The 54,360-nt window shown below is 60.4% G+C and carries 61 protein-coding genes (1 of these 61 cut by a window edge); 51 read left to right on the plus strand and 10 right to left on the minus strand.

From position 1 onward, the window contains the following. Positions 1 to 66: 66 nt before the first annotated feature. The 31 genes from AC4CWH_RS05155 to AC4CWH_RS05305 all read left to right on the plus strand — a co-directional run bounded on the left by AC4CWH_RS05155 (position 67) and on the right by AC4CWH_RS05305 (position 23,755). A complete protein-coding gene (locus tag AC4CWH_RS05155; protein WP_491320675.1) occupies positions 67 to 726 on the plus strand; it encodes a hypothetical protein in 660 nt (219 codons plus the stop codon). 1 nt (position 727) lies between these two features. Next, positions 728 to 2,701, plus strand: coding sequence for a phage terminase large subunit family protein (locus tag AC4CWH_RS05160; protein WP_491320676.1), 1,974 nt, complete (start codon positions 728 to 730; stop codon positions 2,699 to 2,701). A gap of 83 nt (positions 2,702 to 2,784) precedes the next feature. Further along, entirely contained in the window at positions 2,785 to 4,332 is a 1,548-nt protein-coding gene (locus tag AC4CWH_RS05165) for a phage portal protein (RefSeq protein ID WP_491320677.1), read from the plus strand. A 2-nt stretch (positions 4,333 to 4,334) separates the two neighbouring features. Further along, entirely contained in the window at positions 4,335 to 4,604 is a 270-nt protein-coding gene (locus tag AC4CWH_RS05170; protein WP_491320678.1) for a hypothetical protein, read from the plus strand. A gap of 11 nt (positions 4,605 to 4,615) precedes the next feature. Beyond that, positions 4,616 to 5,536, plus strand: a complete 921-nt coding sequence (locus tag AC4CWH_RS05175; RefSeq protein ID WP_491320679.1) for a S49 family peptidase — start codon at positions 4,616 to 4,618, stop codon at positions 5,534 to 5,536. A gap of 3 nt (positions 5,537 to 5,539) precedes the next feature. Next, entirely contained in the window at positions 5,540 to 6,115 is a 576-nt protein-coding gene (locus AC4CWH_RS05180; RefSeq protein WP_491320680.1) for a hypothetical protein, read from the plus strand. Between the two features lie 29 nt (positions 6,116 to 6,144). Continuing rightward, positions 6,145 to 6,855 carry a head decoration protein gene (locus tag AC4CWH_RS05185; RefSeq protein ID WP_491320681.1) on the plus strand — a complete coding sequence of 237 codons (711 nt, stop codon included), beginning with the start codon at positions 6,145 to 6,147 and terminating at the stop codon, positions 6,853 to 6,855. Positions 6,856 to 6,902: 47 nt separating this feature from the next. Then, a complete protein-coding gene (locus AC4CWH_RS05190; RefSeq protein WP_491320682.1) occupies positions 6,903 to 7,955 on the plus strand; it encodes a major capsid protein in 1,053 nt (350 codons plus the stop codon). A gap of 74 nt (positions 7,956 to 8,029) precedes the next feature. Next, positions 8,030 to 8,431, plus strand: coding sequence for a hypothetical protein (locus AC4CWH_RS05195; RefSeq protein WP_491320683.1), 402 nt, complete (start codon positions 8,030 to 8,032; stop codon positions 8,429 to 8,431). After that, positions 8,418 to 9,131, plus strand: coding sequence for a hypothetical protein (locus AC4CWH_RS05200; RefSeq protein WP_491320684.1), 714 nt, complete (start codon positions 8,418 to 8,420; stop codon positions 9,129 to 9,131). Before AC4CWH_RS05195 ends, AC4CWH_RS05200 begins: the two co-directional genes overlap by 14 nt. Before the next feature lie 15 nt (positions 9,132 to 9,146). Next, positions 9,147 to 9,347, plus strand: a complete 201-nt coding sequence (locus AC4CWH_RS05205; protein ID WP_491320685.1) for a hypothetical protein — start codon at positions 9,147 to 9,149, stop codon at positions 9,345 to 9,347. After that, positions 9,337 to 10,815 carry a phage tail sheath subtilisin-like domain-containing protein gene (locus AC4CWH_RS05210; protein WP_491320686.1) on the plus strand — a complete coding sequence of 493 codons (1,479 nt, stop codon included), beginning with the start codon at positions 9,337 to 9,339 and terminating at the stop codon, positions 10,813 to 10,815. The genes AC4CWH_RS05205 and AC4CWH_RS05210 overlap by 11 nt, the downstream gene beginning before the upstream one ends. 58 nt (positions 10,816 to 10,873) lie before the next feature. Then, positions 10,874 to 11,239 (plus strand): phage tail tube protein, encoded by a 366-nt coding sequence (locus AC4CWH_RS05215; RefSeq protein WP_491320687.1) that lies wholly within the window; start codon positions 10,874 to 10,876, stop codon positions 11,237 to 11,239. Further along, the gene (locus tag AC4CWH_RS05220; RefSeq protein ID WP_491320688.1) at positions 11,239 to 11,544 is read left to right on the plus strand and encodes a hypothetical protein; all 306 of its coding nucleotides are present in this window, start codon (positions 11,239 to 11,241) and stop codon (positions 11,542 to 11,544) included. The genes AC4CWH_RS05215 and AC4CWH_RS05220 overlap by 1 nt, the downstream gene beginning before the upstream one ends. Positions 11,545 to 11,656: 112 nt before the next feature. Beyond that, positions 11,657 to 13,558: a phage tail tape measure protein gene (locus AC4CWH_RS05225; protein WP_491320689.1), complete on the plus strand. Its 1,902-nt coding sequence runs from the start codon at positions 11,657 to 11,659 to the stop codon at positions 13,556 to 13,558. Beyond that, the gene (locus tag AC4CWH_RS05230; protein ID WP_491320690.1) at positions 13,558 to 14,019 is read left to right on the plus strand and encodes a DNA circularization N-terminal domain-containing protein; all 462 of its coding nucleotides are present in this window, start codon (positions 13,558 to 13,560) and stop codon (positions 14,017 to 14,019) included. Before AC4CWH_RS05225 ends, AC4CWH_RS05230 begins: the two co-directional genes overlap by 1 nt. Further along, entirely contained in the window at positions 14,019 to 14,645 is a 627-nt protein-coding gene (locus tag AC4CWH_RS05235) for a hypothetical protein (protein WP_491320691.1), read from the plus strand. The genes AC4CWH_RS05230 and AC4CWH_RS05235 overlap by 1 nt, the downstream gene beginning before the upstream one ends. Further along, the gene (locus tag AC4CWH_RS05240) at positions 14,645 to 15,685 is read left to right on the plus strand and encodes a phage baseplate assembly protein (RefSeq protein ID WP_491320692.1); all 1,041 of its coding nucleotides are present in this window, start codon (positions 14,645 to 14,647) and stop codon (positions 15,683 to 15,685) included. Before AC4CWH_RS05235 ends, AC4CWH_RS05240 begins: the two co-directional genes overlap by 1 nt. Continuing rightward, positions 15,682 to 16,167 (plus strand): phage baseplate assembly protein domain-containing protein, encoded by a 486-nt coding sequence (locus tag AC4CWH_RS05245; protein ID WP_491320693.1) that lies wholly within the window; start codon positions 15,682 to 15,684, stop codon positions 16,165 to 16,167. Before AC4CWH_RS05240 ends, AC4CWH_RS05245 begins: the two co-directional genes overlap by 4 nt. Positions 16,168 to 16,177: 10 nt before the next feature. Further along, on the plus strand, positions 16,178 to 16,714 hold the full coding sequence (locus tag AC4CWH_RS05250) for a phage GP46 family protein (protein WP_491320694.1): 537 nt from the start codon (positions 16,178 to 16,180) through the stop codon (positions 16,712 to 16,714). Then, the gene (locus AC4CWH_RS05255; protein WP_491320695.1) at positions 16,686 to 17,771 is read left to right on the plus strand and encodes a baseplate J/gp47 family protein; all 1,086 of its coding nucleotides are present in this window, start codon (positions 16,686 to 16,688) and stop codon (positions 17,769 to 17,771) included. Before AC4CWH_RS05250 ends, AC4CWH_RS05255 begins: the two co-directional genes overlap by 29 nt. Then, on the plus strand, positions 17,746 to 18,531 hold the full coding sequence (locus AC4CWH_RS05260) for a putative phage tail protein (RefSeq protein WP_491320696.1): 786 nt from the start codon (positions 17,746 to 17,748) through the stop codon (positions 18,529 to 18,531). Before AC4CWH_RS05255 ends, AC4CWH_RS05260 begins: the two co-directional genes overlap by 26 nt. Before the next feature lie 40 nt (positions 18,532 to 18,571). Beyond that, positions 18,572 to 19,645: a hypothetical protein gene (locus AC4CWH_RS05265; protein ID WP_491320697.1), complete on the plus strand. Its 1,074-nt coding sequence runs from the start codon at positions 18,572 to 18,574 to the stop codon at positions 19,643 to 19,645. 7 nt (positions 19,646 to 19,652) lie between these two features. Continuing rightward, positions 19,653 to 20,219: a DUF4376 domain-containing protein gene (locus AC4CWH_RS05270; protein ID WP_491320698.1), complete on the plus strand. Its 567-nt coding sequence runs from the start codon at positions 19,653 to 19,655 to the stop codon at positions 20,217 to 20,219. Between the two features lie 35 nt (positions 20,220 to 20,254). Beyond that, complete coding sequence (locus AC4CWH_RS05275; RefSeq protein ID WP_491320699.1) at positions 20,255 to 20,893, plus strand: hypothetical protein; 639 nt, start codon at positions 20,255 to 20,257, stop codon at positions 20,891 to 20,893. 2 nt (positions 20,894 to 20,895) lie between these two features. Next, on the plus strand, positions 20,896 to 21,135 hold the full coding sequence (locus AC4CWH_RS05280) for a hypothetical protein (protein ID WP_491320700.1): 240 nt from the start codon (positions 20,896 to 20,898) through the stop codon (positions 21,133 to 21,135). Next, complete coding sequence (locus tag AC4CWH_RS05285; RefSeq protein WP_491320701.1) at positions 21,132 to 21,563, plus strand: hypothetical protein; 432 nt, start codon at positions 21,132 to 21,134, stop codon at positions 21,561 to 21,563. Before AC4CWH_RS05280 ends, AC4CWH_RS05285 begins: the two co-directional genes overlap by 4 nt. Further along, positions 21,539 to 21,844 carry a hypothetical protein gene (locus AC4CWH_RS05290; protein WP_491320702.1) on the plus strand — a complete coding sequence of 102 codons (306 nt, stop codon included), beginning with the start codon at positions 21,539 to 21,541 and terminating at the stop codon, positions 21,842 to 21,844. Before AC4CWH_RS05285 ends, AC4CWH_RS05290 begins: the two co-directional genes overlap by 25 nt. Positions 21,845 to 21,884: 40 nt before the next feature. After that, the gene (locus AC4CWH_RS05295) at positions 21,885 to 22,139 is read left to right on the plus strand and encodes a hypothetical protein (protein ID WP_491320703.1); all 255 of its coding nucleotides are present in this window, start codon (positions 21,885 to 21,887) and stop codon (positions 22,137 to 22,139) included. 2 nt (positions 22,140 to 22,141) lie between these two features. Next, the gene (locus AC4CWH_RS05300) at positions 22,142 to 22,303 is read left to right on the plus strand and encodes a hypothetical protein (RefSeq protein ID WP_491320704.1); all 162 of its coding nucleotides are present in this window, start codon (positions 22,142 to 22,144) and stop codon (positions 22,301 to 22,303) included. Further along, positions 22,304 to 23,755, plus strand: coding sequence for a hypothetical protein (locus AC4CWH_RS05305; RefSeq protein ID WP_491320705.1), 1,452 nt, complete (start codon positions 22,304 to 22,306; stop codon positions 23,753 to 23,755). 193 nt (positions 23,756 to 23,948) lie between these two features. Here the strand turns inward: AC4CWH_RS05305 and AC4CWH_RS05310 are convergent, their stop codons facing one another. Both AC4CWH_RS05310 and AC4CWH_RS05315 read right to left on the minus strand, forming a co-directional pair. Beyond that, positions 23,949 to 24,512: a hypothetical protein gene (locus AC4CWH_RS05310; protein WP_491320706.1), complete on the minus strand. Its 564-nt coding sequence runs from the start codon at positions 24,510 to 24,512 to the stop codon at positions 23,949 to 23,951. Further along, entirely contained in the window at positions 24,512 to 24,907 is a 396-nt protein-coding gene (locus AC4CWH_RS05315; protein WP_491320707.1) for a hypothetical protein, read from the minus strand. The genes AC4CWH_RS05310 and AC4CWH_RS05315 overlap by 1 nt, the downstream gene beginning before the upstream one ends. Before the next feature lie 415 nt (positions 24,908 to 25,322). Between AC4CWH_RS05315 and AC4CWH_RS05320 the strand changes: the two genes are divergently transcribed. Beyond that, the gene (locus AC4CWH_RS05320) at positions 25,323 to 25,787 is read left to right on the plus strand and encodes a hypothetical protein (protein ID WP_491320708.1); all 465 of its coding nucleotides are present in this window, start codon (positions 25,323 to 25,325) and stop codon (positions 25,785 to 25,787) included. Positions 25,788 to 25,790: 3 nt separating this feature from the next. Here AC4CWH_RS05320 and AC4CWH_RS05325 read toward each other — a convergent pair whose 3' ends face one another. Further along, entirely contained in the window at positions 25,791 to 26,051 is a 261-nt protein-coding gene (locus tag AC4CWH_RS05325; RefSeq protein ID WP_491320709.1) for a hypothetical protein, read from the minus strand. A 335-nt stretch (positions 26,052 to 26,386) separates the two neighbouring features. Here AC4CWH_RS05325 and AC4CWH_RS05330 point away from each other — a divergent pair, with 335 nt between their 5' ends. From AC4CWH_RS05330 to AC4CWH_RS05345, 4 genes are all read left to right on the plus strand, one after another. After that, on the plus strand, positions 26,387 to 26,923 hold the full coding sequence (locus tag AC4CWH_RS05330) for a dihydrofolate reductase (protein ID WP_491320710.1): 537 nt from the start codon (positions 26,387 to 26,389) through the stop codon (positions 26,921 to 26,923). 146 nt (positions 26,924 to 27,069) lie between these two features. Then, positions 27,070 to 28,188, plus strand: a complete 1,119-nt coding sequence (gene hflK / locus AC4CWH_RS05335; RefSeq protein WP_491320711.1) for an FtsH protease activity modulator HflK — start codon at positions 27,070 to 27,072, stop codon at positions 28,186 to 28,188. After that, positions 28,185 to 29,162, plus strand: coding sequence for a protease modulator HflC (gene hflC, locus AC4CWH_RS05340; protein WP_491284604.1), 978 nt, complete (start codon positions 28,185 to 28,187; stop codon positions 29,160 to 29,162). The genes hflK and hflC overlap by 4 nt, the downstream gene beginning before the upstream one ends. Before the next feature lie 245 nt (positions 29,163 to 29,407). Further along, positions 29,408 to 30,895 (plus strand): DegQ family serine endoprotease, encoded by a 1,488-nt coding sequence (locus AC4CWH_RS05345; RefSeq protein ID WP_491321358.1) that lies wholly within the window; start codon positions 29,408 to 29,410, stop codon positions 30,893 to 30,895. Positions 30,896 to 30,925: 30 nt separating this feature from the next. On the opposite strand, the gene AC4CWH_RS05350 is transcribed toward AC4CWH_RS05345, so the two are convergent. Beyond that, the gene (locus AC4CWH_RS05350) at positions 30,926 to 31,480 is read right to left on the minus strand and encodes a GNAT family N-acetyltransferase (RefSeq protein WP_491321359.1); all 555 of its coding nucleotides are present in this window, start codon (positions 31,478 to 31,480) and stop codon (positions 30,926 to 30,928) included. 17 nt (positions 31,481 to 31,497) lie between these two features. Beyond that, the gene (gene serB, locus AC4CWH_RS05355) at positions 31,498 to 32,388 is read right to left on the minus strand and encodes a phosphoserine phosphatase SerB (RefSeq protein WP_491320712.1); all 891 of its coding nucleotides are present in this window, start codon (positions 32,386 to 32,388) and stop codon (positions 31,498 to 31,500) included. On the opposite strand from serB, the gene miaA reads away from it, so the two are divergent. After that, a complete protein-coding gene (gene miaA / locus AC4CWH_RS05360) occupies positions 32,387 to 33,289 on the plus strand; it encodes a tRNA (adenosine(37)-N6)-dimethylallyltransferase MiaA (protein WP_491320713.1) in 903 nt (300 codons plus the stop codon). The two genes, serB and miaA, sit on opposite strands and share 2 nt — an antisense overlap. 51 nt (positions 33,290 to 33,340) lie before the next feature. Here miaA and AC4CWH_RS05365 read toward each other — a convergent pair whose 3' ends face one another. Further along, on the minus strand, positions 33,341 to 35,278 hold the full coding sequence (locus AC4CWH_RS05365; RefSeq protein ID WP_491320714.1) for an ATP-binding protein: 1,938 nt from the start codon (positions 35,276 to 35,278) through the stop codon (positions 33,341 to 33,343). A gap of 394 nt (positions 35,279 to 35,672) precedes the next feature. Here AC4CWH_RS05365 and AC4CWH_RS05370 point away from each other — a divergent pair, with 394 nt between their 5' ends. Together AC4CWH_RS05370 and ilvN are read left to right on the plus strand one after the other, a co-directional pair. Further along, positions 35,673 to 37,454, plus strand: coding sequence for an acetolactate synthase 3 large subunit (locus AC4CWH_RS05370; RefSeq protein WP_491320715.1), 1,782 nt, complete (start codon positions 35,673 to 35,675; stop codon positions 37,452 to 37,454). Between the two features lie 36 nt (positions 37,455 to 37,490). Beyond that, entirely contained in the window at positions 37,491 to 38,063 is a 573-nt protein-coding gene (gene ilvN / locus AC4CWH_RS05375; RefSeq protein WP_491320716.1) for an acetolactate synthase small subunit, read from the plus strand. 113 nt (positions 38,064 to 38,176) lie between these two features. On the opposite strand, the gene AC4CWH_RS05380 is transcribed toward ilvN, so the two are convergent. Further along, entirely contained in the window at positions 38,177 to 39,022 is an 846-nt protein-coding gene (locus AC4CWH_RS05380) for an aldo/keto reductase (RefSeq protein WP_491320717.1), read from the minus strand. Between the two features lie 189 nt (positions 39,023 to 39,211). Between AC4CWH_RS05380 and AC4CWH_RS05385 the strand changes: the two genes are divergently transcribed. The 5 genes from AC4CWH_RS05385 (at position 39,212) to AC4CWH_RS05405 (ending at position 42,787) form a co-directional block, all read left to right on the plus strand. Continuing rightward, on the plus strand, positions 39,212 to 39,805 hold the full coding sequence (locus AC4CWH_RS05385; RefSeq protein ID WP_491320718.1) for a LysE family translocator: 594 nt from the start codon (positions 39,212 to 39,214) through the stop codon (positions 39,803 to 39,805). 107 nt (positions 39,806 to 39,912) lie between these two features. Continuing rightward, positions 39,913 to 40,557: a nitrile hydratase subunit alpha gene (nthA, locus tag AC4CWH_RS05390; protein WP_491320719.1), complete on the plus strand. Its 645-nt coding sequence runs from the start codon at positions 39,913 to 39,915 to the stop codon at positions 40,555 to 40,557. Next, positions 40,554 to 41,213 (plus strand): nitrile hydratase subunit beta, encoded by a 660-nt coding sequence (gene nthB, locus AC4CWH_RS05395; protein WP_491320720.1) that lies wholly within the window; start codon positions 40,554 to 40,556, stop codon positions 41,211 to 41,213. The genes nthA and nthB overlap by 4 nt, the downstream gene beginning before the upstream one ends. Next, positions 41,200 to 41,571: a nitrile hydratase accessory protein gene (locus tag AC4CWH_RS05400; RefSeq protein ID WP_491320721.1), complete on the plus strand. Its 372-nt coding sequence runs from the start codon at positions 41,200 to 41,202 to the stop codon at positions 41,569 to 41,571. Before nthB ends, AC4CWH_RS05400 begins: the two co-directional genes overlap by 14 nt. A 91-nt stretch (positions 41,572 to 41,662) precedes the next feature. Continuing rightward, positions 41,663 to 42,787, plus strand: a complete 1,125-nt coding sequence (locus AC4CWH_RS05405; RefSeq protein ID WP_491320722.1) for an ATP-dependent DNA helicase — start codon at positions 41,663 to 41,665, stop codon at positions 42,785 to 42,787. Between the two features lie 6 nt (positions 42,788 to 42,793). On the opposite strand, the gene AC4CWH_RS05410 is transcribed toward AC4CWH_RS05405, so the two are convergent. After that, the gene (locus AC4CWH_RS05410; protein WP_491284626.1) at positions 42,794 to 43,465 is read right to left on the minus strand and encodes a MerR family transcriptional regulator; all 672 of its coding nucleotides are present in this window, start codon (positions 43,463 to 43,465) and stop codon (positions 42,794 to 42,796) included. Between the two features lie 278 nt (positions 43,466 to 43,743). Here AC4CWH_RS05410 and AC4CWH_RS05415 point away from each other — a divergent pair, with 278 nt between their 5' ends. Beyond that, entirely contained in the window at positions 43,744 to 44,496 is a 753-nt protein-coding gene (locus AC4CWH_RS05415; protein ID WP_491284628.1) for a pyridoxine 5'-phosphate synthase, read from the plus strand. A gap of 8 nt (positions 44,497 to 44,504) precedes the next feature. Here the strand turns inward: AC4CWH_RS05415 and AC4CWH_RS05420 are convergent, their stop codons facing one another. Beyond that, positions 44,505 to 45,416: a bifunctional helix-turn-helix transcriptional regulator/GNAT family N-acetyltransferase gene (locus AC4CWH_RS05420; RefSeq protein WP_491320723.1), complete on the minus strand. Its 912-nt coding sequence runs from the start codon at positions 45,414 to 45,416 to the stop codon at positions 44,505 to 44,507. A 131-nt stretch (positions 45,417 to 45,547) separates the two neighbouring features. After that, on the minus strand, positions 45,548 to 46,429 hold the full coding sequence (locus AC4CWH_RS05425; RefSeq protein WP_491284632.1) for an SDR family oxidoreductase: 882 nt from the start codon (positions 46,427 to 46,429) through the stop codon (positions 45,548 to 45,550). A gap of 143 nt (positions 46,430 to 46,572) precedes the next feature. On the opposite strand from AC4CWH_RS05425, the gene AC4CWH_RS05430 reads away from it, so the two are divergent. From AC4CWH_RS05430 to AC4CWH_RS05455, 6 genes are all read left to right on the plus strand, one after another. Beyond that, positions 46,573 to 46,986 carry a winged helix-turn-helix transcriptional regulator gene (locus tag AC4CWH_RS05430; protein WP_491284633.1) on the plus strand — a complete coding sequence of 138 codons (414 nt, stop codon included), beginning with the start codon at positions 46,573 to 46,575 and terminating at the stop codon, positions 46,984 to 46,986. Between the two features lie 164 nt (positions 46,987 to 47,150). Beyond that, positions 47,151 to 47,789 (plus strand): TetR/AcrR family transcriptional regulator C-terminal domain-containing protein, encoded by a 639-nt coding sequence (locus tag AC4CWH_RS05435; RefSeq protein WP_491284635.1) that lies wholly within the window; start codon positions 47,151 to 47,153, stop codon positions 47,787 to 47,789. A gap of 60 nt (positions 47,790 to 47,849) precedes the next feature. After that, positions 47,850 to 48,869 carry a ketol-acid reductoisomerase gene (gene ilvC / locus AC4CWH_RS05440; RefSeq protein ID WP_491284636.1) on the plus strand — a complete coding sequence of 340 codons (1,020 nt, stop codon included), beginning with the start codon at positions 47,850 to 47,852 and terminating at the stop codon, positions 48,867 to 48,869. Positions 48,870 to 49,450: 581 nt separating this feature from the next. Then, a complete protein-coding gene (locus AC4CWH_RS05445; protein WP_491320724.1) occupies positions 49,451 to 52,345 on the plus strand; it encodes an autotransporter outer membrane beta-barrel domain-containing protein in 2,895 nt (964 codons plus the stop codon). Positions 52,346 to 52,582: 237 nt separating this feature from the next. Next, complete coding sequence (locus tag AC4CWH_RS05450; RefSeq protein WP_491320725.1) at positions 52,583 to 53,809, plus strand: aminotransferase-like domain-containing protein; 1,227 nt, start codon at positions 52,583 to 52,585, stop codon at positions 53,807 to 53,809. Between the two features lie 252 nt (positions 53,810 to 54,061). Continuing rightward, positions 54,062 to 54,360 carry the 5' portion of an SHOCT domain-containing protein gene (locus AC4CWH_RS05455; protein ID WP_491320726.1) on the plus strand. The gene runs 535 nt beyond the window's last position, so 299 of the gene's 834 nt are visible here — the first part of the coding sequence; it begins with the start codon at positions 54,062 to 54,064; the stop codon falls past the right edge of the window.

Here is a 54,360-nt window from a genome sequence, read left to right on the forward strand (position 1 = left end):
GGCTAAAAAAGAAGCCTAAACTTCTAAAGAGTGGCTAAAGAGCTAAAGAAGGTCGGTAAAGTCGCGATGGAAGGCGCTGTAAGCAAAGGAGAATTCGCCGCGATCATTGGTGTCTCTCCCGGCCGCGTCAGCCAGTATCTGACTGAGGGCAAGATATCCTCTGCTGCGTTGCACGGGTCAGGTCGAAACGCCAAGATCATTGTCGAGCAGGCGAAGGCGGATCTTCGACTGACGCTCGACGTTGCGCAGCGCCTTGGCAACGGGATTGAGACAAGGCTGGACCCCGATGCATCGGATGCTGGTTCGCCTGCGGTCGGCTATGGTGGTGGCCGAGCAGCCGCAGGCATCAAGGACCCGTCCCAGATTTCGGGCATCGACCACGAAATCAAGCAGCAGAAGCTGGAGCAACTGCGGCGCGCCAACCGCAATGCAGCGCTTGCGGATGCGCAGGCCAGCGGGTCACTGATCGAAACGGATACTTCGAGGGCCGGCATGTTGCGCGTTGCCTCCGGCATGCTGCTGGTGTTCGAAGGTGGACTGACGGACCTTGCGTCTGCGATCGCGGCCGAGTTCAAACTCCCGCAGCGCGACGTGCTGCACCTGATGCGACGTGAATTCCGCAAGGTGCGCGAGAATGCCGCCAAGCAGGTGAGGGCCGAGGCTATCGAACTGCCGGAAACGGTCGAGACTTCGATCGAGGCGGAAGAGATCGAGACGATCAACTGACATGACATCGATGATCGTCAACACTGCCAACGCCGAGCGCCTGGCGTGTGATGTGCTGGCCGAGATCCTGACGCCACCGCCGGAAGTCGATTATCTGGCATGGGCGGAAAAGAACATCCGGTTCTCGGAACGCGAAAGCCAGTTCCCCGGGCCTTACAACAGGGACGGGTTCCCGTATTTCGATGAGATCCTGCGGGCGCTATCGCCTGTAGATCCTTGCCGCACCGTCACCATCATGAAATCTGCCCAGCTGGGCGGAACGGTGCTGGCCAATATCTTCACGCTTGGTTCCATGGATATGGACCCGAGCGACGTTCTCTACGTCCATCCGACAGAGAACAACGCTGCACGCTGGAGCAAGATGAAACTTGCGCCGATGCTGCGCAACACCAGTGCCCTTGCCCGCCTGTTCCCGATGAAAAACCGGGATGGGCTCGACAGCCTGCTCTACAAGGAGCGCGTCGACGGTCGCGGGGCGATCCAGATCTCGGGCGCCAATTCTGCGGCGTCCCTGTCGCAGGTATCCATGCGCCGGCAGGTGCAGGACGACTTATCGAAGTGGGAGAACAATTCCGGCGGTGACCCGGAAACGCAGGCGGACAGTCGATCACGCGCCTACGAGTTCGCGAAGATCCTCAAGATCTCGACGCCGCTCGTCATGCCGGGTTGCCGCATCACCAAGAACTTCGAGGAAGGCAGCCAGGAGCATTTTTATGTTCCCTGCCCGCATTGCGATCACTACCAGACGCTCGAATGGGAAAATCTTCTTGCCAACCTCGATGAGGCAAAGCCGGAAGACGCTCATTTCACTTGCGTCGAATGTGGTTGCACGATCGAGGAACATCACCGTTCCCGCATCGTTCGCCGCGGAGAGTGGCGGGCGAACAACCCAAAGGCAAAGCGCCATCACAGATCATTCTATTTGTGGTCTGTGGTGTCTGCCCTGCAGAGTTGGGAGCGGATTGCGCGAGAATGGCTGGGTGCGCGTGGCGACCCCGCTTCCGAGCAGACATTCCTCAACGACACCGTTGGGCGGGCCTATGTCGCCGCCGGCGAGGCTCCTCCTTGGGAGACGCTGAGAGACAGGGCTGCAAATTCTGATTATTCGCGTGGCCGCATTCCGTTGGGCGGGCTTGTTCTCACCATCGGCATCGACTGTCAGGGTGATCGTGTCGAGTGGCAAACAGTGGCCTGGGGGCGTGATTTTCGCCGCTTCGTCATCGATTACGGTGTGATCCCCGGGCACATCTCGGACAAGGTCTGCCAGGACCGATTAGATGCTCTGACGAAACAATCATGGGTCAACAGCGTTGGCCGGCGCATGACCCCCGATAGAATCGGGATCGACGGGAACGCCTATACTGAAGAGGTTTGGCAGTGGGCCAAGCGTCACCCGTCGAGCCTGGTCGTGATGGTTCGCGGCGACAATAGTGACACGGCGCCTTTGACGCGGCTTGTCAAGAAAGAACGCAACCACAAGACCGGGAAATTTATCCGGTATTCGCGGCGGTTCTATAACTTCAACGGCTCCATCCTGAAGATGGCGCTCTATCGAAACGTTGCCAAGGAAGACCCGCTCGAGCGCGGGTTCGTCGGTTTCCCGAAAGGGATGGAAGACGAATATTTCCGCCAGTTGACCGCCGAACGTCGCGTTCCGAAGAAACGCAAGGACGGTTTCACGGAATACAAATGGCACAAGGACGATGCGCAGGCCAACGAAGGTCTGGACACCATGAACCAGGCAGAGGTTGCGGCCATCCTCTATGGCATTCGTGGCATGCCTGATGCGATCTGGGACAGGCTTGAACGCGAGCGCGAAACGCCGGTGGCAGACGCGCAACTGGACTTCGAAGATAGCCTTTTTGCTTATGCAAGCCAGCAGCCTGCAGCAAATCAGGACGCGCCCCCGCTGGTGGCGACCCCGAAGCAACCTGCGGCAAAGCCCGCGGAAAACAGGTGGATGAAGCGGAAATGAATGAGAAGGTTAGGGTGAGGGTGAAGGCCGGGAGTTCGGCCGCGCCAGCAGTCCGTCCTTCGGGGGAAACGTCGGGGCCGCGCATGCGGTCTGCCTATATGCGCGATACGCAATCAGGCGTGATTGCAAAGCGCCCGACATCACTGCGCGAGCATCGTGACGAGATCCGCCGCGTCTGGACGCGGGCGGCAGGCCTTGCGATGGATATGCTGGCCAACAGTGGCAAGCTGCGCGGTGCGGCAGACCAGATCATTGCCGATACCGTTGGCATTGAGCTGCAGTTAAACCCGCGCCCTGACCTGACGCGGTTTGGCTATAGCCGGCAAGAGGCTATCGCATGGGTGCGGGAGTTGAAATCTGAGTGGAAAATATGGGCCTGGAACCCATTGGAATGCGATTTCCGCGCCAAATGGACCATCCCTCAGATGACCGATATTGGCGTACGTAACTGGCTGGCCTATGGAGAAAGCATTGGACTTTGCCAATATCTGCCGGCTTCGGAACGCCTGCCCGGCACAAAGACCGGGACAAAGTTTTTACTGCTTTCGCCGCAACAGCTGGTGCAGGACACAAACGACGTTGAGCGAATGTTTCAGGGTGTCATTCACGATGTCATTGGCCGGCCGGTAGCCTATCGTTTTGAAGCAAAGCGCAATGGCTTTAAGAAGAAATTAGATTATCCGGCAAGAGATGCAGACGGACGGCAAATCGTAATGCATGCCTTTGATCCATTTCAGGATGACGACGTGCGGGGCATCTCACCGCTGGTGACGACGTTTCGCAAGTATTTGATGGGAGAGAATGCAGACGATGCGACGGCGCAGCTTATGTGGCTGCAACAAATCCACAGCCTAGTTCTGAAAAGCGATAAGCCAAGCGCCGACGCTTTTGAGGCTTTGGAAGTGATGCAGGATCAGGCTGGGCAAGCCGGCACGGCCATTGCCACGGATCTCGTCAATTATTTCAAGGCGCAACTGACCAAAGCCTCCGAAAACGATATTCGCGTCGGTGCGGATGTCGGGGTGTCTCATCTGGCACCTGGGGAGGATCTGGAATTCAAGAACTTGACGACCCCGGGACCGAACCACAAGGAATTCATCGGCACGATCAACCGGGAAACGGCCCGCGCGCTTGGCATCACCTATGGCGGTTATACGCTGGATTTCACCGATGCGACCTATTCATCGACGCAGATGGAAACCGCAGCGCTGTGGCCCATCGCGCGACGCCGCACGGATCGTATCGCCGCGCCGCATGTGCTTGTGCCCTATGCAAGCTGGGTGGATGAGCGGATCGAGACGGGCGCTACACAGTTCAAGGGGGGCGTCGAAGCCTACCGCGCCAACCGTGAGGCTGTCCTCTGGGCGCTCTGCACCGGGCCGAGCAAGCCGACCGCCGATGATGTGAAAAAGGCCAAGGGTGCCAGCGAACGCATCGTCAACGGAACCGGCACGCTGGAGCAGGAAATCAGCGAGGATGGCGGCGATCCGGAGGAAGTCTTCGAAAGCCGCGTCTACTGGCACAACCGTTACATCGCCGCCGGCATGAAATCGCCGTTCGAACGTGGGCTTCCAAGCGACGCCGCGTCGTCGGATGAGCCGAAACCCAAGACCGCAAAGCAGGGCGCCTGATCATGGCCAATACCGTCAAGATCGCCGGCATCACCGTCGATATCGAAGATCCGTGCGCGCTTTATGCCGCCCTTTCGGCGGCAAAGGAGAAGCGGCTGGCGGGTGAGCAGATCGAGGAAAGCGAAATCCGCTCGCCGGTCATGCAGCAGCGGGTGAAGGTAGCGAGTTCCACCATCGGCGATATTGAGAAGGAACTGGTACGGCTGCAGGCGGCCTGCCAGGCGAAAACCACCGGCTTCCGGCCGTCGCGTCGTCGGCGCATGACCTATTGAGGATCTGATCGATGAGCTTTCGTTATGCCCATATCGCGCAGCGTGTGTTCAACACGCCGCTGCTTTACGACGCCCGCAAGGCGGAGGCATTTCTTGAAGGGCTCGGCGGGCGGATCGCCGGGGACACGATCGTCATCACCAATGCCGAAGGCGCCGTGGATCATGTCGCCGGGGCCAATGGCCGGCCGCTTGCCGGTAAACTCGGCGGGCGGATCGAGCGGGCCTATAGCCGCGCCAACCTGCTGCCTTTCGACATGGTCGACAATGTCGCCATCATCCCTGTCGAGGGATCGCTCGTTCACAAGGGCGGGTGGCTTGGTTCGGCTTCGGGCGAAACCTCCTATCAGGGCCTGCAGGCGCAGATTGCCATGGCGGAACGCTCCGCTGCGGTGCGCGGTGTAGCCTTCGAAGTAGACAGCTACGGAGGCGAAGTGAACGGCGGGTTTGAAACGGCCTCTTCCATCGCCCGCCTTTCGAAGTTGAAGCCGACCGTCTCGATCCTGACGGATTTTGCCTATTCTGCCGGTTACATGCAGGCCAGCCAGGCGCGCAGCGTCATCATGCCGAAATATGGCGGCGCGGGCTCCATCGGCGTCATCATGATCCATGCGGATTATTCGAAGAAGCTGGAGAAGGACGGCATATCGCTGACCATCATCCGCGCCGGCAAAATGAAGGCGAGCGGCAGCCCCTATGAGGCGTTGAGCGGTGACCTGGCCGAACGCTGGTCGGCACAGGCCGAGGCCATCCGCGGCGATTTTGCCGAACTGGTGGCGCGGGGCCGGCGTGGCCGCATCACGAAGGCCAAGGCTCTGGCCACTGAGGCCGATGTTTACGAGGCGAGCGATGCGCTTGCCATGGGGCTTGTCGATGCCATCGGCGACCCCGTGGAGGCGTTTGACGCCTTCGTCAAGGAAGTCAACCGGAGTTAACCCATGTCCAACCTGCTGACTGCCATCCGGGACGCGGTGCGCCCCGGCCAGCAACCGCATGCCCTCGAAGAGATCGAGGGAGAAACGGGCGCAACCGCGTCCATCCCCGCAGCGCCTCTTGTCGAGGCCAACTCCTCAGGAGGAACCATGTCTGCAAACCAGACACTGGCCGGCGCGGCGCAGGCCGCAAACTCGGTCATTACCACCGCAGCTGCCACCGGCGAAAAGGACGGCTTCAAGACCGCCATGGATCGCGTCAACGGCATTCTCTCGGCCGATGGCATCAAGGGCGATGCCAAGCGCATGACCGCTGCCATGGACCTTGCCAATGCCTCGCCGGACATGTCCGCTGAAGGTGTTGTTGGTTTTGTGACGGCCAACGTACCGGCCACCACGGCATCTGCCCCCACGCCGCCCGCCGCGCCCGCTCCCGCCGCGCAGGCCTCGGCCTACGAACAGCAACGGCTTGCCGCGGCAAGCCTTGCCATGCCGGGCGCGTCTTCGGCCATGCAGGAGAAGCCGAGCGGCCTTTCCGCGGCTGTTTCCTCCCGCATTGCGGCGCTCAAGCCCGCCAACTGATCGAAACCTGACCCACAAGGAGTTTTCCGATGTCTCTCGGAGTTTTTAAGGCAGTGCGTGCGGCGCAGGTTTCGGACCTGGTCAAGCGCGAACTGGACATGGAATTGTGCCGCGCCCGTTTCACCCTGCTGGCGGGTTCTGGATCGGCCCGCAGTGTCGATCTGGGAACCCCCATCGGCAAGATTACCGGAAGCGGTACGGTCTCTGCGTCATCGGCCGCTGTGGCCGGCGGGACCGGCAATGGCACGCTCACGCTTGCCAACCCTGCGTTTGCGGCCGATGCCATCACCGGCGTCTACACCGTGACCTGCACCACCGGCGGCGCTGACGGCACGTCGAAGTTCCGTGTGGAAGATCCGCTCGGCGTTGTTGTCGGAACGGCGACGGGCGGTGCAGCTTTCAACAAGGCGATCAAGTTCACCATCGCCGGCGGCGGAACTGCGTTCGTCGCGGGCGACGGCTTCACCGTAACGCTGACGCGCGCCGCTGGTGCGAATGACGGCAAGCATGTCGCCTGGAGCCCGACAGCGACGGACGGAAGCCAGGTCATCTGGGGTTTTTCCCTGCGGCCTGTCACCGCGGCTGATGGTGTCGACAACGATACGGATGGCCTTGCGACCCGCCGTCTTTCGATCCTTCGCCTCGGTGCCATCAAATGGCCCAACGGCATCACGGACGCCCAGAAGGCTGCCGCCATCGCCGACATCAACGAACGCCTCACGCTCATCGTGACGGCCTGACCCCATCATTGGTGCGGTCACCGCACACACGCGAAAGGTTTTTTAAAATGCCGGAAATTCTCCTTCCCTACACGGATGTGGAACTGACCCAGGAGGTCAACCGCATCCCCAACACCTTCGGCCTCCTCAACGCGCTAAACATTGCGCCTTCTGAGACCAAGGCATCGAAATACGTGCGGATCGAGTACCGCGATGGCCAGATCTACGTGCTCGCCGCCGAGCCGCGCGGCGCGCCCGGCGACGTTGGCCCGAACGATACCGAAAATCTGATCATTCTCGAAATTCCGCACTTTCCGCACATCGATTTCATCGCGCCCGATGATATCGATGGCGTGCTGGAAGTCATCAACGGGCAGGTCACGCCGGCGTCTCTTGACCGCGAGGTTGCGCGCAAGCTGGAAAACATCCGCCGCAAACACTCGATCACCCGCGAATATGTCCGTCTTGGCATGCTGAAGGGCCTGATCAAGGACGGCAAGGGCCGCACGCTCTACAATCTCTACGATGTCTTCGGCATCACCAAGAAGACTGTCGATTTTGCCCTTGGCACCGCCGCCACGAACCTGATGGACAAGTGCGAGGAGGTTCTGGATCATATCCAGACATACCTGCTCGGCGAAACCAGCAATGGCGCCGAATGCATCGTCAGCCCGGGCTTTTTCAGTCGCTTTGTTTCCCATCCGAATGCTGAAAAGTTATGGATCCAAGCGCAGAACTCTGCCCTGCATACCACCATTTCGCGTTCGATGCTCGGCGGCAACTGGGGGCGCGTCTTCGATTTCGGCGGTATCATGTGGCGCGAATACAAGGGCAGCCTGCCGGTGAAGAATTCGGCCGGCGTCATCAGCCAGGAGCCCAATGTCGAGGCCGGCAAGGGCTATGTCTATCCGACCGGCACGCAGAGCATGATGCGCACCTACGATGGCCCGATCTTCCACATCAACCGCGTCAATCAGGCGATCGATGGCAGTGCTGAACCGATCTTCATCACCACGGAAGAACTGAAGCACGGCGCGGGCTACGAGATGAAATCGCAGTCGAACATGCTTGCCGTCAACAAGCAGCCGGAATGCCAGGTGGAAGTGTTTTCGTCCAACTGATGTCAGCGCTCGACTGATCTTGATGTATCGCGGAGCCGGGTTCCCCGGCTCCGTCTCAATCCTTGGGGAATACGATGGTTGACTGGGCAGCGGCGCGGGCTTTTACGGAAGAGTCCTGCGCGACGATCTTCGATGTGACGGCCTGCCGGGCCGTTGCCATGAAGGATGGCCTTTCAGGCAACCACCCGCGGCAGGCGGATCCGAGCCGGCCGGCATTTGGTTTTCTCGGCACGATCGATCTGCAGCCGCCGTCCGATATCCTGCGGCGGCATGAACCGTCAGACCCCGCGTCGCCGGGGAAGGCCGTTTCTTATGATGCAGTACTTTCAGCGCGCGTCACCGACTGGCCATGGCGTTTGCAGCGTCTGGATATCGTGGAAGTGGGGGCCGACCGCTGGCGCGTCGAGGCCTCCGAAAAGGACGGGTCAGACCGTCCGGCCTATTACCTGACGAGAGCGCGCAATGTTGTCAGCTGAAGCGGTTCGGCTTCTGGCCATCGAGGCCCTGTTGCCAACGGCATCCCTGCCGGATGGACCGTTCCCGACGCTTGCCGGGGCGCGCGTTTTCGACAGCCGCGCCGCGGCGATCACCGATATCGATGCGGGCGCTCCCTATACCGTGGCCATCAGCCTCTACACGCCGGAAAGCGGATCGAAAACCCGCGCGCCCGGTGCTGCCATGGATGACCGGATTTCCGATTGCGTTCTCGACGTGGTGGCCGAGCTGGTGACTGCTGTCCTGGGCGAGAATGGCGAAACCTATGTGGAGCCTTTGGTAGATGGCGATGCGACGGCCCGCCTGGTGCTGGCCGCCCTTGTTTCGCAGATCAACCACCGGCTGATGCTGGCTGCCGAGGGTCTGGCATGGCGCAGCCTTGTGCGCGACGTGCTGGAAATCGAGCAGAAGACGGTTTCCGTGCCTGAATTCGGGCTTCGCCTGCAGCGTGTCGTCACACGATTGCATCTGTCGATTGCCGAGGATGATTTTGACCTGGTGGCGGGGGGCCTGCCGCAGCCGATGCGCGGTGTCTGGCAATCCCTGCCTGAAGGTTCCTATGCCAAGGACAAGCTGGGCGAACTGGATGCCGTGCTTTCGGGCGCAGCACTTACACCACTCACCACCATTCATGGGCTCACCGTGCCGGAAGGTGCGGGCTTCGGGCCTGATTTCACCTGATACCCGGAGACAGACATGGACAAGATTTACGTGGGCCGTGCCGGCCTCACGATCCCCGGCGGCTGGCCGCAGGATGGGCGGCGGATCAATCCGCTTTCGCAGCTGGAGCGCAATTTCGTGCGCGACGGCGACCTTGTCGAAAAGGTCGAGGCTGAAAAAGCTACTGAGACGACAATTGCAAAAGTGACCGCAAAGGACGCGACCGATGGCAACTAATATTCCGAGCGACATCGTCGCGCCGCTGCTGGCCTTCGATATCGAAAGCGCCGGGCAGTTTTCTTCCGAAACAAAGATGATCCTCCTCGGCCACGGCCTTGCCGCCGGCGCGCTGGCGGAAAGCGGCATTGCGCTTTGCTCGACCGTGGACCAGGCGCGTTATTATGCCGGTCGCGGATCGATGCTGGAAGCCATGGTGATCCGCGTGCTGCAGAACGCGCCTTCGCAGGAGCTTTATATCGGTCGCGTGGCCGATAGCGGCACGGCCGAGATCCGCACCATCACGGTGGGCACCGTGCCGGCCGCCGGCGGGCAGGGCACGATCCAGATCGCCGGCGAAACCGTTTCGATCGAGATTGCCGCCGGCGCCAGCGCTGCCGCCGTGGCCGCCTCGCTTTCGGCCGCCATCAACGCCTATTTCAATGCGCTTTCGAAAAAGAGCCTGCCGTTCACGGCAACCGTGTCCACCAATGTGGTGACCATCACGGCGCGGCTCAAAGGCGCCTATGCCACGAAGCTGGATATTTTCGTGCCGACCACGGAAAGCGTCAACGCCTTTACCGGCCTTTTCACCTTCGCCACCACGACCGCCGGCGCCGGCACGCCGGATCTTGCCGGTATTCTCGCGGCCATGGGCGACGATCCGTTCGAGATCGTCATCTCTGCCTTCGGCGACGATGCCAACCGCACGCTGCTCGATGCGTTCCATAACAATGTGTCCGGCCGCTGGAGCTACGCAAAACAGCTTTACGGCCACGCTTTCTACCCGAAGACGGGCACGGTTTCGGAACTGACGACCTCTGCGCTGGCGAAGGACAGCTGGCACGTCTCGATGGTTCCGCAGTTTTCCAGCGCCGGAAACGGCACGCCGGATTATGAATTCGTGGCAGCACTTGTGGCGCGCATCGCGTCATTTCTCGGCGGTGGTTCTTCCGGTCTCGTTTCTGCCAACCAGACCGGCCTTGCGGTGCAGGGTGTTCTTGCGCCGCGTGACCGCAGCTACTGGCCCGATTTTGCCACACGCGATGCACTGCTGAAGAACGGCGTCTCCGCCTGGAAGGTGGACAGTTCCGGCAATGTGCTGATCGACAAGATCATCACGCAGCAGCAGACGACCAATGGTGTGCCGGATACGGCGCTGCGGGATATTCAGGCGCCCTACCAGCTGACCTATGCGCTGAAGAAATTCCGCGCCGATCTGGCTTTCGAGCATTCGAACAAGGCGATTGCCAACGACAACCCGACGAACCTGCCGTCGATTTCGACGGTAAAGGATATCAAGGCAACGCTGGTGCATTCCTACAAGTCCATGCCGGGCGTGCTGGAGTTCTCGGCCGCGATTGCCGATGCGATCACCGTGACGCGCGACACCGACAACCCGTCCCGCGTCAACATCGGCCTGCCGCTCGACCGGGTGAACCCGCTCGATATCTTTGCCGGTCTTGCCCGCGTCTACGCGCAGTTCTGATTTTTCGGCCGGGTTGCCGGCGCAGCTTTCACACGACCTTTGACAGGAGTTTAATCCCATGGCGAAACTTGGCGGGCGCATCAGCATGCGCCTTTCCACCGGGTTGCTGATTTCGATGCGCGGCGGCATGACCATCATGCCGTCCGGCCAGTCCAACGAAATCATCACAAATCAGGACAGCACAATCTCGGTGGTTGCCACGCCGATGGCGCGGCGTTTCGAAATGACCTTCGAGGACAGCGGCGCAGACTACGATGCGCTGATGAAGGCTGACGCCTTCAATGTGACGTTCGTTGAAGAGTTCACCGGCGTCACGCACTATTTCACCGACGCTTATATGGTTGGGGACCCGTCCATCAACCGGGGAACCGGCGAGGTTAGCGGTTTGAGTGGCGCGGCTCAGGCCTATTCGAGGACGGGCTGATGGCCAAGGTTCCACTTTCGCGCAGCTATTCCCTTCCGGATGGTGGTTCGTTTGACGCAGTGGATCTGCGCGAGCCGACCTATGCGGATCGCCATATGTCCGGCCTCGGGGCGCCGTTCGACTGGCAGCCGAACGGCAAGGGCGGCCAGCTGCTCATTGTTTATCCCAGCGTGGTGGACGCATATCTGCAGCGGATTGTCGTTGCTCCGGGTTATGAGCATCTTGGCGCGATTTCCGCCGTTGATGCAGGGAGACTTGAGGCAGCGCTCATCGATTTTTTTCGCGATGCCCCGACAGCGACCTGATCGCTGACGCCCTGGTGTTCCGCCTCGGGTGGCGGGCCGCCGATGTGCAGGCCATGACAATTTCAGAAATTGCGCATTGGGCACGGCGCCTGATGGCGTTCAAGGGCAAGACATGAACCGGGAAATCGAAGCGCGCCTGAAGATCTCGGCTGTCGACAAAACCGGCCGCGTTCTGAAAAACGTTGCCGACAAGATGGGGGAGGTCAACAGGCGCGCTTCCGCTTTCAACCGTCAGCAAGGATTGATCGCAGCTGGTGCCAGAGAAGCGTTTGGTGTGGTGGCGCGATACGCGGCTCCTGCGGCGCTGGCCTATGCGGCAAAAAGCGCTGTCACCGATTTTGCAGGTCTTGAGCGCCAGATGACGCGCATCGGCATTACGGCCGGTGCAAGTGCGGAGCAGACGAAAAAGGCCTTTGAGGTTGCGCAGCAGGCGGCCAAGGATCTGAAATACGACAGCGTGCAGCCCGCGATTGAGGCGCTCGATACTCTGGTGGCGAGTGGCCAGACATTGGAAGAGGCCATGGCCTTCCTGCCATCCGTCTTGTCCACGGCGCAGGCATCCGGTGCGGCCACGAACGATATTGCCAATACGGGTTTGAAGGCTGCATCCGCTTTGAAGCTGGAAGCCGGGGAACTGCAGAACGCTTTCGACATCATGGTGGCGGGCGGCAAGGCTGGTCAGTTCGAGTTGAAGGACATGGCGCAGTATATCCCGGGCCTTGCGAATTCATTTGCATCGCTTGGATATGAGGGCGAGGACGGCTTGAAGCGCCTCGTCTCGTTGTTGCAGACCTTGCGTGAAGATACAGGCGATGCCTCATCCGCCGCCACGCAGGCGCAGAATATTTTTGGCAAGATCTATTCGGAGGAAACCGGAAACAAGTTTGCCAAGTTCGGCATCAACCTGCGTAAAGAACTGGAAGCTTCCAGAAAGGCTGGCGAGGACACCCTGACCGCGTTTACCCGGATCACGGAAAAGGCCTTGAACGGCGACATGTCCAAGCTTTCGCTTCTCTTTTCCGATCAGGAATTCCGGCTCGGCATGCAGTCCCTGTTGACCAGTCAGGAGAGCTTTTCCAAGTTCATGGACACGGTCAATTCGGCTGAAGTGAAGGGGTCCGTTTTCCGCGATCTTTCGCGCGTCACAGCCGACACGCAATCCAGCATTGACGGTCTTTCCAACAGCTGGGGCCGGCTGATGACGTCGATAGGCGAAGGTATTGCGGTCAATGGCGGCAAGGATCTCATCGACGGTGTTTCCGGATCGATCGATTACGCCACGGCTGTCAATCGTGGCCTTGAGGCGAACGGCACGCATGGGTTTCTTGCCCGAACCGGATTTGGCCTCACCAGCAATCAGCTGGAAAAGGACCGGATGGCAATTGCCGGCGGTTACAAAGATCCGGCATTCCTCGCCGACTATAACCAGCGGCTTTATGAAGCCGGGTCCGTGAAAGCCTCGACCGGGCGGCAGGGACAGCGTGTTGTTGTGCCGGAGTTTCCAGGCAGCGGCAGTGGAGCGATCCCGGTTCCGGGTTCCCGGCCGAGCATCGACCAGCGGTTTCCGCCGATGGCCGGCGGCGTTTCCGGCGTGCCACGCGATCTTGTTGTAGGGGATGCGCCGCCCGTTGCGTCTATGGGGCAGCCATCGTCCGTGCCGTCTGCAGTTTCGGATTTCTTCCGGGTGCCAAGCGCTGCGGAATTCAAGGACGCGCTGAAGATCGATGCGACCGGCCTTTCCGAAGGGGGAGACCAGGCGGGGCAGAAGGTGGCGGAAGGCGGGCGCGAAGCTGGAAAGCAGATTGAGGAAAGTGCCGCATTTTTGCGGGTCGCCGGTTACGATGTCAGCACGGCAATTGCTGCTGCTGCGGAAAAGCTGGCCGGTGTCGCCAGGGGCATGAACAGCCTGCCATCGGGCGGCGGTATCGGCGGTGGCGGAGCTTCCCGACCCGTGAACGCTGATACCGGCCGCAGCATGCCGCCTTCGACTTTTGGACCGGCAGGAGGCAATTGATGGCAATCGACTGGAAAAACCGTCTTCGCCGCGCTTCTTATCGGGGCGTCAGCTTCTGGGTAGAAAGCGAAACGAATGATGGTGGCAAGCGGCTTGGCCTGCATGAATATGCGGGCGGCCAGTCCACCATTGTCGAGGAAATGGGCGCGGCGACGGAAACCTTTTCCGTCACCGCCTATTTTGCCAGCGATGTGGCAGACATCGAGGCGCGGGCGCTGAAAGCGGCCTGCATGGCGCCGGGGGCCGGCCTGTTGCGGCTTCCGATGGATGCCGGGCGGCTGGCGCATGTGCAGGATTTTTCGCGGATGCGGGAGCGCGACCGCATGGGCTTTGTCGCTTTCGGTTTTACCGCCGTTCCTGTGGGCGTTGATGTTCTCGGCGCCATCGGTGTGGCGGATGTTTCGATTTCGTTCAATGCGGGCTTTGTCTCGGCCTCGCTGTCTCTTTCGGTGGTATTCTGATGGCAGCCGACCGCGCAGTGATCCTCTCCTGGCTGTCGGATCTTTCGGCTTCGATCATCACGGATGCCGTTGACCGTGCCGATTTTGCCAACCGTGTGGCAGCGGCGCGCAGCCTGACGGCAGAAGCGTTTTCTAGTGAGGCGCTGCAGCTGACGCGGATTGCGGCGGAAAGCGTGACGGGGACTGAAGATTTCGGGCGGTTCGTTGCGCCGTCTGATTTGAACGATGCCTCGACCATTGCCGCGTTTACGGTGCTTGTCAGCGTCGGCCTTGCCATATCGGGCCCGCGCATAGCCTGGCCGTCCCGGCCGCGTGCAAGGGCCGCGCGTGATACGATGGTGGCGGCTGGAGAAGCCGCACTTGCTGTTGCGGCGGGCTTCGGGGCGAATGGATCGGATCTTTATGGCTGGCTTGCCGGCCTGAATGCCATGGCGGTTCGCGTCGTTTCCAATATCGCGGCGGATGCCGTGCCGCTGGTGCGGGTGGAAACCGGCGTTTCGCTTCCGTCTTCGGTTCTGGCCTACAAGCTTTATGGCGATGCAACGCGGGCCGAAGGGCTGGTGGATATCGCCCGATCGATGACGCCGATGCTGATGCCGTCCGTGTTCGAGGCGCTGGAAAGCTGATGCCGTTTGAAACCATTACCTGCGATGGCATGCCGCCGATCATTTCGTGCAGCATTGCCATGTCGGCTGAAGAGGCTGTGCGCACGGCCACGCTCGATCTGGTGATTACCGGTGATGGCATTCCTGTCGCCACGGGGCACGCGGTGACGCTGAAAGCCTCTGGCGAGGTGATGCTGACGGGCTATGTGCGCGATGTGAACCCGAGCCATGACGCGACAACGCGGACCCTGTCTGTCAGCCTTGTTTCGCGATCGGTGGATTATGTGGAATGTTCGGCGGATCATCCAACGGGCGAATTTTTAAAGCAGGATCTGGCCTCGATTGCCAAGGCGCTGGATGGGCAGGGTATTGGCATCGAGGTTGACGGGGAATTGCCCGAAGAACCGCGCCACAAGGTGATGCCGGGCGAAAGCGCCTTTGCCTCCATCGAGAGACGGGCACGCGGGCGCGGCATCCTGATCCATGACACGCCGAAGGGCCGCATCAAGCTGGCAACAAAGCCAGAGGGCACGCATTCGGGCGGGCTGATTTTCGGGCAGAACATACTCTCCGGTTCGGCAACCTTTACGGAACAGGGCCGATATTCCGCCATCAAGGTGCGCGGGCAGGCCAGCGAAGGCACTGACAAACAGCAGCTGCGGCCGGAAACGACCGCGCGCGACAGCGGCGTCACGCGCAAGCGGGTGTTGATCGTCAACCACGAAGGCGAAACCACGCTTGACCGGATGAAAAAGCGTGCGACCTGGCAGGCCAACCGCGCGGCCGGCAATGGTGCCACGGCATCCATAACGGTGACCGGCTGGCGCGATGCGGGCGGTGAGACGTGGAAGCGAAACTGGCTTGTGCCGGTGGAAGATCCATGGCTTGGCCTTTCGGGCATGATGCTCATCAAAAGCGTCAAGTTCGATCAGCAGGACCGCACGACCGCGACACTGGAACTGGCGGATCCGCGCGCGCTGGGCGGCGAAAACCCGCGTGGCAAGACGGCGGCAGGCTTTGCCGCACCAGGCGCCATCACCGCCGATTACGAGGACGAATGATGGATCTCCGGCGGTTTGATTTCGACGGCACGATTGAGGAAAGCGGCGGTCAGCAATTCGTCTCCGGGCGCGCAATGAAGGGTGACGGGTTCACACGCATTCACCGCGTCGAACCGCATGGCTTCATGTCCAACCCGCCTGCCGGGTCCAAGGGCGTGGTTCTTTCGCCGCATCCGGATCAATCCTATGTGCTGGGGCTGGAGCATCCCTCGCACCGGCCGAAAGACCTGCCGGGTGGGGCAGTGGCGCTTTACGATGCCAGCGGCAATATCATCAAGATGGTGATGGGCGATGGTGTCCGGGTTTCGCTGACGGGCGGGACATTCGAGGTTTCGCGCGGCGGCTGCCTCATGAAGGTTTCTTCTGACGGCGTTGATATTACCGGCGGGTATCTGAAGGTGAACGGCGTGCGGGTGGACGAAACCCATATTCACACCGGCGTTGTTCCGGGCGGCGGCAATACCGGCGTTCCGGCAGGCTGACAGGACAGACATGCTGAAAATCACACCTATCGACGTGGCGGCGGAAGAATACCGCGCGCCCGATCTCGGCTGGGATGGCGTGATCGGGGATCTGATCCTCAACCCGCTGTCTCACCCATCGGCACCCGGCGATTTCCGGGCGGGGCAGGGGCTCGCTACGCAGGTGCTGATCTGCCTTATGACGGATGCACGGGTTGAGGATAGCGAGCTTGCGGATGGTGCGGAAAATCGCGGCTGGTTTGGCGACAGCTTTGATCGTGACGAGGGCGAAACGCCGATCGGCTCCAAGCTCTGGCTGTTGCGCCGGCGGGCGATCACCGATGGCATCGAGACGGAGGTGGAGGATTTTGTGCGCGCGGCGCTGCAGCCTCTGCTCGACCAGGGTGCTGCCGCCGGCCTCGATGTCAGCGTGACGGTGGACCGGCCGGGGCGGCGGATCGATTATCTCGTGTCGCTCTACGGCCGGCGCGGCGAAACCGTGTTCAATCAGAAATTCCAGCTTTTGTGGGACCAGATCAATGGCGTGGCAAATCCGATCGCTGTCTGAGATTTCCGCCCGCATTCGCGGCGCTTTCCGACAGTATATTCCGGGCACGGATACGAGCCTGAAAAACAACTTCATCACCGTTGTCGTCAAGGTTCTGGCGGGCGTCGTGGAGGAGCTTGAACTGCGCATGGCGCGGCTGGCCAAGCAGATGTTCCTCTCGACCGCCGACGATATCCGCTGGGTGAAACTGCATTGCGGTGATGTGGGGGTTTACCAGAAGCCGGCCTCGGCAGCCTCTGGCCTTGTGTCCGGAACCGGGGCGGCGCTTACCACCTATCCGGCGGGCATCCGGTTCACATCGGGCTCGATGACCTATACATCCACGGCGCCTGCCACATCAGAAGCCGATGGCGCGATCACCGTTTCCATTGCCTGCGATATCAACGGCGCGGCCGGCAACCGGGATGCGGAAGGGCTACTGACGCTGGCGGACCCTTTGCTCTATCCGACGCTGCTTTCCGAATGGGAAGTGGGGGCGGGAGGGCTTGGTGGTGGGGCCGATATCGAAAGCCTTGAAAGCCTGCGGGCGCGCGGCCTTGCCCGCAAGCGCAACCCGCCGGGCGGTGGCACGCTGACGGATTATGAGCGAATTGCGACGGATGTTCCCGGCGTCATCAAAGCCTGGGCTTTCCGGGTGCCGGATGCGCCCGGTGCGGTGCGGGTGTTTTTCCTGTTCGAAGGGCGCGATGATGGGATTCCGGAGCCGTCCGATGTGGCTGTCGTGCAGGCGGCGGTTGATGCCAGGCGACTTATCCGCGTCGATGACAGTGTGGCGGTGGCGCCTGTTGCGCTGCCCGTTGATGTGGAGATCGATGATCTCTCCAGCGACACGCCAGAAATCCGCGCAGGCATCGAGGCGGCGATTGCAGACATGTATATTGCGCGCTGCCGGCCGGGCATTGCCAGCGACACATTCACCGTGTCGCGTTCGTGGATCGGTGAGGCGATATCGGGGGTAACAGGGGAAGACCGGCATACGCTGGTGGAGCCGGCGGCGGATATCGTTCTGACGGGTGGGCAGTTCCCGGTGAATGGAACCTTCACCTATGGCGCGTGACCCGGCGTTTTTTACCCGCACGACGGCGGCGACGGCGCTTGCGGATATCGTGCCGGTTGCGGCCCCTTCGGACGCGCTGTCTAACCCCTCGAATGACGATCTTCTTGGGGCGGCGCTCACCTTCTGGCCGCCGGGTGCGGCCTGGGGAAGTCCTGACGGAGAGGCGATTTCACTTTCCAGCCTGATTGCGCGGTTTACCCGCGTGCTGCTTTCGCAATTCGAGACGCTGTATGCGCGGGCCTTTTCGCTGGCCCGGGAAAGCAGCGTGTCCGGCGTCAACGAATTGCTGGCCGAATGGGAGGTTGAATACGGGCTTCCCGACAGCTGCCTGTCCGGCGAGGCCACGCGCTCCGAACGGTTGCGAGCGCTGGAAGCAAAAGTAGCCTCGGCCGCCGTCATCACGCCGGGTGATTTCATCCGCGTGGCAGCAAACTATGGGTTTGAGATCACCATTACCGAACCGGCCATGTTCGAATGCGGCTTTTCCGAATGCGGCGGCGAACATGAGATCGGGCCGGCTTCTGAAGAAACTTATTGGTTCGTCAGCGTGACGGACCTTGCCATCGACTATTTCCGCGTTGGCGAAAGCGAATGCGGGTTTGATCCGCTGTTTTCCATTGGCGAGGCGGAATTCCTGCTTTGCATTCTGCGGCGCCTCGCACCGGCCTGGACGCTGCCCGTGCTGCTTTATGACGAGACCGTGCCTGACGAGGATATGCCTCTGATACTCGGCTCTCCCTCCATGATGATTGGCGGCTGACGCCCGCCCTTGAAACCCACGACAATCGAGGGACAACCCCATGCTTTACCAGCCTCCGTTCGGGTCCAGCGACCCGAATGCGCCTTACGTTGACCGCAGCACATCCGGTGCCACGCGCGGCTCCATTCCGCCGGCGGGCGCTATCGAGTTCCCGCAGCGGGAAATTGTCGATGTTCTCTCCAAATCCGGGCTGACGCCGGCGACAGGTCTGCAGCTTTCGAAAGCGATCCGCTCGCAGGCGATGAACTATTTCACGGCGGGTGGCACGGCAAATGCCCTGACGATTACGCCGAGCCCGGCCTTTGCGGCGCTTGCCGATCTGGTGGGGGTGCCGCTCAGGATCCTGATATCGACTGCAAATGCGGCAGGTGGCGTGACATTGAATGTCGGCGGCCTTGGCGCTGTTGTCGTGAGAAGCGAGGATGGGGCAGCTTTGCCGGCCAGCGCCCTGACCCCGGGCAAGGTCGCGACTGTCGTTTACAATGGCGGCGCATTCCAGCTTGCGGGATGTGTAGCGTCCAATTTGCCGCCCAAAAACATTCAAGTTTTCAACTCGGCCGGCACTGTAAATTTCACTGTACCCACCGGCATCTATTCGATCTTCGGCGAATGCGAGGGTGCCGGAGGCGGCGCAGCAATACAGGATTTCGGCACATCTGGCGCCCATGGTGAGGGCGGTGGCGGCGGTGGCTATGCCGCCGGATGGATCGGGGTTACCCCTGGACAGGTCATCGCTATCACCTGCGGCGCCGCAGGCGTCAACAACGTTTCAGGCGGCAATGGCACGGCTGGTGGCACGTCATCTATCGGATCATTCATCTCCGCAACGGGCGGAAACGGTGCGACGAGCGCTGGCAGCCCTGGGTCTGGTGGCAACGGCATTGGCGGAGCCCCCAACCTTGAAGGGGGCGCTGGTTTGGATGGGCGCGGCGGCGGCAACATCGCGGCATTTGCTATTGGTGGGCGTGGTGGCGGCCCAATCGGCGGTGCGGGCGGCTGTGTCGGTGGTTCTTCGGCGTCGTGGCCGGGTGGTGGCGGTGGAATTGCTGTCGATGCGCCAAGCTCTGTCGTGAGTGCTCCGCCAGCCATTGGCGGCGTTATTATTAGATGGTGAGGATGCCATGACCAAATTCGCACGTTTAATGAATGGCGAGGTGATCGAGTGCATCACCCCGACCGACGGCATTGATATCAACGACGCCGTTCACCCGGATCTTGCCGCGCAGTTTGTTGCGGCCCCTGGTGATGTGGAGCCGGGCTGGCTTTACGATGGTGATTGGCAAGCGCCTTCGGTTTCCCAACCGTTGTCGCCGACGCAAGCGGCTGTGAATATCGAGCGCGACCGTCGTATCAGCGCCGGCTTTAAATTTGGTGGCGCTCTCTACCAGTCGCAGGCCGAAGACCGGGAAAACATCGCCGGCGCAAAATCCGCAGCATCCGATGCCATCGCACTTGGCGCTTTGCCCGGCGATATCGGCTGGCAGCAATTGCTCGATCCTTCCGCGCCGGCGGCGTTCGCCTGGATCGCCGCAGATAACGGCCTGCAGCCGATGGATGCGCAGACGGTTGTGCAGCTGGGGTATGCGGCACTTCGGCACAAGCAGGCGATGATCTTTGCGGCGCGCGCGCTGAAGGACATGGACCCGATCCCTGCCGATTATGCCGACGACAGCCACTGGCCCGCCTGACGGCGCCATAAGCATTTCAAAAAAAGGAAATAGTGATGAACCGTGCGGCATTTTTTGCCAGCGCGAAAACCGCGCTGTTTGACGAGCGGTATTCGCAGGGGCAGGTGGATGGTCTCAATGCCATTCTCGATGAGTGGGGCGGCTCCGGCCACACCGATGAACGATGGCTGGCCTATATGCTGGCGACGGCCCGCCTTGAGACCGGCGGCGCCATGCAGCCTGTCGAGGAAAACCTCAACTATAAAGCCGCCGGTCTGCGAAAGACCTTCCCCCGCTACTTCTCGCAAGCGGATGCGGCGGCTTATGCGGGAAAGCCGGAAAAGATCGCCAACCGCGCCTATGCCAACCGCATTGGCAACGGCAGTGAGGCGAGCGGCGACGGCTGGCGGTTTCGCGGGCGCGGGCTGGTGCAGATCACCGGCCGGGGGAACTATCGCACCTATGGCATCGAGGATGCGCCGGAAAAGGCACTCGAAGACAAGACGGCGATCAAGATCATGTTTCACGGCATGACGCGCGGCACCTTCACCGGCGACAAGCTGTCCGACCATTTCACGCCAACGAAATCCGACTGGGTGAATGCCCGCCGGATTATCAACGGCCTGGACAAGGCGGCCGAGATTGCCGCCGCCGCCCGCGATTTCATGGACGCGCTGAAGGCGGCGGGGCTTTGATCATGGAACGTTCGTGGAAATGGCGGCGTGCCATGGTGTTTGCCGTGGTGGGGGCCTGCCTTGGGCTGCTGTTTGCCTCGCTTGTGATTGGCGGCAATGACCTGGTGACGCAAGCGATTGTGCAGGGTGCCTATCTGACACTGGTGGCAGTCGTCGGTGGATATCTCGGCATTGCCATGTGGGATGACCGCAACAAGGGCCGCGAGATCCTGTCCGGCATTGGCGAGAAGCGGGAGCCATGAGTGCGGTTCTTCTTTTTGCCCGCGCCATCATCGGACGCCTCGGCCTTGCCGGCTGCGCCATTATCCTGGCGCTTGCCTATTACGAGGGTATTCCCGGCCTCAACCGTTTGCCGTTTCTCGATGGCGTGCCGCTGCTGCGGGAATTCGTCATCGGCCGCGTGGAGCTTGAACGGCGGGCGGCCGTGGCCGGCATGGTCTCGGCCGCCGAACTGGCCACCTTGCGCGCGCAGCTGGCAGAGGCCGAGCGGCTTCGTGCCATTGCTGATGACGCCGCAGCGGCCGAGCGGGAGCGGGCTGCCAGCCTTGCCAAGATCGGCCTTGATCGTGAGACGGCACGGCAAAAGCGGGCGGCAGAGGCGGCAACGCAACCGGGACTGACCCTGCCAAGCGAGGAGGATCTGAAATGGATCGAACGGCTTTCACGCTGATCCTCGTCGCGGTCCTGCTTTCCGGCTGCCAGACACAACAGGCCGCAAGGCTTGCGGCCTCGGCCGGTGCGCAGGCTGCCACGGCCACATTTGCCACCGCCCTGCCGAAAACCCTGCCGGACAGCTGCACTGCAGAAATGCCTGCCGCTTTCCCGCGCCGCGATGAACCCTGGGTTTCCACTCTCGATCGATGGCTGGTGCTGCGATCCAACCGCAACGACCAGGCGGAAACCTGCGCCGAGTGGTGGCGTGATTACCGGGCGCGTATCGGCGCCCGCTGAATTTTCAAAAACCTTATTTCCCAAACCGGAGAGATGCCTCATGGCAACGACCTACCAGACCGCGCCGGTCAACAGCTGGCAGCAAGTTTCCGACGCTTTGGAGAACGTGCTGATCAGCCACGACAACGTGCAGCCCGTGCATGTCTATATCGGCACGACTGCGCCGGATGCGGACAGCGCCTATCACCGCTGCACTGCCGCCCGCCCGTTTTCGCTGGGGGGCGTGACCGGGCAGGATGTCTACATCCGCTCCGGCGCGACGAACCCGCTCATCGTTACCGTGACGGCGGTGTGACCATGACCACGCTGACACTTGGCCGCAAAGGCGGCTTCGGGCTGGGCACGCTCACCCTGGGGAAGGGTGGTGTGTCCCCGCCGACCGGCTTCGTTTTTCTCACTGACACCGATGGCGCGTATCTGACCGATGCGGACGGCTACTTTCTTCTGGAGGCTGCATAAATGGTCAATACACGCCCAATCGTTTCGTCTGCCTTCAACATCGATAAGGTTCGCAAATGGGCGCAGGCATTCAACGGTCTCCAGCAGGAGATTGATGTTATGGCGTCTCCTCCGACGATCACCCATGGCACGTCAACATCGTCCGTCGATGCTTCCAAGGCAAACGGTGGCGTTACCTATGCTTACAATCATCCTCTGATGACCACGGCAGGTGCGCCCATGGTGCAAGACGGCGCATCCGCCCGCGAGATCGGGAAGCACATCACCGGCATTGACGGGTCAAAGGTCGCCACTGGCAACCCGTTCCGCAAAAAATTTATGACGGAAGCGCCGCAGATTGACCTCTGCTTTTACGATGCACAGAACGCCCGCCTGAATGTGATCGTCGATGGCAAGTTGGCAAAGAGAGAAAATCAGACCGCGTTTCCGGCCTATAACAATATTCGATACACGAAAATTGATTTTGGAGCGAACGCGGAGACTTACGGGGCAACGGCCAAGGCTGTGACAGTGGTCGCGGGCGGATCTGGTCACGCGGTAAATGATATCTTTACGCTCGATGGAGGCGCTGGCGCTGTATCTGGTAATCCGGCAAAAGGGATTGTACGCGCGGTGACGGCGGGGGCTATCACTGCGGCAGAGGTCGTTTACGGCGGGGCGTACGCATCGCAACCAAGCGGTACATTTTCGCAAACCGCCACGACTGGTGCGGGAACTGGTTTCCAATGCACACTTGGGTCTGTCTATGGGGTTTCCGGGTCAACTCGCAAGATGCGCGAGCTAGAGTTGATTTGGCACGGCGATCTTGCTTTTTACGGTCTTGTGACTGAAAGCCGCTACAAACTCCTGAAATATCCGGTAAATGCTTACAGACCAAAGCTTTGCATCATCGGTGACAGCCTGCAGGCCGGCACGTATCTTGATTACGCAGGCGGGCACATCGGTTTCAACATAGCCCACTATCTCGGCTTGCGGGATAACTTCATGATCTCCGCGCAAGGCGAGACTGGCTGGACGGTCGGTAATGGTAATGCGGCCAAATGGTCGCATACCAACAGGATACAGGATTTCATCGACGCTGATGCCGACATCTATCTGTTCATCGGGTCGCAAAACGATGGGTCGGCATCCGCAGCCGTGACTACTGCTGTCACGGATGTGATGACTGCGCTTCAGGGCGCACGACCAAATGCCTACATCGTTGGTATCGGCCCAGTCGTCGGCAGCTCGCAGACTGCCATTGACCTGTCGGCGAGCATCCAGTCCGGTTTTCTTGCAGCCCCCAATCAAGACCGGGTGCGGTACATTGAGAATGTCTCCGAGAACTGGATATCTGCCACCAACTGGCTCGCTACGGGCGACCCCAGCCATCTGGGTCAGTACAACCAAAACCAGTGGGCGCGGATCGCGGCGCAGAGAGTAGCGGAAGAACTGCTCGACATGGCCGCATAGCCCGCACCCCATCATCATGTGTACGTATCGGCAGGCAGCTAACCCCGCTGAAATCGTTACGAACCATCGATGTACAGAAATGCAAAAACCCCGCTGTTGGGCGGGGTTTTCATCATCAAACACACACGGCTTAAAGCGATGGCTTTCTCGTTTGCAGACGCCCGGGCGGCCGACATAAACAATGATGTGCGCTTCATGCAGCGATTGCGGAACCCCTGCGGTTAACGCGTGCGGCCTCTGCTTCAATTTGAACGAACTCACCGTACGGTTTGGCGAGGCTCATCATGCGACGCTTGGTGTGGCTTCTGATATCTCGCAGCCAGAAATAAATAAGGATGAATGGAATTGCGAAAATAGATTTCGCAATCATCATTCTCAATACAGCCTCGTGGGCTTCTGAGACGATAGCCTCAACCTTCCTTCTGGTTTCCGGATTGCCGATTGCCTGAACGTTTCGCCGAAGATTGCTGACCGGACGGCGCCCCTTATGCTTTCGCATGTGGTAATGGACCACCAGAAAGTTCAATAGAGTAACCTCGTGGGCGAAGCGGATGAGCTTCTCCAGTGACCGGCGAATTTCCTGGTATTCTGGCGAATCGAAGCGCAATTCTCCAGAAGTTGCCATATCAAACAACCGGTCGCGTTTTTCAAACATCACCTGACGAGCGTATGCCGTGCACGCTCCCTGCCACGGCCCAAGATAAAGGCCTGCAAACGCAAAAAGCACCAACACAGCAAACAGAGCATTGGCATTCATCATGGCCTCCTGTCGCGCGGGTTCGTTTTTCCAGTTCGGGTAAGCCCGGTGGACGAACGTTTAGGATCGATTTTTGTTTCTAGTTCTTTTATGCGATCTTGTAGATATTGAGTCTTCCTTTCGCGAAGCATGCGCTCAACGACAGCCCATGCAACGGCTCCTCCAGCCAGGCTGATCGTTAACGCGAACTTCACGTCAGCCAAAAAACTCAATGCTAAGGATACGGCGGTTTCTTTGCCTGCAAAAGGGGCTAAGGCGGTAGCTCCTAAATAAATTCCCGCAATGGTTGATAAACTTTTGATGAGCGTTCTTAAGGTGCGGTATCTTTGGTCTACCGTCATTAGAGCAATCTGGTGACCCGTTAACTGACTAGCGATCTGCGGTACCTTAGACATTGAGTCCTCAAGTGGCTCGTTAGTTATATTCGCCAAGGCATGATTATCCGAGAATCGTTCAGTAACCCGAGCCTACACATCTGGTCCTGATAATCTTAATTTATAGAATAGTAAAGTTTTCACTAGCTTTGGTTGCGCGCTTCTATGTCTGTAAGGGCTCTGGTGCGCTTTTTCAGGGTGATGCTTGTGAAGTTTTGTGAGCTTCGGTGAGCGGCCCCCAGCAAACCATTCAAAGTGTGTATCTGCCGGAAAGCGGTTAATCCCGCCCCCCCCGTCATCGTTTTTAGATGTCGCAGAAAGTGGCATTCCTGAAAGCCGCAATGCTGGCGAGTTGGAATAAGGGTTAACGCCCGCCGCGCTGCTGCAAGCCTCACCCAAAAATCGCTGTCCTGTTCGCATGGGAGGAATGCTGCGCGTGGACCAATCTCCATCGGAAATGAAAGAAATCTTGATGCTGCTCGGCGGCCTTCAGGCGGATGTGCGCCAGACGGCGCGGGCCGTCGAGCGGCTGGAGCGGCAAAGCGAGGCACAAGACCGTGTTTCCAGCGAAAGCCGCGCTCGCGTCCATGAACGCCTTGACCTTCAGGCGAGCGTGATTGCCGAGATTGAAATAAAAATCGAGAGAACCGGGCATGTGGCTGCACAACAGCGTGACATCGTGGCCGCCATGGGGGAAGGCATCGATCAGCGTATTGCTGGACTGACAAAGCGCATTGATGCCGAAATTCAGCCCGCCGTCCAAAGCTGGCGGCAGATGCAGACGCTCGGCTTTGGTTTTGCTTTCATTGCCACCGCGCTTGGCGTTACTGGCGCCACGGTCGCATTCTATCTCGGAGAAACGGCCAAGGCCTTTGCGCGCAAATGGCTGGGTATCGGCTGAGTATCAACTGCCCGCCAGATAACCGAACATAAGCCGCGCCTGCCGGGCCTCACAGGCCCTGCACTTCATCCGGGCCTCAATATCGCTGATCTGGCTGTGTTGCAGCCCCTCGGGGATTCTAGCACGCTCGATCTCTCGCACCACGCCGCACGCAAGGCACTCGATGACAGCCATGTTGTGATGCGGGATGGTGTTTAAGGTTGCGTTGCTCCACTCGATGGGAACAAACCGGCGGTGGCCTGGGAGGCTGTAAACCTTGGGCATGGCTCTCCTTTCGGAGACCGGCCGCATTCGGTCTGGTATGGTTCGCCCACCGCAATCGGGAGGCCGAGCAATGCCACTTGCCATTCTGGCCGTCAAGCGATAGTCGGATGTTGTGCGGGTGAGACCGGGTGTTTCAGATTTATAAACAAAAGCAATGGGGCTTGTTTTTGTCCCACCTCTCGCTAGAGCGTTGTAATCAATATAAAGTGGTGCGCCTGCAGGGGTCGCCACAGTTTTCCGCGCAAGCTATCGTTTTAGGGGCGCATCTTGTGCACCGGCGCTTCCAAGGCGCCTGCCGGGCAATCGATTTCGAAAATTCAGTTCAGGGTGACAGCATGACGGAACGCACCATCCCGGTCGCCATTTTTGCAGCTGTCTCTGAAAACAATGTCATCGGCCGTGATGGCGACATGCCGTGGAAGCTGTCGACGGATCTGAAGCGCTTTAAGGCGATGACACTCGGCAAACCGATGGTGCTCGGCCGCAAGACCTTGGAAAGCTTTGGCGGAAAGCCACTGCCGGGACGTCCGCATGTGGTGGTGACGCGCAATGCGGCTCTTGTCATAGAGGGAGCGGAGATCGTGACCTCACTTGATTCGGCCCTACAGAGGGCAGGCGAGATTGCGGCGGCCACCGGGGTCGAAGAAATTGGCGTGATCGGTGGCGGCGAGATCTATGCGCAGGCCATGGATGTGGCGGACCGGCTCTACATCACCCATGTCGAAACCGTCATAGACGATGGCGACACATTTTTCCCCGAGATCGATCCGGCTCTCTTCCACAAGATGGAGGAGACTGTCGTGCCCGCAGGCGAAAAAGACAGTTTTCGCACCCGTTTTGCCATCTATCATCGCCGAACTGCGGCAAACTGAAACATTTCGTTACCTAACACCCGGATGTGAGCCCGCCGTGCGTTGAAAGCGACCTCCACCATCCCTATAACGGGTCATAACCCGATTGCCGCATTTTTGACGCGGTTTTCAAGCGGGGCGGGAGTGACACGAACAAAGAGGTTTTGATGCCCTGGAGCAATCAGAATGGCGGCGGTCCCTGGGGGGGCGGCGGCGGCAATAACCAAGGGCCATGGGGTCAAGGCCCAAACCGTCCGCGCGGCGGTGGCAATGGCGGCGGGGGCGGAAACGGCGGCCCGCCGGATCTGGAAGATATCATTCGCCGCAGTCAGGATCGCTTGCGCGGCCTCATTCCCGGCGGTTTCAACGGCGGCGCGTTTCTGATCGTTTTCCTGATCATTCTCGCCTTTGTCGGTATCCAGTCCATCTATACGGTGCAGCCGGATGAACGCGGCGTCGAACTGCGTTTCGGCAAGCCGAAGGAAGAAATCTCCGGTCCTGGCCTGCATTTCCATTTCTGGCCGGTCGAAACCGTCGAGATCGTCAAGGTCACCGAACAGCAGCAGAACATTGGCGGGCGTGGCGTTGCCAATTCTACCGAAGGCCTGATGCTGTCGGGAGACCAGAATATCGTCAACGTGCAGTTCTCGGTACTCTTCACCGTCAACGATCCGCGCGCCTATCTGTTTAACCTCGAAAGCCCGGCGGCAACCCTGCAGCAGGTGGCCGAAAGCGCCATGCGCGAAGTGGTTGGTCGTCGTCCCGCCCAGGATATTTTCCGCGATAACCGTGAGGAAATTTCCACGCAGGTGCGCGACATCATTCAGGGCACCATGGATACCTACGGATCCGGCATCGCCATCAACGCGGTTCCGATCGAAGATGCGGCTCCGCCGCGCGAAGTGGCCGATGCGTTTGAAGAAGTGCAGCGCGCCGAACAGGACGAAGACCGTTTTGTCGAGGAAGCCAACCAGTATGCCAACCAGAAGCTTGGTCAGGCACGCGGTCAGGCAGCCCAGGTTCGCGAAGAGGCATCCGCTTATAAGGATCGCGTCGTGAACGAGGCGACCGGTGAGGCACAGCGCTTCATCTCGATCTACAATCAGTATGTGAATGCACCGGAAGTAACGCGCGAGCGCATCTTCCTGGAAACGATGGAGAACGTTCTGAAGAACGCCAACAAGATCATCGTGGAGGAAAAGCAGGGTGTCGTGCCGTATCTGCCGCTGACCGAACTGATGCGCCAGAACAATGCAGCCACGCCGGCGCAGGGAGGCAACCCATGAGTTCGAATCGTCTCCCGATCTTTATCATCGGCCTCGGCGTTATCCTGTTTCTGGTTTATTCCTCGGTCTTCGTGGTCAACGAGCGCCAGCAGGCCATCGTCGTGCGCTTCGGTCAGATCCAGGATGTGAAGACCGAGCCGGGTATCTACTTCAAGATGCCGTTTGCCTTCATGGATGCCGATCGCGTTCAGTATATCGAGGACCGGGCACTGCGCTTCGACCTCGATAACATCCGCGTCCAGGTTCGCGGTGGCGCCTTCTACGAAGTCGATGCCTTCGTCGTCTATAAGATCACCGATGCGCGTCGCTTCCGCGAAGCGGTTTCCGGTGACCGCGAATCGGCGGAATCGCGGCTTCGCACCCGTCTCGATGCGGCCCTGCGTCGCGTCTATGGTCTGCGCAATTTCTCCTCGGCTCTTTCCGATGAGCGTTCCTCCATGATGCAGGAAGTGCGAACCGACCTGCAGAACGCCGCCGAATCGCTGGGTCTCAACGTCAGCGACGTGCGCATCCGCCGCACAGATCTGACGCGGGAAGTGTCCCAGCAGACCTATCAGCGCATGAAGGCCGAGCGTCTGGCAGAAGCCGAACTGATCCGTGCCCGTGGTAACGAGCAGGGCCAGCGTCGCCGTGCCATTGCCGATCGCCAGGTTGTCGAATTCGTCTCGGAAGCCCAGCGCGATTCGGAAATCCTGCGCGGTGAGGGCGATGCCGAGCGGAACCGCATCTTTGCCGATGCCTTCTCGCGTGATCCCGGCTTCTTCGAGTTCTATCGCTCGATGCGGGCCTATGTGGCAGCCCTTGGCGACAAGAGCACGACCATGGTTCTGAGCCCGAATACGCAGTTCTTCCGCTACTTTAACCAGAGCAGCCCGCAGGTGGGCGGACCAGGCCCGACGGCGGGTCCTGCTGTTCCGGCAGCACCCGCGGCTGGCGCTCCGGCAGCACCCGCAGCACCTGCGCCTGCAAACTGACGAAAGCGCGTCCCACGCGGGACAAGTGCACGTTGGCGATTACTCTAAAGGGGCGGCTTCGGTCGCCCCTTTCTCTGTATGGTGCGCCTGTTCGGTACCATCTTGAGGCGAGCCTCACGAAAAGGTAATTTCCACCGCCCTCTTTCCGCCGTATGCTTTTGGCGAAGTGCCACCCTTTTAACGCTCAAGGATGCCTGATGGTGAACTCCCTTCGATTGTCGCTGCGACATTCCCTGGCGACCGTGATGGCGCTGACGCTTGCTGGAACATCGGGCGCCGTGCCGGCCATGGCACAGACGACGATCACCGCCGGGCCATCTGCCAAGGTTGCCGGCGGCCCGGCATCGGTTGCCGATCTGGCTGAAGGCCTTCTCGATGCGGTGGTCAACATTTCCACGTCGCAGAGCGTCAAGTCGGACGGAACCGGGGCAGGTCCGCAGCCTGTCATTCCGGAAGGCTCGCCGTTTCAGGAGTTTTTCAACGATTTCTTCGACGGACAGGGCAAGAAGGATAGCAACCGCAAGGTCAATTCGCTGGGCTCCGGCTTCGTCATCGATGCGTCAGGTTATGTGGTCACCAACAACCACGTCATCGAAGGCGCCGATGATATCGAGGTGATTTTTCCGAACGGCAACAAGTTGAAGGCGAAGCTCGTCGGCACCGACACGAAGACCGATCTTTCCGTTCTGAAGGTGGAGCCGAAGGCGCCGCTGAAATTCGTGCGATTCGGCGATTCCAAGACGATGCGAATCGGCGACTGGGTGATGGCAATCGGCAATCCCTTCGGCCTCGGCGGGTCCGTCACCGTCGGCATCATTTCGGCACGCGGTCGAAACATCAATGCCGGCCCTTACGACAATTTCATCCAGACGGATGCGGCCATCAACAAAGGCAATTCCGGCGGTCCGCTGTTCAACATGAACGGCGAGGTCATCGGCATCAACACCGCGATCATTTCGCCAAGCGGCGGCTCCATCGGCATCGGCTTTGCGGTGCCAACGGAACTGGCTGAGAATATCGTGCAGCAGCTGATCGACTTTGGCGAAACCCGGCGCGGCTGGCTCGGCGTGCGCATTCAGCCGGTGACCGATGATATCGCGGAAAGCTTAGGGCTCGATACCGCGCGCGGTGCGCTGATCTCCGGGGTCGTCAAGGATGGGCCGGTCGATAACGGCGTGCTGAAGGCCGGCGACGTCATTCTTACCTTCGACGGCAAGCCGGTGAAGGAAATGCGCGACCTGCCTCTGGCCGTCGCGGAAAGCCCCGTCGGCAAGGAAGTCGATGTGCTGGTGCTGCGTGATGGCAAGGAGCAGACGATCAAGGTGACGCTTGGACAGCTGGAAGACGGCGCCGAAGCGGAGGCCGAGGATGACAAGCCGGCGCTTGCCGAAGGCAAGAACAGCGACACACCGGATCAGGTAAAGCCGGAAGACCCCGCGGAATTGCTCGGCATGACCATCACCATGCTGGATGAGGCGCGCCACAAGAGTTTTGGCATTGCCGAAAGCGTCGAGGGCGTCGTTATCACCGATGTCGCGGCAGGGTCGGTGGCCGCCGAAAAGGGGCTGAAGGCCGGCGAGGTGATTGTCGAGGTCGGCCAGGATTTTGTTGCAACGCCCGGCGACGTCACCTCGCGTATCGAGGAACTGAAGGGTGAGGGGCGCCGCAATGCCCATATGATGGTGGCGGGCGCCAATGGCGAGTTGCGCTTTGTGGCGCTTCCGCTGGAATGATCCGCTTGATGTGACGGGCAGGCGGCTCTTTCAGCGCGTTTGCCCGTCCTTCACGGCAGCATAGGTCACATGCCGTTTCAGATGTGGGTGGCTGTCGGGCACGCGGGGGCTGTCGAAATCAAGCTCCGGGCAATGGGTCATGCCGATGCGCTTCATCACCGCCGTCGAGCGGTGGTTTTGGGCAACGGCAAAGGAAATGATCGCATCAAGCCCCTTGGCTTTCAGCCCGTACTCGAGAAGGGCCTTGGCGGCTTCCGTTATATAACCATTGCCCCAGAAGCGGGTGGCGAGACGCCAGCCGATCTCGATCGTCTCCGGCGGAAAGATGCCGGGCATGTTGGCCGGCGCCAGGCCGCAAAAACCCATGGCCTCGCCGCTTTCCTTCAGTTCCACCGCGTAAAAGCCAAGCCCGTCTTCACGAATCATCGCGTTGACGCGATCAAACAGCAGATCTGCCTCTTCGTGGCTGCGGCGAAACGGAAAAAACTCCATCACCTTCGGATCGGAATTGATTTCGCGAAACAGATCACGGTCAGCCTCCAGCCAATTGCGCAGCCGAAGGCGCTGTGTTTCCAGAATGACGATGACCTGTTCCGATCCGGTCATGGCGTGACGAACTCGTGTTTGCGATAACCCTGGATGTAGAGGAGGGCCGTAAGGTCGGAATGGTCGATGCGGATTTTCGCCTCGGCGGCAACGGCCGGCTTGGCGTGGAGGGCAACGCCTGAGCCTGCAAGGTTGATCATGCCGAGATCGTTTGCGCCGTCGCCAACGGCCATTGCATCGTCCACGGAAATGCCAAGCGTTGCACAGATATCTTCCAGCGCATCCACCTTGGCCTGCTTGCCGAGGATCGGTTCTGCCACTTCGCCGGTGAGGATGCCGTCCTTTTCCAGAAGGATATTGGCGCGGTTTTCGTCAAACCCCAGCGTCTTTGCAATCCGGCTGGTAAAAACGGTAAAGCCGCCGGAGACGAGGGCGGTGTAAAAGCCCTTGGCGCGCATGGTGGCGATCAGTTCCGGCCCGCCTGACGTGAGTGTGATGCGTTTGGCGATCACCTCATCCACCACGCTGATCGGCAATCCCTTCAGGAGCGCCACCCGTTCGCGAAGGGCGGGCTCGAAGGCAATCTCGCCGTTCATGGCGCGCGCGGTGATGACCGACACCTTGTCCTTTAGCCCGACCACATCGGCCAGTTCATCGATGCATTCCTGGCCGATCATGGTGGAATCCATGTCGGCGATCAGCAGTTTCTTGCGGCGGGTCTCGACATCCTGCACCACGACATCAACAGGCATGTCGCCAATGGCAGCGCGCAGGGCAGCCTCCGAGGAAGCGGCTTCCGCCTCGTTGCGGAGCGCCACGTCGCAGGCAATTCCGTCTGCCAGCCAGTAGAGCCCGGCGGCATTCACCGCTTCGGCGGCCCTTTCCCCCAGCTTTCCGTCAAGAACGGGGTTTGACGGATGGGCGATGAGCGTGGCAACGAGAGCCATGATGAAAAACCTTCGGGACGATTGCGAGGCTATCCTGATAACCGGGCCGACGGCAGGCGGCAAGTCGGCGCTTGCGCTTGCGCTGGCTGAGCGTCACGGCGGCGTTGTCATCAATGCCGACAGCATGCAGGTCTACGACACACTGCGGGTGCTGACCGCGCGCCCGGCCCCGGAAGAAACCGGCAATGTGCCGCATCTGCTCTACGGCCATGTTCCGGCCACGGCCGCCTATTCCACAGGCGAATGGTTGCGCGATGTCACAGCCCTGTTGCCGCGCCTGCGCGATGAAGGAAGGCTGCCGGTATTCGTCGGCGGCACCGGGCTTTATTTCAAGGCGCTGACCGGCGGCCTTTCCGACATGCCCGACATCCCGGCCGAAATCCGCGAGGGGTTTCGCACCCGTCTGCTGGAGGAAGGGCCGGAGCCGTTGCATGGCGAACTTCAGCAGCGCGATCCGGCAATGGCTGCCCGGCTTTCACCCACCGATGGCCAGCGTGTGGTGCGGGCGCTCGAGGTCATGGTTGCCAGCGGCCAGTCGATCGCCACCTTTCAGCAAACCAGAGGTCCAATGCTGATCGATCCTGACAGGGCAGAGAAGATCGTCGTCCTGCCGGAGCGGCGCCTCTTGCACCAGCGTATCAACCAACGTTTCGAGATCATGCTGGAGACCGGCGCCATTAACGAGGTGAGGGCGCTTCTTTCCTTGAATGTAGCGCCCGATGCGCCCGCTCTGCGCGCCATCGGCGTTTCCGAGATTGCAGGCCTTTTGGAGGGCACGATGAGCCGTGACTATGTGATCGAGCGCGGCTCGGCGCTGACGCGCCAATATGCCAAACGTCAGATGACCTGGTTTCGCAACCAGATGGATGACAGCTGGCAGCGGTTTGATCCGCTCGCGTAAGCCTTCGTTTTTCAGGAGGCGAGTAGAAGCGGATCTCGTAAAACCACTCCATCAGTCTTCCGTGCGGCTGGTGAGCGGCCTGTGCAGGCGGGTCTCTCGCAGCGCGTCGCGGGCAGGCTGTTTCTCAGGCAGCCCGCGGCGGATGAGGCGTGTTTCCGCTGCAAAGGGGGCAGCCCGTGCGCCGGGCAGCATGTCCGGGTGGTAGGGTTCCAGAGGCCGGTCAGCCGCTTCGCCGGGCCATGGATCAGAGCCGAAGTCAGCGCCCCGCGCGCGGTCAATTTCCTCACGCTTCAGGATACCTGACTGAAATTCGGAAATGTCCGGCCCGGTCTCGGTGGCGCGCATGCGGGCAATCACACTGCGCAGGTCCACCGTATCGGGCGTCTTGTCGCTGCCTCGCTCGCCCGCTCCACGCGCCTGCGGCAGGATGTGCGATGCGACACGGGAAAACTTCATCCGCATCGGCACACTGATCGCTTCGCCAAAGGCAATCGCCTCGCCATTGCCGATGGAGGAGAGAAAGCTGGTAGTGGAGACGGACGAATCGGGCAAAGCCGAGCGGATGATCTCCTGGTCGCGCTCGTTGGAAAGCCTCATGGCAAACACGGTGGAACATTGCGACAGGATGGTCTGGTCGAGTTCGCCGGGGCGCTGCGTGATGATGCCGAGCGAGACGCCATATTTGCGCCCCTCCTTGGCAATGCGGGCAATCGCCTGCCGGGTCGGCAAAAAGCCCAGCTCCCGGTCCGCCGGCACATAACGATGGGCTTCCTCGCACACCACCAGCATGTGGATGGCGCCATCGCTCCACAGCGCCAGTTCGAAGGCCATACGGCAGAGAATGGAGGCGACGGAATTCACCACTTCAGACGGAATGCCGGCGAGCTGGAAGGTGGAGATTGGCCGGTCGTCGCCCGGAATGCGGAATATATGCGCGATCGTCTGGAGGATGGTGTCGTTGATCGTGTTGCTGGAAAAAAGGAACCGATAGCGGGGATCACCGATGGCAGACAACAGGCGAACCTTGAGGGCCCGCAGCGCCGGCTTTTCCTCACGCCCGTCGAGCCGTCCCATCCGTTCGTCGATCAACGTGAGAAGATCGGCCATGCGGTAAGGTATTGGTGTATCCGAGGTCAGCGTGCCCTTGTCGCTGACACGCCGTGCCGAACCGGTGGCACTGCCGCGAAAGGCGCGCTTGGCCTCCGGGATCAGGTCGCGCAGAAAATCCAGTTCTTCCGGCACCGGCGGGCGGCCGCGAAACACCACTTCGGCAAATTCATCGAGCCGCATCAGCCAGAAGGGCAGGTCGAGCGTTTCGGGATCGATCACCACGGCCTTGCCGGGAAAGGCTGCGGCAAATTCGTTGTGGGGATCGAGGATCAGCACCCGCAGCTTCGGATCGGCTTCGATGGCCTTGTGGAGAAGAAGCGAAACGGCGGTGGATTTTCCGACGCCGGTCGAGCCGACGATGGCAAAATGTTTCGACAGCATGGAAGGAATATGGATTGTCGCATCGATCGTCTCGTCCTGCGCCAGCGTTCCGATCACGCAGCTGTCGGCCTGGCCGGCATCATAGATGCGTTTCAGGTCGCTGGCCCGGATGCGGTGGGCGATGGCGCCGAGATGCGGATAACGGGAAATGCCGGTGGAAAAGCTCTCGGCGCCATCCTCGCCTACGCGCACTTCGCCGAGCAGTTCCACCTCGACGCGGAATTCATTGCGGCGGTTTTCGCCCCATTCGCCGGCATCCGTTGCCATGGAATAGGTGAGCGCGACGACACGGTTCTTGCCGACGCTGATGGAGATCAGCCGTCCGACAGACCAAAGCTCGGCAAGTTCCGTCGAGCCCGCATCCTGCACGGCGGCAATGGTGGCGTGGGCGCCGGTGCAGGCCACAACGCGTCCGAGAAAGCGGTTTCCGGGCGTCAGCCCATCGCGACGATCGTCATCGCGGGCAGTGGCCGGGTGCTGGTGATCGTCATGGCGCAAGCGTGCGACCCTTTAAGGATTGGTCTATGGTTTCAATGGTCGTATCGGGGTCTTTGGCAGGCCTTCGCCCGTGGCAGGTGACGTTAACGGGCGGGCGCTTAACGGGAGGTTGCACTTCCACCCCTTTTCCTGCCGATTTTACGTGCGGTTATCAGGTGCTGGCGACGTTTTGTTGCGCATCTGCGTTGACGGGTGGCAATTTTATGGCTAACAGTTCAGCCCATGATCGTATCGAACGCACTTATCGTGGTGGGAAGGCGCATGGGCAGGATGGTGTAACCATCCGGCGATAGCCACCCATGCGCTACCGAAGGCTCCTCCAGGGGGCCTTTTTTTATGCCTTCAATCAGGCCCCAAGGCCTCGTTTCACACACAAGAGATAACGGACCAGGACATGACGGGTACAGCAGACAATCGGATGACAGGGGCGGAAATCGTTCTGAAAGCCTTGAAGGATAACGGCGTGGAGCATCTGTTCGGATATCCGGGCGGCGCCGTTCTGCCGATCTACGACGAAATCTTCCAGCAGGACGATATCAAGCACATCCTCGTGCGCCATGAACAGGGCGCCGGCCATGCCGCCGAAGGTTATGCCCGCGCCACCGGCAAGGTTGGCGTGATGCTCGTCACGTCCGGTCCCGGTGCCACCAACGCGGTCACCCCGCTGCAGGATGCGCTGATGGACAGCATCCCGCTCGTCTGCCTCACCGGCCAGGTTCCGACCACGCTGATCGGCTCGGACGCTTTTCAGGAATGCGACACCGTCGGCATCACGCGCCCCTGCACCAAGCACAACTGGCTGGTCAAGGACGTCAACGAACTGGCGGCCACCATCCATGAAGCTTTCCGTATCGCCCAGACCGGCCGTCCGGGCCCCGTCGTCGTCGATATTCCGAAGGACGTGCAGTTTGCCACCGGCACCTACACGCCGAAGGCCGACCACGTACCCCAGAAGAGCTACCGCGCTCATATCGATGCGGATCTCAATGCCGTTCGCGCCGCCGTCGAGCTGATGGCGTCTGCCCGTCGCCCTGTTCTCTATACCGGCGGTGGTGTCATCAATTCCGGTCCGGAAGCCTCGCGTCTGCTGCGCGAACTTGTGGAGCTGTCGGGCATTCCGATCACCTCGACGCTGATGGGTCTGGGTGCCTATCCGGCCTCCGGCGAACATTGGCTGGGCATGCTCGGCATGCACGGGTCCTACGAGGCCAATATGGCCATGCATGATTGCGACGTCATGGTCTGCATCGGCGCACGTTTCGATGACCGTATCACCGGTCGCCTCAATGCGTTTTCGCCGAACTCGCGCAAGATCCATGTCGATATCGACCCGTCCTCGATCAACAAGAACGTCCGCGTCGATATCCCGATCGTCGGCGATGTCGGGCGCGTGCTGGAAGACATGGTTCGCCTGTGGCGGGCGCTGCCGACCAAGCCTGCCGCGGAACAGACGGCCGAATGGAATGCCAGCATCAAGAAATGGCGTGCGCGCAATTCTTTTGCCTACACCAATTCCAGCGATGTCATCATGCCGCAATACGCCATCCAGCGTCTCTACGAGGCCTCGAAGGGGCGTGACACCTACATCACCACGGAAGTTGGTCAGCACCAGATGTGGGCGGCGCAGTTCTTTGGTTTCGAGGCACCCAACCATTGGCTGACCTCTGGCGGTCTCGGCACGATGGGTTACGGCCTGCCGGCAGCGATCGGTGCGCAGGTGGCGCATCCGGAAGCATTGGTCATCGATATCGCTGGCGATGCCTCGATCCAGATGTGCATCCAGGAAATGTCCTGCGCCATCCAGCATAACCTGCCGGTCAAGATCTTCATCCTGAACAACCAGTATATGGGCATGGTGCGCCAGTGGCAGCAGCTGCTGCACGGCAACCGCCTGTCCAACTCCTATACGGAAGCCATGCCTGATTTCGTCAAGCTGGCCGAAGCCTATGGTGCCACTGGCATCTATTGCGACGATCCGAAGGAACTGGATGAAAAGATCGCCCACATGATCGCCGTGGATGGCCCGGTTATCTTCGATTGCCGTGTCGCCAATCTCGCCAACTGCTTCCCGATGATCCCCTCGGGCAAGGCCCATAACGAGATGCTGCTGCCCGATGAAGCGACCGACGAAGCTGTCGCCACCGCCATCGACGCCAAGGGCCGCCAGCTCGTCTGATCCGCCGCCAAAGGGACAAGGACAAGGATTTTACCCATGAACGCACACCTACAACCCACCGGCTCGGCTTATTTCATCTCGCCGGAGACTTCGCTTCAGGAGCGCCACACGCTGTCCGTGCTCGTTACCAACGAGCCGGGCGTGCTGGCGCGTGTCATCGGCCTGTTTTCCGGCCGTGGATACAATATCGAGAGCCTGACGGTGTCGGAGACCGAGCATGAGGCGCACCTGTCGCGCATCACCATCGTCACCAATGGTACGCCCGGCGTGCTGGAGCAGATCAAGGCGCAGCTGGAACGCATCGTGCCCGTCCACCGCGTCGTGGATCTGACGGTGCGCGCCGGCCAGCTTGGTCAGGAGCGTCCGATCGAGCGGGAAGTGGCATTGGTCAAGATCGCCGGCACTGGCGAGGATCGCGCCGAGACGCTGCGTCTGGCCGATGCCTTCCACGCCAAGGTGGTCGATGCGACCGTCTCGCATTTCATCTTCGAGATCACCGGCAAGTCCTCCAAGATCGACCAGTTCGTGGCGATCATGAAGCCGCTTGGCCTCATTGAAGTGTGCCGCACGGGCATTGCTGCGATGAACCGCGGCGCGCAGGGGATGTGATCTTTTGAGGTGCAAAAGTCGCCAGCGTTGCGCCGGAGACTTTTGCATAATCAAGAGGTTGCGCAGGGTTTCGGGTAATCCGAATCCGCGTCTTCAGGTTTTGATTCAAGCCGTTAAAGCATTTCGAGCGGTTGTTTTTTCGACGGCGGCGGGAAAGCGCGGTCAAGCGCTTCCCAGTCTTCGTCGCTGATGTCGAGGTCGATGGCGCCGAGATTTTCCTCGACGCGGGCGGGGTTGCCGGTTTTGGGAATGGCGATCATCCGGTCGCGCTCCAGCACGAAGGCAAGCGCCACCTGCGCCGGCGTCGCCTGATAGGATTTGGCGATGCGGATGAGGTCCGGATGGCGCAGAAGGCGGCCCTGCTCGATGGGCGAATAGGCCATCAGCGCGATGTCCCGTTCCTGGCACCACGGCAGCAGATCGTATTCGATGCCGCGCCGGGAGAGATTGTAGAGCACCTGGTTTGCCGCGCAGTCTGCGCCTCCAGGCACCGCCATCAACTCCTCCATGTCATCGACGTCGAAATTGGAAACGCCCCATGCGCCGATACGACCTTCCGCTTTCAAAACTTGAAGACCGGCAACGGTGTCTGCGAGCGGATGCTGACCGCGCCAATGCAGGAGATAGAGGTCGAGTTTCTCCGTGCCGAGACGGTGCAGGCTGCGCGCGCAGGCATCGATCACGCCCTGTCGGCTGGCATTGTGCGGATAGACCTTGCTGACGAGAAATACCTCGTCGCGGCGCCCGACAATCGCTTCGCCGACAAGCTCTTCCGAGGCGCCCTCGCCATACATTTCCGCGGTATCGATCAGCGTCATGCCGAGATCGATGGCGGCCTGCAGGCTTTTGATTTCCGAGGCGCGGTGATGCGCATCGTCGCCCATCTTCCAGGTTCCGATGCCAAGGGCCGGCACCGTCTGGCCGGATTTCAGCGTCACTGTTGGCATATCCTGGTGCATGGCAATCTCCTTTGAAAATGGGGCCGTTCGTCGCGGCGTGCTCCGCGAAGACAGAGAGTATGAAACCGGCAGATAGGCTGTCGAGAAGGCCGGTCAACCACCATCCGTCAAATCAGATGGTATCTGCATCACAAGCCGCTATTGGATCTTTTAAGACAGTCTCGCCTGGAGGCGAGAAAAGGAAACGCCATGACATTCGACGCGCTTTTCGCCCTGGTTCTCTTTGGCCTGACAACCTCCATCACGCCGGGGCCCAACAACATGATGCTGTTTGCTTCGGGCGTGAATTTTGGTTTCCGCCGCACCATTCCGCACATGCTGGGCATCGGTGCCGGCTTTTTCAGTCTGCTGCTGGGGGTGGGGTTTGGGCTCGGCGCCTTGCTTCACGCGTTGCCGCAGCTGTACCTCGCGCTGAAAATCGCCGGTGGGCTTTATCTTCTTTATATCGCCTGGAAGATCGGTTCATCGCGGGTGCTGGCTGAAGGCCGCAGCGGCGGCCGGCCGATGACATTTTTCGGCGCTGCCGCATTTCAGTGGGTGAACCCGAAGGCCTGGGTGATGGCCGTCACCGCCATGGCGATCTATGCGGACCCGGAAAATTATCTGCGCAGCGTCTGGCTGATCGGAATTGTCTTTACTCTTGTCAATCTGCCGAGCGTTTCGCTGTGGGCCAGTTTCGGCTCCGTGTTGCGCAACTGGCTCGCCGTTCCGGTGCGGTTGAAATGGTTCAATATCAGCATGGCGGTGCTGCTCGTGCTCAGCCTTCTGCCCATGCTGAAATGACGGCAGGCCGGCGGCGCGACGTCGTTGATTACGGATCGAAGGCCTTGATTGGTTGCGTCGATCTGTTCCATGGTTGGCCCCAGACGGATGCGAGAGGCACCACGGCGATGAGCAGCGACCACCATCACGATCACGAGCATGATGATCACCACCACGACAACCACTACAGCGACATGCAGGCGCGGGTGCGCGCGCTTGAAACGGTGCTGACGCAGAAGGGTCTGATCGATCCGCAGGCGCTCGATGCCATCGTGGAGACTTACGAGTCGAAGATCGGGCCGCGCAATGGCGCTCGCGTGGTGGCAAAAGCCTGGGCTGATAAAGCCTTTGCCGCATGGCTTGCAGCGGATGCGACCGCTGCCATTGCAAGCCTTGGCTTTACCGGCCGCCAGGGCGAACACATGCGTGCGGTGTTCAACACGAAGGAGACCCACAATCTCGTCGTCTGCACGCTCTGCTCCTGTTACCCATGGTCGGTGCTCGGTCTGCCGCCGGTCTGGTACAAGGCGCCGGCCTATCGCGCCAAGGCGGTCATCGATCCGCGCGGCGTGCTCCTGGAATTCGGCGTGGTGCTGCCGCAGGCGCAAAAAATCCGCGTCTGGGATTCGACGGCGGAGCTGCGTTATCTCGTGGTGCCCGAACGTCCCGAGGGAACCGAAGGCTGGAGCGAGGAGCAGTTGGCCGACCTCGTTACGCGTGACAGCATGATCGGCACCGGCCTTGCCCGACCGACAGTGGAGGTGGCGGCATGAACGGCCCGCATGATCTCGGCGGCCAGATGGGGTTCGGGCCTGTCGCGCCGGAAAAGGACGAGCCGTATTTTCATGGCGAGTGGGAAAAGCGGGCGCTGGGCATCACGCTGTCCTGCGGCGCGTTTGGTGCCTGGACGATCGATGAAAGCCGGCATGCGCGGGAAAACATCGCGCCTGCCGCCTATCTCTCGGCGAGCTATTACGAAATCTGGATCCGCGCGCTGGAGGTTCTTCTGGAGCGTCATGGCTTTGTGACGGAAGATGAGATTTCCGTGGCAAAAGCCCTCACGACGGCCGCCGAGCCGAAGCGCGTGCTGAAGGCGGATATGGTGCCGGCGGTGCTGGCAAAGGGCGCGCCCTGCGACCGTCTGGTTGATTCTGCTCCCCGCTTTGTCGTTGGCCAGACGGTGCGCACGAAAAACATCAACCCGCTCGATCATACCAGATTGCCGCGTTATGCACGGGCAAAGACCGGCGCAATCGAGGCCGTGCAGGGCGCCTTTGTTTATCCCGACGACAACGCCCATGGCCGCGGCGAAAATCCGCAATGGGTCTATACGGTCGTGTTTGATGGTCCGGAGATCTGGGGCGAGGGGAGCGATCCGACGCTCACCGTGTCCATTGATGCGTGGGAGAGCTATCTTGAGCCAGTGTGAACCCCTTTCGCCGCTTGCTCAATCGCCCGGCCTTCCCCTCTCTCCCGAGGGAGCGCCGGCCTTTGCCGAGCCATGGCAGGCGCAGGCTTTTGCGCTGACCGTGCATCTGCATGAGCGCGGTGTGTTTTCATGGAGCGAATGGGCCGAAAACCTGTCGCGCGAGGTTCACCGGCCGGAGCGGGCGCAAGACGGTTCGGATTATTTCGACGCCTGGGTTGCCGCACTGTCGCATCTGCTTGCCGAAAAAGGCGTGGCGGATCGGGACACGGTTCTCGCCCTGCAACACAGTTGGCAAAGGGCAGCAGAGGCAACGCCGCACGGGCAACCGATCGAGCTTGCCAATGATCCCCTTCGGTAAAGAATGATCGGCTTCGCTAAAGCATGTGTTTGCAGCCTCTGCTTTCCTGTTTCAGGTTGCTATTCTGTTCCGAATCCGTGAAGGAAGAGGCATGCAGTTTGCACCTCAACAGGACGAGGCCCTGAAGGCCGTTTCGAAGTGGCTGAAGGAAGGCCGCAGCCCGGTTTTTCGCCTGTTCGGTTATGCCGGCACGGGCAAGACCACGCTTGCAAAACATTTTGCCGAAAATGTCGATGGCGAGGTGCTGTTTGCAGCCTTTACCGGCAAGGCAGCGCAGGTGCTGCGCTCGCGCGGCGCGGCCAACGCCCGCACCATCCATTCCCTGATCTATCGCCCGCGCGGCGAGGAGGCGGTGGAAAACGAGGAGACGGGAAAAACCTCGGTCTCGCCGATGTTTTCCATCAACCGTCAGAGCCCGCTGTCCAAGGCCGCTCTCATCGTCATCGACGAATGTTCGATGGTGGACGAGCAACTGGGCAAGGACCTGATGAGTTTTGGCACGCCGATCCTGGTGCTTGGCGATCCCGGCCAGTTGCCGCCCGTCTCCGGCGGCGGTTTTTTTACCGAGCAGGAGCCGGATTACCTGCTGACCGATATCCATCGCCAGGCCCGCGACAACCCGATCATCCAGCTGGCCATGCAGGTGCGCGAAGGCCGCGAGATCATGCATGGTGATTATGGCACGGCGCAGGTGATTTCGCGCAACGATGTCAACCAGACACTGGTGCTGGAGGCCGATCAGGTTCTGGTTGGCACCAACAAGACGCGCCGGCGTTATAACCAGCGGCTTCGCGAGTTGAAGGGTTTTAACCAGCCATATCCGCAATCCGGCGACAAGCTGGTGTGCCTGCGCAATGATCCGACCAAGGGCTTGCTCAACGGCTCGCTCTGGCAGGTGATGAGTTCATCGCGCGAGACGGTCAAGCCCGGCATCAACCTGATGATCCGCCCGGAAGACGACGACATGAACCGCGGCGCCTCCAAGATCAAGCTTTTGAAGCAGGCCTTCGAGGAAGAGGGTGAGATCCCCTGGACCACCCGAAAACGCTACGACGAGTTTGATTTTGGTTACGCGCTGACCGTGCACAAGGCGCAAGGCTCTCAGTGGAACAATGTCGTGCTGTTCGATGAAAGCTGGGCCTTTCGCGACAGCCGCGAGCGCTGGCTTTATACGGCCATCACCCGGGCTGCCGAAACTATCACCATCGTACGGTAAGTCCGCTCAGTGCGGCAGAAGGCCGAGCACGATGGCCTTGGCGGCAGCCTGAAAACGGTTGGACACGCCAAGCCGCACAATCAGGCTTTCCTCCAGAACGGCCAGTTCCTCTTCCGTCAGGTTCAGCTGCCGCGCGAGATCTCCGCCCTTGAAACCTTCGGTCATCAGCACGAGGCAGCGACGGTCCCGGTCTGAAAACACCAGCGGCTCCACATGCACGCCTGATGTCACCTCCGGGGCAATGTCGATCTCGCTGACCAGTGAACGGATCTGCTGGATCTGCCGGTGGATCGAGGAAATATCGGAGGTCAGTTCGCGCTTGCGGCTATCGAGCACCCGGCAGAAAATCGCATCCGCCTCCAGCTGGCTTGCCGCATCGGAAAGATCCTGCATCAGGTCCTGAATGGCAGAGAGTGGCATGCCCACCTCCCGGCAGGCGTTGATGACCGCCATCTTGCGGATCATTCGCTGATCGTAGACCCGCATCATGCCGAGCCGCTCGGCAGTGATCAGGCCCTTTTCCTCGTAAAAATGTAAGGTCCGGTGGGTAACGCCAAACAGCTCGGCCATGTCTGAAATGCCGATGGGCTGTCCGTCATTGCAAACGTGCTGTCCGATCCGGGGCAGGAAAGCCGGGGCCGGACGCCCCATGGTCTCACTCGATGTCTGTACCCGCATGGCTGTCTCCTCCTTCATGCAGGGCACACAGGCTCCGCCAGCCCATATGCCTGCTGCCCGCCTACTGCCTGCCGAAAGTGCAAAGTGCGGCGGCTGCTGCACCTATTTTATGCAATTCTAAAGTTAACAGTTTATTCCGGATGCGAAACTGCGATTCTGTGGCCACAAGAATTGATAGATCCGTCAGTATTTTGCGTGGAAACGGGCGGATTATTCCGTTGCCGATGCGCCAGCCTTTGCTTTAGACATGCAGGCATTGCCTGCCGAGGACCGATGCGATGCCCGCGAAGCTTTCCGTCAATCTGAATGCCGTTGCCATGCTGCGCAATCGTCGCGATCTTCCGTGGCCAAGCGTCGAGCATCTCGGCCATGTGGCGCTTCAAGCCGGCGCCTATGGGCTGACGGTGCATCCGCGTCCCGACCAGCGCCACATCCGTTTTTCCGATCTGCCGGTGTTGCGCGCGCTGATCGACGATGTGTTTCCAAAGGCCGAGTTCAACATAGAAGGTTATCCTTCGGAGGATTTTCTCGCGCTGTGCGAGAAGACGCAGCCGGAACAGGTCACGCTGGTGCCGGATGATCCGGCCCAGGCGACCTCCGATCACGGGTTTGATTTCCGCCGTCAGGGCGAGATGCTGAAGCCGATCATCGCCCGCCTCAAGGCATCGGGCATGCGAGTGTCGCTGTTTGCCGATGGCGATGGTGATGTCGAGGCGGTGAAGCTGGCCAAGGCGACGGGTGCCGACCGCATCGAGCTTTATACCGGCCCTTACGGCGGCTGTTACGATCAGCCGGAAAAGGCGCGTGAGATGCTCGACCTCTTGGGACGCACGGCCGATGCAGCCCATGCCGAAGGTCTTGGCGTGAATGCCGGCCATGACCTGACGGTTGCCAACCTTCCGGCCCTTGCCGCCCGCATTCCCCATCTTGCCGAAGTCTCCATCGGCCATGGCCTGACGGCAGATGCGCTGGAATATGGCATGGCAGAAACGGTTCGCCGCTTCCGCCGCGCCTGCGGCGAAACCATCTGAGATCGCGATCAGAGATCGAGCACCCATGTCTGGCCGTTGAGTTCAGGCCCGAACATCGTGTGCCGTTCTTCGGAGACCAGCCGGAACCCGGCCTTCTGATAGATGGCAAGCGCTGCGGCAAGGTTATCATTGGTCCAGAGCGAGAGCGTGCGGTAACCGCTGCGGCGTGAAAACCCGATGGCTTCGCTGACCAGCGCCTTGCCAAGGCCAAGCCCGCGTGCGGCAGGATCCACATAAAGAAGGCGCAGCTTTGCCACATCCGCTCCCCCATCCATGATGAAGATCGAGCCGAGCCGCTGGCCCTGGCGCTCGGCAATCCAGGCTTTTTCGCGCTTCGGATTGAAGTTTTTCAGAAAACGGCCGGCGACCTCGGCCACAAGGGCCTCGAACTGGTCGTTCCAGCCAAAGGTACTTGTGTAGAATTGCGCCTGTGCGGCAATCACCCAGCCCATGTCTCCCGGCCGGTGATCCCTGAAATTCACCGGTGCCGATGGCTGGCTGCCGCCGAAACTGTCGCGAACAACGGCGATGGCATCGGCAAGCGGCTGGCGGCCATCGTCGGGAAGTCTCTCAAGGGCCAGCGCGATCTGCTGGCGCGACAGATCGGCAAGCCGCGCCCGCTCAGTGTCGCCCGCCGGTGTGAGCGTGAGGGTCTGGCTGCGCCTGTCGTTTGGGTCCTGCTCTGCTGCAACCAGTCCGCTGGCCCGAAACGCCTTGAGAACTCGACTGAGATAGGCGGGATCGAGCGAAAGTGTCCGGGTCAGCGTGCTTGCGCAAATGCCAGGGGTCGCGCCGATGTCATGCAAAATACGCGCTTCCGCCAGCGTGTAACCGGCGCCGAGATAATCGCGGCCGAGAATGCCGAGCTGGTGTGTGTAGAAGCGGTTGAAATCACGGATGCTGTCGAGAAGATCGATCATGGCTGAACCTCTTTTGAGCATTCAGTCAATTATTAGTTGACGGAGTCAAGTAATTTCTCCGGCGTCGCGTAAAAACGCCGGCGAAGGTTCGCCGGCGTTCGGATTGACGACCGGAAAAATGGGGTCGGCACTCAGCCGAGTGCTGCCTTGTTCTCCTCGAAGAAATCAGCAACCGACTGCGGCTTGCGCCCGGTTAGCGTTTCAAACACATCCGTCAGCACTTCGAAATTGCCGGCACGGATATTGGCGTCCGTGGAGACCACGAGATCCACCACGAAAGGCGGCATGCCGGCACCGGCGACGCCTTCGGCCAGCTGCTCATCAGTCACCTGCACCACTTTCAGCGGTTTGCCGGCGGCCTTGGAAACGGCAGCGGCGATCTCTTCGGCGTTCAAAAGTTCGGCGCCGGTCAGTGTCAGCGTCACATTGCCGGCCGGCGGGTTGGCAACGGCAGCGGCCGCAGCGGCTGCGCAGTCATCGCGGGAGATGTTGGGCACGCGGCCTTCGCCGGTGGAGGTGAACCACATTCCCGCCTGCAGATTGTGCGGCATGCCCATGAAATAATTGTCGATGTACCAGGAATTGCGGATGATCGTGTAGGCGAGGCCGCTGGCCTTGATCGCCTCTTCGGTGCCGAGATGATCGGGTGCGAAGGACACCAGTGATTTGTCCGGGTTCGGCATCGAGGTGTAGAGGATGTGGCCGACGCCAGCCTTTGCGGCGGCATCAACGGCTGCCTTGTGCTGCGCCAGCCGCTTGCCGGGCGAGGCCAGTTCGTCGGTGGAGATCAGCAGCACGCGGTCGACGCCGGCAAAGGCGGCTTCGAGGCTTGCCGCATCGTCAAAATCCGCCGCCCGCGTTTCGACGCCCTGATCGGCGAGGGCGGAAAGCTTGGCCGGGCTGCGGCTGGCTGCAATGATGTCTGAGGCGGCAACCTTGCCATCCTTCAGAAGGTGAGCGATGACGGCGCCGCCGAGATGACCCGATGCGCCGGTTACGAGGATTTTCGTCATGGGATATTCCTTGCCCCTTGGTGACGGTTTAGCCACCGCAATTGTTGCTCTCAAATTGAGAGTAGCTATAGAATAGGAATTGACGCGCTGGTGTAAAGAAGGCATTTTTCCGGGTGATCGTTACCTGAAGGGAACCACCTCGCATGGACCAGAGAACGCCGGCCAACCTGCTGCCATCGGATGCGGAAAGCCAGATTTCGCGGTGGGACGCCACCAACTGCCCGGTGCGCGACGTGATGAGCCAGATTTCCGGAAAATGGTCGAGCCTGCTTTTGCTGGCGCTTTCGGAAAAGCCTTACCGGTTTGGGGAGTTGCGCCGCCTGGTGCCCGATATTTCCCAGCGCATGTTGACCCAGACGCTGCGCGACCTGCAGCGCGACGGCTATATTGATCGCACCGTTTATCCGACGAAGCCCCCAAGTGTCGAATATGCCATGACCCAGCTTGGCCGATCGATGTTTGATCCGCTGTCGAAAATGATGAACTGGGCCGCCCAGAACCATTCCGCCGTGCGCGATGCCCGCCGCCGCTTCGATGCTTCGGATCTCGCCGGCTGACGCTGGAAGTTATGGACGCGGTGGCCCCGTTTGCTGCGTATTCTCGGTCACCGAACCCTTCCGCAGATTTTTTAAAGAGCCCTTGCATCGGCCTCTTGACCTTGATGCGGCTGCACGCTAGAACCCAGAACCGTACCGTACGGTACTTGTTGGAGGGTCTGATCGTGTCCGCTGAACTGCCAGAAATCCCGGAGTTTTCACCGCGCCAGAACGCTGTTCTGGAACAGGCGTTGAAGCTTCTCGTGGAAGGCGGCGAAAAGGCGTTGACCACATCGGGCCTCGCGCGCGCGGCCAATTGCTCCAAGGAAAGCCTCTACAAATGGTTCGGCGATCGCGACGGCCTGCTGGCCGCGATGATTGCATTTCAGGCCGCCAAGGTGCGCACCTTCGAGCGCGGGGCGGCCCGCCTGACGGTCGATCTCCTGCGCGAGAATCTCGAAACCTTTGGCCGCGATCTTCTGGAGGTTCTGTCGGGCGACGTGTCGCTGGCGCTCAACCGTCTGGCCATTGGTCAGGCAAGCCGCGAGGGCTCCAAGCTCGGTCGTCTTCTGATCGAGCACGGCCGGCGCCAGATCGACCGGCGCGCTATCGGCCTGATGGAAGCTGGACGCCGGGCAGGGCTGTTGCGTTTTGCCGATGCCGACAGCGCCTATCACACACTTTATGGCCTCGTTGTTTCGGACCTGCATGTGCGCATGCTGCTCGGCGAACCGGGGCTCAAGGACAATGCACGCCAGGCAGCACGGGCGGTGGACGCCTTCCTGCAGCTTTACGGCGTGGCACCGGATACCGAACATGCCTGACCGGCGCGTTCGGCTGATGACTTAACCGCACAACAACACCGCATAGGGAAGGACACTACAATGCGCGTCTATTACGATCGGGATGCTGATCTCAACCTCATCAAGTCCAAGAACGTCGTCATCGTCGGCTACGGTTCTCAGGGTCGCGCGCACGCGCTGAACCTGAAGGATTCGGGCGCAACTGGCGTCGTCATCGCGCTGAAGGCCGGCTCGCCGACCATCAAGAAGGCTGAAGCTGATGGCTTCAAGGTGATGACGGTTGCCGAAGCTGCTGCCTGGGCAGACCTTCTGATGATGGCGACCCCTGACGAACTGCAGGCCGACATCTACAAGGCTGACATCGCTGGCAACATCCGCGACGGCGCAGCCATCGCGTTTGCCCACGGCCTCAACGTTCACTTCGGCCTCATCGAGCCGAAGGCTTCGGTCGACGTCGTCATGATCGCGCCGAAGGGCCCGGGCCACACGGTTCGCGGCGAATACCAGAAGGGCGGCGGTGTGCCTTGCCTCGTTGCCGTTCACCAGAACGGTTCGGGCAATGCGCTGGAACTGGCACTTTCCTACGCCTGCGGCGTTGGCGGTGGCCGTTCGGGCATTATCGAAACCTCCTTCAAGGAAGAGTGCGAAACCGACCTCTTCGGCGAACAGGTCGTTCTCTGCGGCGGTCTCGTCGAGCTGATCCGCGCCGGCTTCGAAACCCTGGTCGAAGGCGGTTATGCGCCGGAAATGGCCTATTTCGAGTGCCTGCACGAAGTAAAGCTCATCGTTGACCTGATCTATGAAGGCGGCATCGCCAACATGAACTACTCGATCTCCAACACGGCGGAATGGGGCGAATACGTCACCGGCCCGCGCATCATCACGGCAGAAACCAAGGCCGAAATGAAGCGCGTTCTCACCGACATCCAGACCGGCAAGTTCACGTCTGACTGGATGCAGGAATACCGCGCCGGCGGCGCCCGCTTCAAGGGCATCCGCCGCTTGAACGACAGCCACCAGATCGAGGAAGTCGGCACAAAGCTTCGCGCCATGATGCCCTGGATCGGCAAGAACAAGCTGGTCGACAAGGCCGTCAACTAAGCTTTGTACGCCGCGCCCTGCCTTGCGGCGGGGCCACACCACATTTTTGCGTGACTTCGGGGCCGGACGTGAAAACGTCCGGCCTTCGTGCTTTCACCGATTGGCACACGAAAGGCGTGCAGTTATCCGAAGGGGAAGCTCCAGGCGGAGCGGATGTAGTCGATGCGGGTGTCGCAGTGCCGGCATGGTATCGTTTTGGATTTTTGTGCTGCAGTGCAGTATCGAAAAAGAGATCCCGCCGATATTTTTCTGTGTTCCCCCATCATCTGTGCAGAATCGACAGTATCGATCGAAGCATCAGAGGCTTTATCGAGGGCAGGATATCCCGGAAATTGGATATCCTCCGAATTTCTAGTTGCGCTGAGGTGACAGCTACTGAGATTTCCCGAAAAAAATAAAACCTGACGCGTTTCTGGTAATGCGCGACCTACCGATATTTGTATGGTGATTTCAAATCAGCACAAAGACTCAAAGGGAGGGGCGGAGACATGAGGGGGAATTTCAGGTTGCAGCGCCGCAGGAACTGTTTGCTGGGCCATACGGCCTTTGCCGGGCTCCTGGGAGCAACAACGGTTCTGGGAATGGTTGGTCTGGCCGATCCGGCTTTTGCCGCATGCACCGTGACGGGGGATGCGGCCGAAATCAAGTGCGACAACACCGGTGTTGTTGTGAAGCCGAATCAGGGCGACGTGTCGCTCAGCGTCGATGGGCTGACGATTTCAGGCAGCGACAACAAGATCGACTTCTTTCCGCTCGACGCCGACACGGATGTCTTTGGAGTACTGACGCTCTCCGTCAGCAATACCAGCATCAACACGCCGGACTATGGCGGCATCAATGTCGCGCCGGTCATGCGGGTTGAGAGCATCAATGTCACGCTTGATCCGACCGTCACCATCGTCAATACGGGCGGCTTCGGCGGGTTATGGGTGCGTGCGCAGACGGGTGGCGACATCACCATCAGCAGCGGAGCGGAGATCACCTCCACCGGCAGTTCGGCGATTTCGGCAACGACGAATGACGGCAGCGTCTCCATTACCAATACAGGCGATTTGTCCTCGAGCAGCGAACGCGGCATCTATGCCGATGGCGGCTACAATTCAACCGGACAGACGCTGGTTTCCGTCATCAACAGCGGGGATATCGATGCCTATCAGGAAGGCATTCGCATGGTGCAATGGAACGGCAATATCTATGCCGAGAATTCCGGCGCACTGACCTCCCAGACGCAAAGAGCGCTCTACGCGTGGTCTGCGGCGGTCGGCAATATCGAGATCATCAACTCCGGCTCTGCCATCTCATCGGCCAGGGCAGGGACAATTCTTGCGGCAACAATCGGAAATGCCAGCCTCACCAATTCGGGGTTGCTGCAGGGCGCTGATTTCGGGGCGGATCTCTACACCGATGATGGCACGCTCACTGTCGAAAACACCGCGACGGGCCAGATCATAGGAGCGACGATCGGCCTGCAGATGTCCGCCGTTGCCGGCGATATAACCGTTGAGAATGCAGGTGGCATTTCAGGTGCGAGCGGCATCACAGCCGAAACGGATGATGGCTCGATTTCTGTCGATAACACCGGCACCGTCACATCCACAGCCGGGACAGGTGTTGCCCTCACCGGCGATTCGGTAACGCTGACCAACAGCGGCACCATCACCGCCAGCGGTGGCAATGCCGTCTCGTTCACTGCCGATACCAGCCGTCTGGTCCTCAAGGACGGCTCCAGCATTACCGGCAATGTCGTGGCGTCCGGCGATGCCACCCTGCAGCTGGACTTTGCAAACGCCACGACGCTGGATGCCTCGGATATCGGCGACACCGCCCAATACCAGGGTTTTGACACGGTTGCGGCAACCGGGACCGGCGTGCTGACCCTTGATGGCACCAGCCTTTATTCCGGCCTCGTCTCGCTGACGGGCGGCAATGTGATCGTGGATGGCGACTTGCGCTCTGCGGAATTTCTTGTCGGAACTGGTGTGCAGTTAAGCGGCACCGGCAGTGTCGGTGATCTGACGATTGGTGATGGCGGCTCCGTTGCGCCTGGCCATTCGCCCGGCACCCTGTATGTTTATGGCGACCTGAATTTCCTCAGCGGTTCCACCTATGTGGCGGATCTCACCACATCAGGCCTCAGCGACAATATCGTCGTCAGCGGCGATGTCAGCATTGCTGCGGATACGACCCTGTCTGTGGCGAACCTGCGGGTGGCCAATCCTTTGACCACGGTCTACGAGCTTATCACCTTGACCGGCAGCGGTACCGTCACCGGATCCTTTACCAGTCTTCGCGACCCCTGGACCTTCATCGATCTTGACGTCAACTACAATACATCAAGCGTTACGCTCGGCTATGAGCTGAGCAATGGCGGGGCAAACTTTGCTGCGATCGCCGAAAACACCAATGCGCGCTCGGTTGCCCGTGCAATCGACAGCCTCGGTTCCTCTTCCGCGCTTTATAATGATCTCCTCTGGAGCACGGGGGCAACGACCGCTTCGGCATTCGATCAGCTGTCCGGTGCCATCCATTCCGCTGAGGTCGGTGGGCATATCGAATCCGATCTGCTGTTCAGCAATCTCATGCTGTCCAACCTGGGCGGTTCGGGGTCGCTGTCGCCGGCTTCGGGCGAAGTTCGCAAGGCATCCGGGGACGGCAGCGTCTGGATGAGCGGTTTCGGACGGCGCGGCGAGCGGGACGGACGCGATCTAGGACCGGGCACGACCGATACCGGCCGCGGCCTTGCGTTCGGCGTCAATGGCGCCTTTGCTGATACCTGGGATGTGGGGCTTGCAGCCGCCATCGGCCGCGACCGCGTCAGTGGCAATTCCGATACCGGATCTTCCGAGGCCGACAGCTATTACCTCGGCCTTTCGGCAGCCACGACGGTTGATGCCCTTCGCTTCAGTTTTGGTAGCGCCTATACGCTTCGGACCATCGATACCGCCCGCACCGTCGCACTCGGCACGGTGAACGATCGGCTGACGGCCGATTATGACGCGCAGTCGCTTCAGGCATTCGGTGAAGTCAGCACGCTTGTGTCTGAGGGCGATGTTCGCTGGCAGCCGTTTGGAAATCTGACCTTCGTGCATTACGATCGCGACGGGTTTACCGAACAGGGCGGTGCCTCGGCTTTGTCCAGCAATGACCTGACAGACGACACCCTGTATTCGACACTCGGTGTGCGCCTGGCCTGGGCGCTGCCGACGGTGGGAACGGTGGAGGGCGCGCTCAATGCTCATGCCGGTTGGCGCCATGCATTCGGTGCCAGCAATGCCAACAGCGAGATGGCTTTCGTGTCCGGTGGCGACGGTTTCAATATCGCCGGTGCAAAACCTGCGCGTGACAGTGCCGTCGTCGGTCTCGGCGTTTCCTTCGCGCCAACCCCGGCCAGCACCATCTCGGTGAGTTATGACGGCCAGTTCGGTGACGGAGATGCGGCCCATGGCGTCAAGGCTGGATGGTCGCTGCGTTTCTGAGAGCCTGACGGTTGTCCCGGCTGGACCTTCGGTGCCGGCATTGTTTTTAATCCCCCGGATCCGGTTGGCTCCGGGGGATTTGCATGTTGTCGAACTTTGGCGGCGGCACCTTCAAAAACCCGCAAAGGCATGGCGAAACTGCCATCGCCGTACCAAAATTCGATAAGTCAGTATTGCTGACCTATCGGAACTTGTGTAATGCAGATGCCAGAAGAAACGTAATAAGAGGAAACATCCGTGCTTGATTGGGATCATATCTTTGCGACGCGCTCCTCGCGCATGCGCGCCTCCGAAATCCGCGAACTGCTGAAGCTGCTGGAGCGGCCGGACATCATTTCGTTTGCCGGCGGCATTCCCGACCCAGCGCTGTTTCCGGATGTGGCGTTCAAGGATGCCTATGCGGAGATCTTTTCGAGCCCGCAGGTGAACGCAGCGCTGCAGTATTCGGTGAGCGAAGGCTACAAGCCGCTGCGCGAATGGCTGGTCGGTGAGATGCAAAAGATCGGCATCGACTGCACGGTGGATAACGTCTTCATCACGTCGGGATCGCAGCAGGCGCTGGATTATCTCGGCAAGCTGTTCCTGTCGCCGAAGGATACGGCGCTCGTGACCTGGCCGACCTATCTTGGCGCGCTGCAGGCGTTCAACGCCTATGAACCGAACTATGACCAGCTGACGCCGGGCGGCAATCGCACGCCCGATGCCTACCGCGAAACGGCGGCAAGCCTCGGCGGCGCGGTGAAATTTGCCTATCTCTCGGCGGATTTCTCCAACCCGACCGGCGAAACGGTGGATCTCGAAGGCCGCAAAAAGGTTCTGGAACTCGCCGAAGAGCTGGATATTGCCGTCATCGAAGACGGTGCCTACCAGTCGCTGCGGTATAATGGCGAGCCCATCCCGCCGATCCTGGCGCTCGATATCGCGGCCAAGGGCGGCATCGAAAACACCCGCACCATCTATTCCGGTAGCTTTTCGAAAACGCTGGCGCCGGGCCTGCGCGTCGGCTTCGTCGTCGCCAACATGTCGGTCATCCGCAAGCTGGTGCTGATGAAGCAGGCGGCAGATCTGCATTCCTCCACCATCAACCAGATCGCCATTGCCAATGTTGCCGAGCGCATCTTCGACGCTCAGGTGGCAAAGATCGGTGCGGCCTACAGCGCGCGTCGCGATGCCATGCTCTCGGCGCTTGCCCGTTTCATGCCGGCCAGCACCAGCTGGACGAAGCCGGAAGGCGGCATGTTCGTCTGGGTGACGCTGCCGGCAGGGCTTGATGGTGCCGAGCTTCTGGCGCGCTCCATCGAAACGGAAAAGGTCGCTTTCGTGCCGGGGCAGGCGTTTTTTGCCGATCGCTCGGGCGCCAATACGCTGCGTCTCTCCTTCTCCTGCGCCAACGAAACGATGATCGAGGAGGGCATCCAGCGCCTCGGCCGCCTGATCCGCAACGCCGAAGCCAAGGCCGCCTGATTTCAGCCGTCCGTCATTTTCGAAAGCGCCGCCCTCTTGATAACAGGGGGCGGCGCTTTTTTGCCGACAGGGTGGCTGTGTCTTGCGCCCCTGCCATTGTCTGGTGCTGCCGGCCTTCTCGCCAAACGTGTCATCATGCGGCAAGATCCCCATGATCTCCTGATTGCCGTCGCTTTCCAGCCTCTGCTGTGCCATGAAGGCCAGGAGCATGGCCGTATCGGCGGCCGAGACATTTGGCGGAGACATCATCGCATGCAGGGCCTGACAGACCAGACGCGCCGCGTGATTGCGGATCTTGCCCGCCAGTATGGCCTCAGCGAGGATGCGGTTCTTGCCATGCTGATGGCGGTTCAGCGCGGGCAGGGCACCATGGCGCAGTTCAACATCAGTGAACTCGGCGGCGGCGGCCAGTGGATGATGGGCGGCATGACCATGGTCGGCGACATGTTCAATTATGGCCTGAAAAACACCGTCGACAGTCTTTGCAACGCGCTGTCGCAGGCACTTGCCGCAGGCCGTATTGCTCTTCCGGCAGAGGCCGTTGGTGCGAG

Source organism: Neorhizobium sp. PAMB6716, assembly GCF_058242805.1.

What these genes read in the sequence shown, in the direction of transcription:
- AC4CWH_RS05185 (WP_491320681.1), top strand. Translation starts at nt 6,145, where the DNA reads ATGTCTCTCGGAGTTTTTAAGGCAGTGCGTGCGGCGCAGGTTTCGGAC.
- AC4CWH_RS05445 (WP_491320724.1), top strand. Translation starts at nt 49,451, where the DNA reads ATGGTTGGTCTGGCCGATCCGGCTTTTGCCGCATGCACCGTGACGGGG.
- AC4CWH_RS05190 (WP_491320682.1), top strand. Translation starts at nt 6,903, where the DNA reads ATGCCGGAAATTCTCCTTCCCTACACGGATGTGGAACTGACCCAGGAG.
- AC4CWH_RS05370 (WP_491320715.1), top strand. Translation starts at nt 35,673, where the DNA reads ATGACGGGTACAGCAGACAATCGGATGACAGGGGCGGAAATCGTTCTG.
- AC4CWH_RS05175 (WP_491320679.1), top strand. Translation starts at nt 4,616, where the DNA reads ATGAGCTTTCGTTATGCCCATATCGCGCAGCGTGTGTTCAACACGCCG.
- AC4CWH_RS05300 (WP_491320704.1), top strand. Translation starts at nt 22,142, where the DNA reads ATGACCACGCTGACACTTGGCCGCAAAGGCGGCTTCGGGCTGGGCACG.
- AC4CWH_RS05280 (WP_491320700.1), top strand. Translation starts at nt 20,896, where the DNA reads ATGGAACGTTCGTGGAAATGGCGGCGTGCCATGGTGTTTGCCGTGGTG.
- AC4CWH_RS05225 (WP_491320689.1), top strand. Translation starts at nt 11,657, where the DNA reads ATGAACCGGGAAATCGAAGCGCGCCTGAAGATCTCGGCTGTCGACAAA.
- AC4CWH_RS05415 (WP_491284628.1), top strand. Translation starts at nt 43,744, where the DNA reads ATGCCCGCGAAGCTTTCCGTCAATCTGAATGCCGTTGCCATGCTGCGC.
- AC4CWH_RS05285 (WP_491320701.1), top strand. Translation starts at nt 21,132, where the DNA reads ATGAGTGCGGTTCTTCTTTTTGCCCGCGCCATCATCGGACGCCTCGGC.
- AC4CWH_RS05270 (WP_491320698.1), top strand. Translation starts at nt 19,653, where the DNA reads ATGACCAAATTCGCACGTTTAATGAATGGCGAGGTGATCGAGTGCATC.
- hflK (WP_491320711.1), top strand. Translation starts at nt 27,070, where the DNA reads ATGCCCTGGAGCAATCAGAATGGCGGCGGTCCCTGGGGGGGCGGCGGC.
- hflC (WP_491284604.1), top strand. Translation starts at nt 28,185, where the DNA reads ATGAGTTCGAATCGTCTCCCGATCTTTATCATCGGCCTCGGCGTTATC.
- AC4CWH_RS05380 (WP_491320717.1), bottom strand. Translation starts at nt 39,022, where the DNA reads ATGCACCAGGATATGCCAACAGTGACGCTGAAATCCGGCCAGACGGTG.
- AC4CWH_RS05245 (WP_491320693.1), top strand. Translation starts at nt 15,682, where the DNA reads ATGATGGATCTCCGGCGGTTTGATTTCGACGGCACGATTGAGGAAAGC.
- AC4CWH_RS05385 (WP_491320718.1), top strand. Translation starts at nt 39,212, where the DNA reads ATGACATTCGACGCGCTTTTCGCCCTGGTTCTCTTTGGCCTGACAACC.
- AC4CWH_RS05230 (WP_491320690.1), top strand. Translation starts at nt 13,558, where the DNA reads ATGGCAATCGACTGGAAAAACCGTCTTCGCCGCGCTTCTTATCGGGGC.
- AC4CWH_RS05310 (WP_491320706.1), bottom strand. Translation starts at nt 24,512, where the DNA reads ATGAATGCCAATGCTCTGTTTGCTGTGTTGGTGCTTTTTGCGTTTGCA.
- nthA (WP_491320719.1), top strand. Translation starts at nt 39,913, where the DNA reads ATGAGCAGCGACCACCATCACGATCACGAGCATGATGATCACCACCAC.
- nthB (WP_491320720.1), top strand. Translation starts at nt 40,554, where the DNA reads ATGAACGGCCCGCATGATCTCGGCGGCCAGATGGGGTTCGGGCCTGTC.
- AC4CWH_RS05195 (WP_491320683.1), top strand. Translation starts at nt 8,030, where the DNA reads ATGGTTGACTGGGCAGCGGCGCGGGCTTTTACGGAAGAGTCCTGCGCG.
- AC4CWH_RS05290 (WP_491320702.1), top strand. Translation starts at nt 21,539, where the DNA reads ATGGATCGAACGGCTTTCACGCTGATCCTCGTCGCGGTCCTGCTTTCC.
- AC4CWH_RS05305 (WP_491320705.1), top strand. Translation starts at nt 22,304, where the DNA reads ATGGTCAATACACGCCCAATCGTTTCGTCTGCCTTCAACATCGATAAG.
- AC4CWH_RS05255 (WP_491320695.1), top strand. Translation starts at nt 16,686, where the DNA reads ATGGCGTGGCAAATCCGATCGCTGTCTGAGATTTCCGCCCGCATTCGC.
- AC4CWH_RS05155 (WP_491320675.1), top strand. Translation starts at nt 67, where the DNA reads ATGGAAGGCGCTGTAAGCAAAGGAGAATTCGCCGCGATCATTGGTGTC.
- AC4CWH_RS05275 (WP_491320699.1), top strand. Translation starts at nt 20,255, where the DNA reads ATGAACCGTGCGGCATTTTTTGCCAGCGCGAAAACCGCGCTGTTTGAC.
- ilvN (WP_491320716.1), top strand. Translation starts at nt 37,491, where the DNA reads ATGAACGCACACCTACAACCCACCGGCTCGGCTTATTTCATCTCGCCG.
- miaA (WP_491320713.1), top strand. Translation starts at nt 32,387, where the DNA reads ATGATGAAAAACCTTCGGGACGATTGCGAGGCTATCCTGATAACCGGG.
- AC4CWH_RS05220 (WP_491320688.1), top strand. Translation starts at nt 11,239, where the DNA reads ATGGCCAAGGTTCCACTTTCGCGCAGCTATTCCCTTCCGGATGGTGGT.
- AC4CWH_RS05260 (WP_491320696.1), top strand. Translation starts at nt 17,746, where the DNA reads ATGGAACCTTCACCTATGGCGCGTGACCCGGCGTTTTTTACCCGCACG.
- AC4CWH_RS05325 (WP_491320709.1), bottom strand. Translation starts at nt 26,051, where the DNA reads ATGCCCAAGGTTTACAGCCTCCCAGGCCACCGCCGGTTTGTTCCCATC.
- serB (WP_491320712.1), bottom strand. Translation starts at nt 32,388, where the DNA reads ATGGCTCTCGTTGCCACGCTCATCGCCCATCCGTCAAACCCCGTTCTT.
- AC4CWH_RS05205 (WP_491320685.1), top strand. Translation starts at nt 9,147, where the DNA reads ATGGACAAGATTTACGTGGGCCGTGCCGGCCTCACGATCCCCGGCGGC.
- AC4CWH_RS05240 (WP_491320692.1), top strand. Translation starts at nt 14,645, where the DNA reads ATGCCGTTTGAAACCATTACCTGCGATGGCATGCCGCCGATCATTTCG.
- AC4CWH_RS05180 (WP_491320680.1), top strand. Translation starts at nt 5,540, where the DNA reads ATGTCCAACCTGCTGACTGCCATCCGGGACGCGGTGCGCCCCGGCCAG.
- AC4CWH_RS05210 (WP_491320686.1), top strand. Translation starts at nt 9,337, where the DNA reads ATGGCAACTAATATTCCGAGCGACATCGTCGCGCCGCTGCTGGCCTTC.
- AC4CWH_RS05200 (WP_491320684.1), top strand. Translation starts at nt 8,418, where the DNA reads ATGTTGTCAGCTGAAGCGGTTCGGCTTCTGGCCATCGAGGCCCTGTTG.
- AC4CWH_RS05250 (WP_491320694.1), top strand. Translation starts at nt 16,178, where the DNA reads ATGCTGAAAATCACACCTATCGACGTGGCGGCGGAAGAATACCGCGCG.
- AC4CWH_RS05315 (WP_491320707.1), bottom strand. Translation starts at nt 24,907, where the DNA reads ATGTCTAAGGTACCGCAGATCGCTAGTCAGTTAACGGGTCACCAGATT.
- ilvC (WP_491284636.1), top strand. Translation starts at nt 47,850, where the DNA reads ATGCGCGTCTATTACGATCGGGATGCTGATCTCAACCTCATCAAGTCC.
- AC4CWH_RS05330 (WP_491320710.1), top strand. Translation starts at nt 26,387, where the DNA reads ATGACGGAACGCACCATCCCGGTCGCCATTTTTGCAGCTGTCTCTGAA.
- AC4CWH_RS05165 (WP_491320677.1), top strand. Translation starts at nt 2,785, where the DNA reads ATGCGGTCTGCCTATATGCGCGATACGCAATCAGGCGTGATTGCAAAG.
- AC4CWH_RS05430 (WP_491284633.1), top strand. Translation starts at nt 46,573, where the DNA reads ATGGACCAGAGAACGCCGGCCAACCTGCTGCCATCGGATGCGGAAAGC.
- AC4CWH_RS05170 (WP_491320678.1), top strand. Translation starts at nt 4,335, where the DNA reads ATGGCCAATACCGTCAAGATCGCCGGCATCACCGTCGATATCGAAGAT.
- AC4CWH_RS05265 (WP_491320697.1), top strand. Translation starts at nt 18,572, where the DNA reads ATGCTTTACCAGCCTCCGTTCGGGTCCAGCGACCCGAATGCGCCTTAC.
- AC4CWH_RS05215 (WP_491320687.1), top strand. Translation starts at nt 10,874, where the DNA reads ATGGCGAAACTTGGCGGGCGCATCAGCATGCGCCTTTCCACCGGGTTG.
- AC4CWH_RS05295 (WP_491320703.1), top strand. Translation starts at nt 21,885, where the DNA reads ATGGCAACGACCTACCAGACCGCGCCGGTCAACAGCTGGCAGCAAGTT.
- AC4CWH_RS05235 (WP_491320691.1), top strand. Translation starts at nt 14,019, where the DNA reads ATGGCAGCCGACCGCGCAGTGATCCTCTCCTGGCTGTCGGATCTTTCG.
- AC4CWH_RS05425 (WP_491284632.1), bottom strand. Translation starts at nt 46,429, where the DNA reads ATGACGAAAATCCTCGTAACCGGCGCATCGGGTCATCTCGGCGGCGCC.
- AC4CWH_RS05345 (WP_491321358.1), top strand. Translation starts at nt 29,408, where the DNA reads ATGGCGCTGACGCTTGCTGGAACATCGGGCGCCGTGCCGGCCATGGCA.
- AC4CWH_RS05160 (WP_491320676.1), top strand. Translation starts at nt 728, where the DNA reads ATGACATCGATGATCGTCAACACTGCCAACGCCGAGCGCCTGGCGTGT.
- AC4CWH_RS05410 (WP_491284626.1), bottom strand. Translation starts at nt 43,465, where the DNA reads ATGCGGGTACAGACATCGAGTGAGACCATGGGGCGTCCGGCCCCGGCT.
- AC4CWH_RS05420 (WP_491320723.1), bottom strand. Translation starts at nt 45,416, where the DNA reads ATGATCGATCTTCTCGACAGCATCCGTGATTTCAACCGCTTCTACACA.
- AC4CWH_RS05405 (WP_491320722.1), top strand. Translation starts at nt 41,663, where the DNA reads ATGCAGTTTGCACCTCAACAGGACGAGGCCCTGAAGGCCGTTTCGAAG.